The 57,671-nt window shown below is 61.8% G+C and carries 35 protein-coding genes and 1 tRNA gene (1 of these 36 cut by a window edge); 17 read left to right on the top strand and 19 right to left on the bottom strand.

Annotation, left to right across the window (positions count from 1 at the left end; genetic code table 11):
* Positions 1-515 carry the end of a hypothetical protein gene (locus ACVWYF_RS05555; RefSeq protein WP_457065466.1) on the top strand. 583 nt of this gene lie to the left of the window's left edge, so only the last 515 of its 1,098 coding nucleotides appear in the window; its start codon lies off the left edge, out of view; the stop codon is at positions 513-515.
* Between the two features lie 111 nt (positions 516-626).
* Here ACVWYF_RS05555 and ACVWYF_RS05560 read toward each other — a convergent pair whose 3' ends face one another.
* Complete coding sequence (locus tag ACVWYF_RS05560; RefSeq protein WP_457065468.1) at positions 627-3,488, bottom strand: TonB-dependent receptor; 2,862 nt, start codon at positions 3,486-3,488, stop codon at positions 627-629.
* Between the two features lie 359 nt (positions 3,489-3,847).
* Between ACVWYF_RS05560 and ACVWYF_RS05565 the strand changes: the two genes are divergently transcribed.
* Complete coding sequence (locus tag ACVWYF_RS05565) at positions 3,848-4,288, top strand: CHRD domain-containing protein (RefSeq protein WP_457065469.1); 441 nt, start codon at positions 3,848-3,850, stop codon at positions 4,286-4,288.
* 116 nt (positions 4,289-4,404) lie between these two features.
* Here the strand turns inward: ACVWYF_RS05565 and ppk1 are convergent, their stop codons facing one another.
* The 4 genes from ppk1 to ACVWYF_RS05585 all read right to left on the bottom strand — a co-directional run bounded on the left by ppk1 (position 4,405) and on the right by ACVWYF_RS05585 (position 13,595).
* Complete coding sequence (gene ppk1 / locus ACVWYF_RS05570; protein WP_457065471.1) at positions 4,405-6,477, bottom strand: polyphosphate kinase 1; 2,073 nt, start codon at positions 6,475-6,477, stop codon at positions 4,405-4,407.
* A gap of 65 nt (positions 6,478-6,542) precedes the next feature.
* Complete coding sequence (locus tag ACVWYF_RS05575; protein ID WP_457065473.1) at positions 6,543-7,037, bottom strand: SixA phosphatase family protein; 495 nt, start codon at positions 7,035-7,037, stop codon at positions 6,543-6,545.
* Positions 7,038-7,363: 326 nt separating this feature from the next.
* Positions 7,364-9,127 (bottom strand): GEVED domain-containing protein, encoded by a 1,764-nt coding sequence (locus tag ACVWYF_RS05580; protein ID WP_457065475.1) that lies wholly within the window; start codon positions 9,125-9,127, stop codon positions 7,364-7,366.
* Between the two features lie 340 nt (positions 9,128-9,467).
* Positions 9,468-13,595: a metallophosphoesterase gene (locus ACVWYF_RS05585; protein ID WP_457065477.1), complete on the bottom strand. Its 4,128-nt coding sequence runs from the start codon at positions 13,593-13,595 to the stop codon at positions 9,468-9,470.
* Positions 13,596-13,804: 209 nt separating this feature from the next.
* Between ACVWYF_RS05585 and ACVWYF_RS05590 the strand changes: the two genes are divergently transcribed.
* Positions 13,805-15,160 (top strand): Pycsar system effector family protein, encoded by a 1,356-nt coding sequence (locus ACVWYF_RS05590; protein ID WP_457065479.1) that lies wholly within the window; start codon positions 13,805-13,807, stop codon positions 15,158-15,160.
* 42 nt (positions 15,161-15,202) lie between these two features.
* A tRNA-Arg gene (locus ACVWYF_RS05595) sits at positions 15,203-15,274 on the top strand.
* Between the two features lie 62 nt (positions 15,275-15,336).
* Here the strand turns inward: ACVWYF_RS05595 and ACVWYF_RS05600 are convergent.
* Complete coding sequence (locus tag ACVWYF_RS05600) at positions 15,337-15,972, bottom strand: HNH endonuclease (protein WP_457065481.1); 636 nt, start codon at positions 15,970-15,972, stop codon at positions 15,337-15,339.
* A 75-nt stretch (positions 15,973-16,047) separates the two neighbouring features.
* Between ACVWYF_RS05600 and ACVWYF_RS05605 the strand changes: the two genes are divergently transcribed.
* From ACVWYF_RS05605 to ACVWYF_RS05615, 3 genes are all read left to right on the top strand, one after another.
* Complete coding sequence (locus tag ACVWYF_RS05605; RefSeq protein WP_457065483.1) at positions 16,048-16,770, top strand: GAF domain-containing protein; 723 nt, start codon at positions 16,048-16,050, stop codon at positions 16,768-16,770.
* 39 nt (positions 16,771-16,809) lie between these two features.
* Positions 16,810-17,925 carry a hypothetical protein gene (locus tag ACVWYF_RS05610; RefSeq protein ID WP_457065485.1) on the top strand — a complete coding sequence of 372 codons (1,116 nt, stop codon included), beginning with the start codon at positions 16,810-16,812 and terminating at the stop codon, positions 17,923-17,925.
* A 97-nt stretch (positions 17,926-18,022) separates the two neighbouring features.
* Positions 18,023-20,320 carry a GH92 family glycosyl hydrolase gene (locus ACVWYF_RS05615; protein WP_457065487.1) on the top strand — a complete coding sequence of 766 codons (2,298 nt, stop codon included), beginning with the start codon at positions 18,023-18,025 and terminating at the stop codon, positions 20,318-20,320.
* 8 nt (positions 20,321-20,328) lie between these two features.
* Here the strand turns inward: ACVWYF_RS05615 and ACVWYF_RS05620 are convergent, their stop codons facing one another.
* The 3 genes from ACVWYF_RS05620 to ACVWYF_RS05630 form a co-directional block, all read right to left on the bottom strand.
* A complete protein-coding gene (locus ACVWYF_RS05620) occupies positions 20,329-21,729 on the bottom strand; it encodes a hypothetical protein (protein WP_457065489.1) in 1,401 nt (466 codons plus the stop codon).
* A 102-nt stretch (positions 21,730-21,831) separates the two neighbouring features.
* Positions 21,832-22,515, bottom strand: coding sequence for a hypothetical protein (locus ACVWYF_RS05625; protein ID WP_457065491.1), 684 nt, complete (start codon positions 22,513-22,515; stop codon positions 21,832-21,834).
* A gap of 495 nt (positions 22,516-23,010) precedes the next feature.
* Positions 23,011-23,745 (bottom strand): PA2169 family four-helix-bundle protein, encoded by a 735-nt coding sequence (locus tag ACVWYF_RS05630; RefSeq protein WP_457065493.1) that lies wholly within the window; start codon positions 23,743-23,745, stop codon positions 23,011-23,013.
* 288 nt (positions 23,746-24,033) lie between these two features.
* Here ACVWYF_RS05630 and ACVWYF_RS05635 point away from each other — a divergent pair, with 288 nt between their 5' ends.
* On the top strand, positions 24,034-24,867 hold the full coding sequence (locus ACVWYF_RS05635) for an alpha/beta fold hydrolase (RefSeq protein WP_457065495.1): 834 nt from the start codon (positions 24,034-24,036) through the stop codon (positions 24,865-24,867).
* A gap of 144 nt (positions 24,868-25,011) precedes the next feature.
* Here ACVWYF_RS05635 and ACVWYF_RS05640 read toward each other — a convergent pair whose 3' ends face one another.
* A complete protein-coding gene (locus ACVWYF_RS05640; protein ID WP_457065497.1) occupies positions 25,012-27,885 on the bottom strand; it encodes a hypothetical protein in 2,874 nt (957 codons plus the stop codon).
* A 292-nt stretch (positions 27,886-28,177) separates the two neighbouring features.
* Here ACVWYF_RS05640 and ACVWYF_RS05645 point away from each other — a divergent pair, with 292 nt between their 5' ends.
* Both ACVWYF_RS05645 and ACVWYF_RS05650 read left to right on the top strand, forming a co-directional pair.
* The gene (locus ACVWYF_RS05645) at positions 28,178-29,512 is read left to right on the top strand and encodes a Gfo/Idh/MocA family protein (protein WP_457065499.1); all 1,335 of its coding nucleotides are present in this window, start codon (positions 28,178-28,180) and stop codon (positions 29,510-29,512) included.
* Positions 29,513-29,623: 111 nt separating this feature from the next.
* On the top strand, positions 29,624-30,169 hold the full coding sequence (locus ACVWYF_RS05650) for a YceI family protein (protein ID WP_457065501.1): 546 nt from the start codon (positions 29,624-29,626) through the stop codon (positions 30,167-30,169).
* A 73-nt stretch (positions 30,170-30,242) separates the two neighbouring features.
* Here the strand turns inward: ACVWYF_RS05650 and ACVWYF_RS05655 are convergent, their stop codons facing one another.
* The 3 genes from ACVWYF_RS05655 to ACVWYF_RS05665 form a co-directional block, all read right to left on the bottom strand.
* A complete protein-coding gene (locus tag ACVWYF_RS05655; protein WP_457065503.1) occupies positions 30,243-32,747 on the bottom strand; it encodes a TonB-dependent receptor plug domain-containing protein in 2,505 nt (834 codons plus the stop codon).
* Positions 32,748-32,887: 140 nt separating this feature from the next.
* A complete protein-coding gene (locus ACVWYF_RS05660; RefSeq protein ID WP_457065505.1) occupies positions 32,888-33,892 on the bottom strand; it encodes a fatty acid desaturase in 1,005 nt (334 codons plus the stop codon).
* Between the two features lie 86 nt (positions 33,893-33,978).
* Positions 33,979-34,377 carry a hypothetical protein gene (locus tag ACVWYF_RS05665; protein WP_457065507.1) on the bottom strand — a complete coding sequence of 133 codons (399 nt, stop codon included), beginning with the start codon at positions 34,375-34,377 and terminating at the stop codon, positions 33,979-33,981.
* Between the two features lie 376 nt (positions 34,378-34,753).
* Here ACVWYF_RS05665 and msrA point away from each other — a divergent pair, with 376 nt between their 5' ends.
* From msrA to ACVWYF_RS05685, 4 genes are all read left to right on the top strand, one after another.
* Entirely contained in the window at positions 34,754-35,428 is a 675-nt protein-coding gene (gene msrA, locus ACVWYF_RS05670; RefSeq protein WP_457065509.1) for a peptide-methionine (S)-S-oxide reductase MsrA, read from the top strand.
* 155 nt (positions 35,429-35,583) lie between these two features.
* Positions 35,584-39,819: a PAS domain-containing sensor histidine kinase gene (locus tag ACVWYF_RS05675; protein ID WP_457065511.1), complete on the top strand. Its 4,236-nt coding sequence runs from the start codon at positions 35,584-35,586 to the stop codon at positions 39,817-39,819.
* Between the two features lie 179 nt (positions 39,820-39,998).
* Positions 39,999-41,153, top strand: coding sequence for a methionine aminotransferase (locus tag ACVWYF_RS05680; RefSeq protein ID WP_457065513.1), 1,155 nt, complete (start codon positions 39,999-40,001; stop codon positions 41,151-41,153).
* A 577-nt stretch (positions 41,154-41,730) separates the two neighbouring features.
* A complete protein-coding gene (locus ACVWYF_RS05685; protein WP_457065515.1) occupies positions 41,731-43,269 on the top strand; it encodes a family 43 glycosylhydrolase in 1,539 nt (512 codons plus the stop codon).
* A gap of 237 nt (positions 43,270-43,506) precedes the next feature.
* Here ACVWYF_RS05685 and ACVWYF_RS05690 read toward each other — a convergent pair whose 3' ends face one another.
* Both ACVWYF_RS05690 and ACVWYF_RS05695 read right to left on the bottom strand, forming a co-directional pair.
* Positions 43,507-44,187, bottom strand: a complete 681-nt coding sequence (locus ACVWYF_RS05690) for a hypothetical protein (RefSeq protein ID WP_457065517.1) — start codon at positions 44,185-44,187, stop codon at positions 43,507-43,509.
* Between the two features lie 128 nt (positions 44,188-44,315).
* Positions 44,316-50,516, bottom strand: coding sequence for an alpha-2-macroglobulin family protein (locus tag ACVWYF_RS05695; protein WP_457065519.1), 6,201 nt, complete (start codon positions 50,514-50,516; stop codon positions 44,316-44,318).
* 163 nt (positions 50,517-50,679) lie between these two features.
* Here ACVWYF_RS05695 and ACVWYF_RS05700 point away from each other — a divergent pair, with 163 nt between their 5' ends.
* The gene (locus ACVWYF_RS05700) at positions 50,680-51,579 is read left to right on the top strand and encodes an outer membrane beta-barrel protein (RefSeq protein ID WP_457065521.1); all 900 of its coding nucleotides are present in this window, start codon (positions 50,680-50,682) and stop codon (positions 51,577-51,579) included.
* Positions 51,580-51,660: 81 nt separating this feature from the next.
* Here ACVWYF_RS05700 and ACVWYF_RS05705 read toward each other — a convergent pair whose 3' ends face one another.
* Positions 51,661-52,257 (bottom strand): DinB family protein, encoded by a 597-nt coding sequence (locus ACVWYF_RS05705; protein WP_457065523.1) that lies wholly within the window; start codon positions 52,255-52,257, stop codon positions 51,661-51,663.
* Positions 52,258-52,428: 171 nt separating this feature from the next.
* Here ACVWYF_RS05705 and ACVWYF_RS05710 point away from each other — a divergent pair, with 171 nt between their 5' ends.
* Positions 52,429-53,352, top strand: a complete 924-nt coding sequence (locus ACVWYF_RS05710) for a hypothetical protein (RefSeq protein ID WP_457065525.1) — start codon at positions 52,429-52,431, stop codon at positions 53,350-53,352.
* 94 nt (positions 53,353-53,446) lie between these two features.
* Here ACVWYF_RS05710 and ACVWYF_RS05715 read toward each other — a convergent pair whose 3' ends face one another.
* Positions 53,447-54,625 (bottom strand): hypothetical protein, encoded by a 1,179-nt coding sequence (locus tag ACVWYF_RS05715; protein ID WP_457065527.1) that lies wholly within the window; start codon positions 54,623-54,625, stop codon positions 53,447-53,449.
* Positions 54,626-54,847: 222 nt separating this feature from the next.
* Here ACVWYF_RS05715 and ACVWYF_RS05720 point away from each other — a divergent pair, with 222 nt between their 5' ends.
* The gene (locus tag ACVWYF_RS05720) at positions 54,848-55,042 is read left to right on the top strand and encodes a cold-shock protein (protein WP_168671301.1); all 195 of its coding nucleotides are present in this window, start codon (positions 54,848-54,850) and stop codon (positions 55,040-55,042) included.
* Between the two features lie 144 nt (positions 55,043-55,186).
* Here ACVWYF_RS05720 and ACVWYF_RS05725 read toward each other — a convergent pair whose 3' ends face one another.
* Together ACVWYF_RS05725 and ricT are read right to left on the bottom strand one after the other, a co-directional pair.
* On the bottom strand, positions 55,187-55,645 hold the full coding sequence (locus ACVWYF_RS05725) for a gliding motility lipoprotein GldH (RefSeq protein ID WP_457065529.1): 459 nt from the start codon (positions 55,643-55,645) through the stop codon (positions 55,187-55,189).
* 69 nt (positions 55,646-55,714) lie between these two features.
* Complete coding sequence (gene ricT / locus ACVWYF_RS05730; RefSeq protein WP_457065531.1) at positions 55,715-57,364, bottom strand: regulatory iron-sulfur-containing complex subunit RicT; 1,650 nt, start codon at positions 57,362-57,364, stop codon at positions 55,715-55,717.
* Positions 57,365-57,671 lie beyond the last annotated feature (307 nt).

Raw genomic sequence — 57,671 nt, forward strand, 5'->3', positions numbered from 1 at the left:
GCTGGAAGCGCAGCCCCACCTTTGCCTGGGGCATCGGGGCGCAGCTGGGCTACAACCTGGGCCGCCAGAGCATCTATCCGGTGCTGGTGTACAACCGCACGTTTAACCCGCGCTGGGGCGTAGAGGCGCTGTTTCCGGCCCGGGTGCTGGTGCGGCGCAACCTCTCGCCTAGTTCGCTGCTGTTTGCCGGCTACGAGGTGGCCAGCAACAACTACAACCTCAAGCTGCGCAACGCCTTCGCCTCGCCCAACAACCCCAGAGTCACCTCGCTGGAACTGCGCCAGATTGACCTGAAATTCCGCTTGCGCTACGAGCATGAGCTGCTGTCCTTCCTCTGGACGGGCATCGAGGCCGGCTACCGCTACAACTACCAGTTCAACGCCTTCGACCGCACCAACAGCACCCGCGACCGCCTCATCGACAGCCAGCTTGGCGGCACGCCCTACGCCAGCCTGGACCTGTTCATCGTGCCGCCCAAAAAGCTGCTGCAAAAGGCCCAGCGCAGCCGGAAATAGGGATAAAAGAAGTAGGGTGCGGGGCCGGCCCCCGCCCGTCGTTGAACGCCCCATTCGGAACCGTTCAACGACGGGCGGAGGCCGGCCTCGCACCCTACTTGTATCTGTTACCTAAATACCGAAGTTGTACACGGCCTTCAGGTAGAGGAAAGCGCCGTTGAAGCCCATTTGCACGGGAGCGTAGGCGTACACGTCGCGGTTGGTGGGGAAAGGCGACGGGTAACCGAAACGGTTCTGGAAAAACCGCTCGAACTCGCTGCGGCTAGTGAAGCCGCCGGGTGCCACCCCGTTGGAAGCGGCTTCGTCGATGGTGTTAGGCTTCACGTTGAACAGGTTCTGCGCACCCAAGGTTAGCGTCAGCGCTTTCGCAGGCTGGTAGCTCACGAGCAAATCGGTAACTGTGCGGGGCTTGAACACCAGCAGGTAGCCGCCGAAATTGTACACAGTCGGGTCGGGGGCCACGTCGTAATACTTCACTTCGCCGAAGTAGGTATTGCGCAGGCCCACCCCAAATTTACCGAGGTTGTAGTTCACGCCGAGCAGAATTTTGCTGGCCGGGTTGCCGGTTTCAATGAGCGAAAGCTGACTCGGGTCGATGTAGTTGGTGGTCGGGTCGTCGTCGTCCTGCAGGCGGCGGAAGTTGGCCGGAATATTTTGCCGCAAAGTGCGGGTGTTAGCAAAGTTGGCGGCAGCGGTGACAGCTACTTGGCCGCGGCCAAGGGCATGGCGGTAGTTGGCCACCAAATCGAGGCCCCGGGTGCGGGTATCTACGTCATTCGTAAAAAATCGGGCCGCGTCCACCCGGGCCGTGGTGAAATCCTGCTTCAGTTGCGGGTTGAAGTCGAAGGACTCCTTCTTCAGCAGGCCAGACAGGGTGATGCGGTCGTTTATTTCAATCTGGTATACGTCGGCCGTGAGCGAGAACGCAGGTGAGGGCGTCAGCACCAAGCCGGCGCTGTAGTTAATAGATTTCTCGGCGAATAGCTCCGGAATACCCACAGCTATACGCAACGGGTCCTGGTTGTTGAAGATGCCGTTGTAGGTCACGCCGCCCACGCCCGGGCGCTGAGTAACCTGGCGGTAGAGCACCTGCTGCAGCGACGGTGCCCGAAAGCCCGTGTTGAAAGCTCCCCGCACGGCCAGAAAATCCGTCACCTTCAGGCGCGTCGTCGCCTTGTAAATAAAGGCCGAGCCGAAGGTGGAATAGTTCTCGTAGCGGAGCGCGCCGCTCACGCTCCAGCGCTTGGTTACGTCAGCTTCCACATCGAGAAAAGCGCCCACGTTGGTGCGGCTTCCCACTACCGCCGAAGCCTGGCCGAAACCGCTGAAACCCTGCGCCCCCTGCTGGGCCAACGAGTTGTTGTCGTACTCGGCCTCGGCGCGTTCGTCGCCGCGCATGATTTCGTAGCGGTCGGCCCGGAACTCGCCGCCGAAAGCCACGTTGGTACCGGCCAGCACTTTGTCAAAAAAGCGGTTGGCCGTGGCGTTGGTCACGTTTTGCAGAAACTGGAAGCCCCCGGCGTTGGCAAACACAGTGGGCGATTCCGACCCCAGCGACGCATTCACCGTGTTGGCCAGGTCGTAGGTCATCCGGTTGTAGCCGGTGGTGTTGCTCAGGTCCAAGGTCCAATGGTTAGGACCGCTGCGGCCCAGCACCACGCCCACCGTGCCCGCGCCGTCGTGGATGCGGGTGTTCACCTCGGGCTGGTAGCCATATGGGAACAACTCCTTCACCACCTCATTGGGCTGGGTGGCGGGCAGCACCCACGGCGTGTTGGCCTGCCCCCGGCGGAAGTTGTAGCTGCCAAAACCGTAGAACGCCAAGGCGTCTGACACCTCAACCCGGCCATTGAACAAGCCGCGCACGTTGCGCACGCGGGCATCGCCGTTGTGCTGCTCGAAGTCCTTATAAGTCTTGCCGGCGGCGGCCAGCGCGGCCTGCTCCGCCGCCGGGTTGTTGGCCACGAACACGGGGCTCACCAGCGGGTCGCGGGCGTAGCCGCGGGTGGTGCGGTCGCGGTAGTCGGCGTCGGCGGTCAGGTTCAAAAAGCCTTTCTGTCCCAGGCGGAAACCTTTGTTCACGCCCAGCAGCGTAGCCAGGCCGTCACCTTCCGAGGTGATGCCCGAGCTCAGCAGCACGCTGCCGCCGTGGTTGTCGCTCTTCAGGTTGATGTTCATTACGCCGGCAATGGCATCGGAGCCGTACTGGGCCGCGGCTCCATCGCGCAGCACTTCCACGCGCTCCACCCCCAGGCTGGATAGCGTGTTGAGGTCGGTACCCACGCTGCCCAGACCGCGGTTGCTCAGCAGGTTTACCAAGGCGGTGGTGTGGCGGCGCTTGCCGTTCACGAGCACCAGCATCTGGTCGGTGCCCAAGCCGCGCAGGCTGACCGGGTCCACGTGGTCGGAGCCGCCGGCCCCCGTCTGGCGCGTCGAGTTAAAAGCCGCCACGGTGTATTGCAGCAGTTGGGTGAGGTCAGTTTGGGGCACGGTACGCACCAGCTCGCTCATTTCCACCACGTCAACCGGCACCGCCGATTCCAGGGCGGTGCGGTCACTGCGGCGGGTACCTACGGCCACTGTTTCGGGGTTCAGCGTCACGGTGAGCACAGTGGCTTCGCCGGCTTTCAGAAATACGTTGGTGATGTTCTGAACCCGAAAGCCGGGCTGCTGCACCTGCACCACGTAGGGCCCACCGGACACCAGCCCGGCAATGGTGAACGTGCCCGTCTGGCTGGCTAGCACCGTGCGGCGCTGGCTGGTAGCCAGCGAGATGATGGACACCGATGTATTGGGCTGTACCTGCCCTTGGGCAGAGGTAACCTGCCCAGTCAGGCTCGACGAGCTGCCGGCGGAGGTGGCCCCGGCGCTTTCGTTCGGGGTAGCAGGGGTTTGCGCCTGGGCAGTGGCTGGCAGCAGCGCTGGACTCAACGAAATGCCTAGTAAAAGGCAACGCAGGGTAAAATTATTCATGCAAAAACTTGGGAGGAAGAAAATTATTAAAAAATTAAATTTTAAGAAGAAAGCAAAGAATAGTGCAAGCGGCCAGCCGTATTTTCACGCGGCAGTAAGTCAGAATAATCTTATTTCCCTGTTAAGGACAACAAGTTGAATGGCTGCTACTGTCCAGATAAAGTTTCATTTCACTGGCTGGTAATTCGGCCCAACTATTTATCCCAAATTGGGAAAAGGACTGATTTTTGTTACAAATGATGGAAATATAAGTCCCTATTGTGGAATATTACCGTAAACCTTTTTCTTTTGTTAAAGTTATGGCCGCAATAACTTAAACCAACTTAATTTTTTCTTCAAGTTAAATTTACTTACTCATAATGAAAAAGTCCTACATTTTCTTTTTAGCATCCGCATTGAGCCTCTTCACTGCTTGCAGCAAAAAAGATGACACCACCCCCACCACCAACACCACCACCGAATTGACGGCCACCGTCAACGGTGCTCAGCAGGTGCCAGCCAACAATTCCACGGCCACGGGCACCTTCACGGGCGTGTACACCAGCAGCAACAAGCAGCTTTCGTACGTGGTCACATACCAGGGCCTCACGCCTAGCGTCGCGCATATCCACTCGGGTGCGGCCGGGGTTTCCGGCCCCGTGGCCATTCCCTTCGCCACTCTGACTTCGCCCATCACCGGTACGGTAACCCTCACCGACGACCAAGCTTCTCAATTGCTCAGCAACGGTATGTATGTGAACATTCACACCGCCGGCACCTACAGCAACGGCGAGATTCGGGGCGACATCAAAAAGAAGTAATCCGCCGGGCCAGCTGCGCAGCCTAAAGCCGCTGGCATAACGTCTGCGTTGAAACCACAAAAAGGCCCGCTATCAGCATAGCGGGCCTTTTTATGTGAGTACGTGCTTGAGCCGTGCTACTTCCGCTGGCGGCGCTTCTGGCCCTTCAGCCACGCGTAGGTGGCTTCCTGGGCACGCAAGGGCTTCTCGCCTTCGGCTGCCGGGATAAACCCATTCTCGAAATCGCGGGCCTTCACGTTGTCGTGGCGCTGGAAATCGAGCAGGTGCCGCACTTCGGCCCGCAGGCTTTCGTCGAGGATGGGGAAGGCCACTTCCACGCGGCGGTCGAGGTTGCGCGTCATCCAGTCGGCAGACGAGACGTAGACTTTTTCTTCGCCGCCGTGGCCGAATACGTACACGCGGCTGTGCTCCAGGAACCGGTCGATGAGGCCGCGCTGGCGGATGTTTTCGCTGAAGCCGGGCTGGCCCGGCACCAGCCGGCCAATGCCGCGCACGATGAGTTCGACGCGCACGCCGGCGTGGCTGGCTTCGTAGAGTTTGGCAATCATGCCTTCGTCCTCCACGGCATTCACTTTGAGGATGATGTAAGCCTCGTGACCTTTTTTGGCCTGCTTGATTTCGTAGTCAATCAGCGCATTCAGGCCGGGGCGCAGGCCGAAGGGGGCCACCAGAAGCTGGTGCAGCGCGGGCGCGGTGGTTTGGTCGCGCAGGTAGTCGAACACGACAGCCGACTCCTGGGTCAGCCGCTCATCGGCCGTGAACAGGCCGTGGTCGGTGTAGAGCTCGCTGGTGCTTTCGTTGAAGTTGCCGGTGCTGAAGTAGCCGTAGCGGCGGGTAGTTTCGTCGGCTTCACGGCGGGCGATGAGCAGGAGCTTGCTGTGGACTTTGAGCTCGGGCGGGGTGAAGACGACGTGCGCCCCGGCCCGCTTCAGCTTGTCGGCCCAGAAGAGGTTGGACTCTTCATCAAACCGTGCTTTCAGCTCGACTACGGCCGTAACCTGCTTGCCGTTCTTGGCGGCTTTGAGCAGGGCTTTCACCACCGCGCTTTTGCTGGCCACGCGGTAGAGCGTGATGCTGATGCCGGACACGCGCGGGTCGGCGGCGGCTTCGCGCAGCAGGCGCGTTACGTAGTCGAACGACTGGTAAGGTGGGTGCAGCAGGTGGTCGCGCTGGCCAATGGCGGCCAGCAGGCTACCCGTGCGCGGCAGCGTGGGGTGCGGCAGCGCAGGCCGGGGCGGGTAGTGAAAATCGGCCTCGCCGAAATCGGGAAAGCCGAAAAAGTCGCGAAAATTATGGTAGCGGCTGCCCTCCACCAGCTCCTCGTCGGTGATGCCGGTTTTCTGTTTGATGGCGCGCAGCACTTCCTTCGGCATCTGGGGGTCGAAGAGCATGCGGGCGGGGAAGCCGGTAGTGCGCTTGGCCAGGCTGCTGCGGATTTTCTCCATCAAATCGCCCGAAACCTCTTCTTCAATGTCCAGCTCGGCATCGCGCGAGAGCTTCACGGCGTTGACTTCCACCTGCGCATACGCCGGGAACAGCCCGGCCGCCCCCACCCGGATTACATCGTCCAGAAACAGCACGTAACGTTCCTCGCCCTCGTCGGGCAGGCGCACGAAACGGCCGCCGTGGCGCTTGGTGGGCAGCTCCATTATCAGCACCCGCTCGGCGGCGGACTTGCTTTTGGCTTTGCCGGGGGCGGCATGGGGCTGGCTCAGGAAAAAAGTGAGGTAGACGGCCTGGTCCTTAAGAAAAAGGTGGTGCAGGGTGTCATCGAGGGCCACCGGCGAGAGCAGGTCGCGCACGTTCTCGTCGAAGTAGCGGGCCGTCCACGCGCGCTGCTGGTCGGTGAGCTCGGCCTCGGTGAGCAGGTGAATGTGGTGGCGGTTAAGCTCGGGCAGCAGCTGCTCGCGGAACGTAGCCCCGAACTCCTCCTGCTGGCGCGCCACTTCGGCCAGCACTTCCTTCAACTGCCGCTTGGGGCTGTCGCCGAGCTTGGCGCGGGTTTTCTTTTTGAGCTTCGTCAGCCGCCGCAGCGTGGCCACGCGCACCTTGAAAAACTCGTCGAGGTTGCTGCTGAAAATAGCCAGAAACTTGAGGCGCTCCAGCAGCGGCACGGTGGGGCACTGGGCTTCTTGCAGCACGCGGGCGTTGAAACGCAGCCAGCTCAGGTCGCGGGAAAGGGTTTTCAATTCGTTGGAAGATGGTTGGCGAAGTCGTTGAACGGAAAACTCCCCTCCTCAGATGATTCCCCTCTCTATTCCGCGTTGCGCGGGTAGTCGTAGAAATAAAACTCGGCGTTCACCTTGCTCACTTCGGCCCAATGGTCGCAGGCGAAGCGCAGGCAGACCACGGCGGCGGTGGGCATCTCGTTGAGGCTGGAGGGCGAGAGCGCGTTGGCCGTTTCGGTGATGGTGGGGTTGTGGCCCACCACCAGAACTGAGGCGGCCGAATCGGGCAAAGCCTTGATGATGGTGAGAAAATCGTCCACGTCGGCCCCGTAGATGCCGGGCTCAACCACAATTTTGTCGTGTGGGTACTGCATTTCGCGGGCCACCAGCACGGCCGTGCTCATGGCGCGCACGGCGGGCGAGCTCACGATGGCATCGGGGCAGATGCGGCGCTTGGCCAGCGCCTGGCCCATCAGGGGGGCATCGTCGCGGCCCCGGTCGTTGAGGGGGCGTTCCTGGTCGCTGAGCTCATCGAAGCTCCAGCTGGATTTGGCGTGGCGAAGGAGATAGAGGGTTTTCATGGGGGCGAAGCTAACGGGCTTTTGCTTACCCGGGAGGTTAGGAAAAGGTTATGGGGGGCAGGACGTGGGAATAATAGCAGCCTAAACCCCGAATGTCATGCAGAGCGCAGCGAAGCATCTCGCGTGGGGCAGTAACTCAATCGAATGGATTTTACTTGAGCACGCGAGATGCTTCGATACGCTCTGCATGACGGTTACTATTGCGCGACTACTTACTTCTGTACAACTACTTACCATTCACCAGCCCTTTTTATTCTCTGGTAGCGCACACAAAAGAGCCCCAACCAACCGGCCGGGGCTCTTCTGTTTTCAGTGGCTCAGAAAGGCTATTCTTTCACGAAGCGCTGGTGCGAGGTTTTGCTGCCGTCGCTCACGCTCAGCATGTAGATGCCGGTGCGCAGCGAGGCCACGTTCAGCTGGCCATCCACGAAGGATAAGCCCTTGATTTCGCTGCCGCGCACGTCGTACACGCGCACCGAGAACGCCTGCTCGGGGTCCATGCTCAGGGGGCGGGCAATGCTCAGCACGCTGGTGGCCGGGTTGGGGTACAGCGTGTACTGGTCGGCCAGGCCGGAGGTGCCGCTGGTGCGGGCCGTGGTGCCATCGAGGCGAGTACCGCCGGTTACGGTGATGGTGTAGTCCTCCGTTTCGCCATAGCTATAGCTGCCGCAGCTGGTGGTGCCGCTGTTGTCGCTCAGCACCACGCGCATGCGGGTATTGCCGCTCTTGGCCGAAGCCGGCACCGTGAAGGAGCCCGTGCGGGTAGCGGCGCTGGTGCTGGCAGCAGCATTTACCACGAGCTCACCGGCATCGGTGAACACGCCGTTCTGGTTGTAGTCAATGTACACTTTCACGTACTCCGAGTAGGCTGTGCCCACGAAACCGGCCGAGAAGCTGATGGTCTGGGCCGAGCCAGCGGCTACGCTGGTGCTCAGCGCGATGCCGTCGTAGTAGCCGCCATCGGCGCCGGAGGTGCGGGCAATGGTGCCCAGCTTCACGTAGTCGAGGTACTCGTAGGCCACGCTGGTGCCTTTGCTGGTGCAGTAAGTAACGGGAGGAGGCGTGCCGCCGCCACCGCCGCTGGGGGCCACGCCGCCCTGCGAGGTGAGCAGGGCCACGCGGGCACCGCCACTGCCAAACAGCGCGTTCATGCGCGAGCTCTGGCCGGTCGAGAACATGAACATGGCGTTGTCGTCCACGTAGTCCATGTAGTTCATGAACATGTCGCCGTTCGGGCCGTTCGAGCACGATACCTGCGGGAACGTGGGCTTGCCGTAGTGCTCCGCGCCTTGGTTAGGGGTGTCGGCCACGTTGTCGGTGCCGGTGCAGGCTCCGCCGTCATCGCCCCAGATGTGGTTCAGGTTGAGCCAGTGGCCCACTTCGTGGCTGGCGGTGCGGCCCAGGTTGTAGGGCGAGGTCACGGTGCCGGTGCGGCCGAAGTACACGGGCGAAATCACCACGCCGTCGGTGGCCGAAGCGCCGCCGGGAAACTGGGCGTAGCCCAGGATGCCACCGCCGATGGTGCCCACCCAGAGGTTGAGGTACTGGCTCGAATTCCAGGCGTCGAGGCCGCCGGTGCTGGCTTTCTTGATTTTATCGGCCGTGCCCCAGCTGGCGGTGGTGCTGCTTTTGCGCTCGATGCCCGTGGTGGCGAGGCCGCTCGGGTTGCGCTTGGCCAGCACGAACTGGATGCCTACGTCGGCTACCTGACCGGCAAAGGCGCTGGGGGTTTTGGTGTAGTCGGCGTTGAGTTTGTGGTAGTCCTCGTTCAGCACGTCAATCTGCGACTGAATCTGGGCATCGGAAATGTTCTCGCCAGTCGTGCTGTAGAGTACGTGTACCACCACCGGAATGGTCAGGGTGACGGCGGCCGTTGCGTTGGTCGCCTGGTTGGTTTTGGCAAACTGCGCAGCCTGGTTGTTGATGGCGGCCATGCGCTGGGCTAGGCCGGGGTCGGCGGCGAGCTGGGCGGCCAGCACTTCCACCGAAGCGCAGGTACGGTGCGGGGCGGGTGCCTGCGCACTGGCCGAAGCAGAAGTTAGCGCAAGGCCCAGAAGGCTTAACGCAGTGGCGTAAACATTTGCTTTCATTCAAACAGGGTTTTGATGGTGAAAATGGTTTTTGGACCGGCAAGCTATTGAAAATATTGCAACGTTATTAATAAAATTCCGGCATCGCTTACGTTATTTTCAATTCATTATCTTATTTCATTATTCACTTGATAACAAACCTAGAAAATTCACCGATATTTCATATTTTTTGCGAAATAAAAAGTCAGCCTAAACAGTAAGAGCCGCCCAAATGGGCGGCTCTCAGGATGATAAGTAAGCAGGGCCGAGTTATTAAGGTCGGAACCCAAAGTCATTTTGGGGTCAGTGAATATAGGGGCGGGGGCGTACCCGGTAGGGCCGGCCCCCGCCCCTACATCAATTAGAACAGGAAGTCGAACCCGACGAACACCAGCTTCTCCTCCCCTACCGAGTAGGTGGCGTTGATGATGGCCGCCTTGAGGATATCGACGTAAATGCCGCCGCCAAAACCGCTGTGGAAGGCGTTGAGGCCGGTATAGGTGCCGGTGTCGTTGTCGGAATACACGCGGCCGATGTCGGCCAGGCCCATCACGCCAAACTTGCCAGGGAAGAGATAGGCGTTGAAGGAGAACAGCTCCAGGCGCGGCTCGAAGTTGGCGTACACGGCCGTACGGCCCGCGAAACGGGTGCGGCGGTAGCCGCGCAGGTTGGTGGTACCGCCCAGCGTGTTGGCCTGGTAAAAGCGGTAGTCGCCGTAGTTGTGCTGGTAGCCGATGCGGCCGGCGTAGGTGAGGTGGAAGGGGAAGTTAGGCGTGAGGTAGGCGCGTACTTCCGTGCTGAAGCGCCCGAAGCTCAGGCTTTCGCTGTTGAGCTGCCAGTTGTACTGGTACTCGTTGTACCAGCGCAGGCCGATGCGGGGGTTTTTGGCCGACGAGCTGGCATCGAGGTTCAGGTACATCAGGCCGCCGAGGTACTGGTTGGTCTGGAAGTCGGAGGAGCGCACGCCGAAGCGACGGTTCTCGTAGGTGGTCACCCCGTTTTTGTTGGTCAGGCTGTCTTTAATGACCGAGCCGATGGGGTCCTGCTCGATACGGAACTGGTCGTACTGCGGCCCGATGCCGAATTTGAGGAAGGCAAACAGCTTGCGCTCAAACGTGGGCGCAATGGTGATGCGCTGAAACCGCACGCGGTAGGCGTTGTTCACGGTGCGGTTGGTCACTACGCCCCGGGTTTCGTCTTCGGTGGCCAGGTTGGCCGTGTTATTGCCGATGCCGAAGAAGTTGTACAGCAGCTGCGGGCCGTAGTACTGCGCCGCGATGTGCAAATCGGTCTTCTTGAAAATGCGGTTAAACTGGCCCGTATAGCGGATATTATAGGCATCGCGGGCCGGCGCGATGTTGGCCGTGATGGTCTGCTCCCACGAATACGGCTCGCGGCGGAAGCCGTAGTGGCGGTAGGTTGCGCCGCCGCCCAGCAGGATGCCGTCGTCAATGTTGTAGCCGAAGTACAGGGCCGGCCCCAGGTAGTCGAGGCGGTAATCCTTGAGGTCGAAGCGGTGCGGGTAGTCGTAGCGGCTCACCTCGTAGCCGGGCTCTAGGCGCTGGCGGGCTTCGGAGCTGGCGGTGATGGCGTTGCCGGTGTCGGCGTCGTAAATCTGGGTTTTGTGGAGCAGGCCGCCCACATGGTCGCGGGTGGTGATGGAGTCGCGGCCCGTGCCGGCCACGATGCGCAGCTTCACGCCCCGCTTCACGTCGCCCTTCACGTCGTACACGTCCTTGCCGCTGATGCCGTAGAGGCGCACCTCGTCGGTCACGGCATCGTCAAATGTGCGGTCGTAGAGGATTTTGGTCAGCTTGCCGTCCTTGTTAATCTTCTGCATCACCACCCGGGTTTTGCGGTTGGTGAGGCGCTCCACGGTGAACTTCTCGTTCTTCTTCGAGCCGCGCACTTCCACTATTTCGGCCAGCACGTCGGCGTATTTGCCGGCGAGGTCGGGCAGCAGGTCGCGGCGGCTTTTCAGCTTAGCGATGATTTCTTTGGCGTGCAGGTCGTAGATTTCCTTGGGCCACTTGTCGCGGAAAGCCTTTTCAATCACCTCATCGGTGAGGTGGGCTTTCATGTAATCGGCCTCCTTAATCCAGTCTGCACGGGTCACGGAGCTCATAAACACCCGGTCGTTGCTCATGCCGGTCTGGTTCAGGCCCTTGTAGTCGGCGTAGTCGTACCCAAAGTTCTGGAAATTGCGGATGGCGAACTTGCGCGAAATCAAATACGGCAGCACACCATCGCCCTTGAAAAAGGCAATGTCGCGGTCTTCGGGCACGGCCGTAAATGTGCGGTCGCCCTCCTTGTCCTTGGTCTCGCTCCAGCGCCACTGGTCTTCGTGGCGGTCCCAGTCGCCAATCCACATATCGAAGAGGCGCGAGCGGGCGAAGGCCTTCTGGTTCACTTGGTTGTCGTTGTCATCGAGCAGGCGGCTTAGCATCTTCTCGGTGCCCACCAGGTTTTTGGCGAAGCCCAGGCTGGCCACGTTGTCCTGGCTATCCTTAGCATCTTCTTCCAGCGCTGCCGGCAGGTTGGCAAACTGCGCGTAGTACTGGCCCAGCATGGGGTCCTGCGGAATATAAACCGGCACCGGGTTGGTGTGCAGAATGCCGGCCGCCGTGCCCAGCGGCGGCAGCACGAACGAGGCGTACGGGTGCTGGGCCGAAATCTGGTCCTGGAGCACGGCCTTGGCCAGGCCGGTGCGCAACTGCTCGGGCAGCACGGCGGCGGGGTCTTTGTCGATGCCGCGCAGGGTGAAGTTGTAGCCGGCCTCGTTGCGCACTTTCAGGGAGGCAGTTTGCTTGCCGCCGCCGGTTTTGTAGGGCATCAGGCCGCCTTTGTCATTGGCGATGTCCAGGGTGCGGAACTTCACGGGCGTGGCCCACTCCTTGCGGTAGTGCTCGCCCAGCAGCCAATTGTGGAAAGCCCCGTGCTTATCGTAGTTCGCGTTGATGGCCACCGTCACCGAGCTGTCGCGGAAGTCGGGTCGCTTCGTCGGAATCGGGGCTTTGGCAATGGCGGCGGCCTCCTTTTCCTTCTTCTTATCCTTGGCTTTTTTCTTATCCTGAATGGCCGCTTCCGTCTGGGGCAGCTTCTGGCCGCCGGCCTGGCCGTTGGTGGTGGTCAGCACCGTTTCGGAGAGGGCCTGGGCAGGCTGGGCAGCAACGGTGCCGGTTATTTTGGCATACATCGGCGTGCGGAACACGCGGCGGGCCGTCTGGCCGTTGCCCTGCGGGATGAAGTATTCGCTCCACACCTGGCCGTCGTCGTAGTAGTTTACCACGGCAAAGCCCTTTTCCTTATCCGAGAACAGCGCCCCGCCGCCGTCGCCGGGCTTTACGTGCTGGGTTTTGCAGCCCGAGCCGCTGGTGATGAAGTGCGTGCTGCCTTCGGTATAGTATTGCAGGTTGTGCTCGTGCCCGGCGGCGTACACCACGTTGGGGTACTTGGCGAAAATATCGAGCAAGCCCTTGCGGTACGCCTGGTAGAGCGGGTGCGGAATGTCCTGGCTGATGCCGCCGTACTTGCGCGCAAACGGGTAAATCGAGCCAATGATGGGCAGCGGAATAAACGCGTATTTGAGCACGATGCTGAGCGGAAAAATATGGTCGGCCAGCGTGAAATAGCCCCCGTGAATGCCGTCGGAGAACAGCGGGTGGTGGGCAAACACCATGATGTGCTTGGTCTTGTTGCGGGCAATGATTTCCTCCAGCGCCGCAAAAACGTCGTCGTTGTTATCGGCCCCGCAGGACCCGTTCAGGCCGAAGGGGCGGTTGGTGGCCGGGGTCAGAAACCACTGTGAGTTTAGGGCAATGAGCACCAGGTCGTCCTGCACGCGCACCTCAAACGGGCCGGGGCAGCCATCGCGGGGCAGGAAAAAGTCGCCGGTGTAGGAAAACGCCGTCGAGTCCTTGCGCATGTACTGTTCCACGAAGGCCTGCTCGCGGTTCACCTGGGCCAGGCCGCCGGCCGCACCCTGAATCCAGTCGTGGTTGCCGGGCGTCATGTATTTCTCCCCCGCATAGCCCCGGAAAATGTCGAGCTGGGCAGTGAGGCGTTCCTCCGCGTTTTTGCGGTCGTAGGCCCCTTCCTCGGGCATGCCGTAGTTGTACACGTTGTCGCCCAGGAAGATGGTCGTGCTGTTTTTGCCAGCCTTCATTATCTGCTGGCGCAGGTAGTTCAGGCTCGGCTCGCCGCCCTTGGCCTTCGGAATGGGGTTGCCCACGTCGCCAATCAGGAACACGCGGTAGCGAATGCGGGTGGAGTCGGGCGGAATATTTTTCTGCCAGCTCACGCCGGCTTTGCGGTAGTTGGGGCGGCTGGTGTGCGGGTTCTGGTCCGACTCGCCGGGTTCGGGCAGTTCCCGCTGAGTCCCTCTGGGTTCCTTGGGTTCTTTTGACGATTGGGGGGCGGCGGGCTGCGCAGTAGCAAGCAGCGGCAGGCAGCAGGCAAGCAGAAAAGTGAGGCGGCGAAATAGGTGCATGAACTAAAATTACGAGACGAAAAATGGGCCACGCCGCAGGGCCCGGGCAAATACAAAAATAACGCGCCCGCCCGGTTGCGGGCCGGCGCTGTAGCGCCCGTTACGCAAAGCACGGCGGTGCGGTTTGGCCGGGTTTTTAACTTCCGGCCCGCGCTTCGCGTTGAAAGCCGGCGGACCAGCCCAACGCGCCGGCCGTAGCTTCGCGTACCATGAAAGAAACTACCCCCGAATCCGTCGAAACTTCGGCGGCGTCCGCACCGGCTCCATCGGTGGAAACTCCGGCTGCGGCCGCATCCCCGGCACTCCCCGCCACCGAGAAGCCTCTGGAAGCGGAGAATGATAAAGCGCCCAAAGCCAAAGCGTCGGCCCTGGTGAAAGAGGCGCAGGAATACATCACCGGCCTGTTTGCCAAAGAGCTGCCGGCCAAGCTCACCTACCACACCATTGGCCACACCGAGGCCGTGGCGAAGGAGTGCCGCGCCCTGGCCCCCGCTGCCAAGCTCAGCGCCGACGACACCGAGAACCTACTGCTGGCCGCCTGGTTTCACGACGCTGGCTACATCGACGCGTACGACGGCCACGAGTTCCGCAGCATGGAGCGCGCCGGGGCCTGGCTCGCGGAGCATGGCCTGCCCAAAGACCGAATCGAATTAATTCAGGGCCTGATTAAAACCACGCACCGCGACTCGCCGCCCGAAACCGAGCTGCAAAAGCTCCTGGCTGATGCCGACATGAGCAACCTGGCGCGCGACGACTACCGCTCCCGCGCCGAGCTGCTGCGCACCGAGTGGGAGCTGGTGCTCAACAAAACCTACTCCACGCCGGAGTGGACCGAATTGCAGCTCAACTTCATGCTGGCCCACAAGTACCTCTCCGAAGCGGGTAAGGACCGGTACAAGAAGGCCCTCAAAAAGAACATCGAGGACCAGCGCGACCACCTCAAGAAGAAGGAGAAAAAAGACAAGAAGAAGACCAGGGAAAAGAGCGACACCTTCGCCGAGCCCAAGCGGGGCATCGAAACCATGTTCCGCACCATGTACTCTAACCACATGAAGCTGAGCGACATGGCTGATAAAAAGGCCAGCATGATGATTCAGCTCAACGCCGTGCTCATCTCGGTCATCATCACCTACCTGGGGGCCAAGATGGGCAAGGCCGGCAGCCTGGCCCCGCTCATGGGCAACAACCCCGTGCTGGCCATTCCGGTGAGCATTCTGCTAGTCACGGCCCTGGGTTCGGTCACCTCGGCCATCCTCTCGGCCCAGCCCGACGTCACGAGTTTTGCCTGGCTCAAGAAAAGCCCCGAAGTTGCTACCAACCGCCGCGTCAACCTGCTGTTTTTCGGGCAGTTCACCAAGCTCAACCTCGACAACTTCCAGAACGGAATGCGCGACCTGATGCGGCAGAAAGACCTGCTCTATACCAACATGGTGACGGACGTTTATTACCTCGGCGAGGTGCTGACCCGCAAATACCGCCTGCTGCGCATCAGCTATACCATTTTTCTGGTAGGCATCATTCTTACGGCGCTCTCGTTCGGCATCGCGCTGCTGTATAAGTCGTAGTTCGTTCGGCAGCGGCGGTGTCTGTTCTTATCTTTGCGCCACGGCTGCGTAGTTCAACGGATAGAATAGGCGTTTCCTAAACGCTTGATATGAGTTCGATTCTCGTCGTGGCTACATAGGTTTTAGTTAATGATTAAAGGCCGTTTTCGACGTCGAAAACGGCCTTTAATCATTAACTAAGCCGCGCTGCCAACAACAAATTCTATCGACAACCGGCCGTGGTCAAATTCCCAGTGATGGTTGGGGCATAGAGCCACCAGGTTGCTCAATTCGTTTACGTCAGCGACGGAATCAGTAAGCAGAAAGTCATTAATCGGCTTGATATGGCACACTTCATAATGCATGTCATAACCACGGACCGCGCACATCTTGGGCCGGGCTGATTTGCGGTATATCACGCGCGCCAAGCTGCGAATTTGCGCGGCATATTGCTGCAGGGCTTTTGATTTAAGCTGCTGTAATGGCACCGTTCGCCAGTCAACGATGCTGGGATTGCAAGCGTCGCAGGTGGTGCGCCGGGCCTGAAGTGTAACTCCACAATACTTGCAGCTTCGGGCCACGGGCTTTCTACTGGGAAAGAGGTGGCCGTTTACATGATTGGCGCACGAGCGGGAGCAGTACTTGGCGTTGGCAGTTTCAGCGCCGCAGTGCTGGCAATTGTTCATGGCTGAAAGTAATAGATAGACTTGGGCAATTTGCTGCGCGAAGGGCGAAGAGAAGACAGAATCCCCGGCTGATTTTTCGCTACTCTCCAAAGTAAGCCTGAACTGTAGCAGGCAAAAAAATTCAGGCCCACTTCTGGTTAACGCCATACCTTTGTATCGGTATTATAATAAAAACGGGCCTTTAGCGGCTCAAGGCGGCGCTTATTCTTCGTTCTCTTCCTTATGGCTACTTCCTACCCCCGCCGCCCAGCCGATGAGGCGCACCGGTTGCAGGCCCTGCGTCCGTATCAGCTCATTACCTCCATCCCCGACCCGCTGTTCGATGACCTGATTCGGCTCACGGCCACGCTCTTCAACGTGCCCATTGCCATTGTGGCGCTGGTGGAAGAAAGCACCGTGCAGTTCCGCCTGAACGTGGGCCTGCCCGATGGTACGGCCCAGGAGCCGCGCGACGAAAGCCTGTGTTCAGTGGCCATTCTGGAGGACGATACCACGGTGTTCGAAAACCTCGAAACCGACCCCTGCGAGCTGGCCAAGCCCGGCTTCGTGCAGCGCATGAACCTGCAATTCTACGCCGGCAGCCCCCTGCGCACGGCCAGCGGCCTGCCGGTGGGCGTACTCTGCGTGATTGACCGCCTGCCCCGGCAGTTCGGGGCCGAGCAACAGCAGCAGTTGCAGCGCCTGGCCGAAATCGTGATTGGGATGCTGGATTTGCGCATCAAGGCCGAAAAAGCAGGCGTATTGCATCCCGGCACCGCCCTCTGGGGCAGCCTCTACGACCAGATTGAGTCCTCCGTGAACCGCTTGGGCACGCTGGCCGAGCTGGCCAAATGGGAAGAGAACACCGAAACCGACGCGGCCGTGGCCTACCGCAACTCCGCACAGGAAGAAATCGGGCACGTGCTGGATGCCCTGCACGCGCAGATTACTGAGCGGCTGCGGTAGGGCGCGGTTGACGTAAGGCCGGTTCTTACCTTGCGCCGCATGAAGCTACTGCTGCCCATGCTCCTTGTTGCCATTCCTTCTTTTGCCCAAACGCAGTCTGACACCGTGTGGACTCAGTTCACTAAAAAGGAAAAGCAGGATTATAGATACGGCTATAAAGACGCCGCCGGCCGCATCCGCATACCAGCCCGATTTGGCAATTTCACTAATGCGCAGAAGTTCCGGCACATCATGGCCGTCAACGAAAAGGCGACTCAGCGAATGTATTACCTGCTGAAAAATGGCCGGGAAATAGGCCGCGACAGCGTGTATATGTTCGACTATACCTTCGATTGCGAAAGCGAGGGCAGAATTAGATTCAAGGACCACCAGAGGGACCGGATGGGCTTCTTTGATGGCCGGGGCAAGGCTGCTATTCCGTCCATTTACTGCTATGTCAGCCCCTTCCACAACGGCATGGCCGTGGGGCTCATCGGGGCCCGGCGAAAATGCTGGAGCGGCGAAAATGACACCGTCCATTGCGAACACCCCGGCTGGGTAGGCGGGCGAAATTTGCTCATCAATGAGCGCAACGAAGTGCTGGCCGATAACCTGCCCGAGCGCCAGTTGGACTACCTCAACTGGTATTCGCTACGCGTCAACGCCCCTGCCATCGATACGGCCACCACCCGAACTTTCCGCGCCGTGAATGGCGACCGTTACACATTCACGGATTACGAAAAGGAGTTTACTCACTGGTTCTACGAGGTGTTTGTGCCGACCGTACGCACCGGAGCGGCCGGTAAATTTACCGCGCTTTGCTACTCCGAGCTGGTAATTTCCGGCCGGCCATTTCAAGGCTGGCAATATTTGAAACGGGCCGCATTCATCCGCAAATTCTACCAGCTCATGCTACAGCCGAAATTGAGCGTACTTCAGCCGGGCGCGAAAAACGTCGCGGTTTTCTCCGAAGACCTGAACGGGCTTATTTTCGACAGCCCATCTTTCCAAGCTTTCTTCACCGACTGCAATGAGCATTTTCGGGAGAAATACCCGGTTTTCAACGTGGTTGTGAACCCGGTCGATGCGGCGGGCAAAACTAGCTCGGAGCACCAAGCGCACTTCGCCTTTATCCGCACCGTCGCGGGCTACCGGCTTTTCAGCGTAGCGTTGTAGCGCCCGCAAAGCCCACTTTCGATTACTGTTCGCGCCGCCGGGGCTCCCCCATCCCCAAGGAAAGGGGCCGGGCGTGAGGTTGCGTTATCTTGGTGGCATGAAGCAATTCCTCCCAGCCTTACTGCTCCTCCCCTTCATCATCAACGCCCAAAAAGCCCCCGAAAACCTGGTGCAGTACGCGCACCCGATGGTGGGCACGCAGAAGATGGGGCACACCTACCCCGGCGCCACCGTGCCCTTCGGCATGGTGCAACTCTCGCCCGATACCGACACGCTGAGCTACGAGCAGAACGGCAAGTACAACCCCGACATCTACAAGTACTGCGCGGGCTACAACTACGACGACCGGACCATCGTCGGCTTCAGCCACACGCACTTTAGCGGCACGGGGCACTCCGATTTGGGCGACTTCCTGCTCATGCCCACCACCGGCCCGCTCCAGCTCAATCCCGGCACCGCCGACCGGCCCGCCAGTGGTTACCGCTCCGCGTTTTCGCATCAAAACGAAGTAGCCGAGCCGGCTTATTACAAGGTGAAGCTCGACGACCACAACATCCTCGCCGAGCTCACGGCCACCACCCGCGTGGGCCTGCACCAGTACACGTTTCCGGGCACCGAGCCAGCCCACGTCATCCTGGACATGATGGCCGGCATCTACAACTACCCCGACAAGAACGTGTGGAGCTACGTGCGCATCGAAAACGACTCGCTCGTGACCGGCTACCGCCAAACCACCGGCTGGGGCCGCACCCGCACCGAGTACTTCGCCATGCAGTTCTCGAAGCCCTTCAAAAGCTACGGCGCGAAGAAATACGACGCCAAAGAAACTTACCGGGGCTTCTGGGGCCGCTTCGACCAAAGCAAGGGCTGGCCCGAGCAGGCCGGCCGCCAACTGCGCCTCTACTTTGATTTCGCCACCGTGGCGGGCGAGAAAATCAAGGTCAAATTCGCGCTTTCGTCCGTGAGTAGCGCCGGGGCGCTGGCCAATATGCGCGCCGAACTGCCCGGCTGGGATTTCGACCAGACCCGCCGCGCCGGCCAGCAGCGCTGGCAGCAGGAGTTGGCCCGCATCACCATTCAAACGCCCAACCGGGCCGATAAGGAGAACTTCTACACGGCGCTCTACCACGCCAGCCTCAGTCCCACCATCTACCAGGACGTGGACGGCCAGTACCGCGGCCTCGACCAGCAAACCCACCGCGCCGAAGGTTTCGTCAACTACACCACCTTTTCGCTCTGGGATACTTTCCGTGCCCTGCACCCGCTCTTCAACCTCATCCAGCCCAGCCGCAACGCCGACATGGTGCAATCCATGCTGGCCCACTACGACCAGAGCGCCGAGCACATGCTGCCCGTCTGGAGCCACCATGCCAACGAAAACTGGTGCATGAGCGGCTACCACAGCACCTCCGTGGTGGCCGATGCCGTGCTAAATGGGACAGTTGCGCCCGCCCAGGCCGAGCGTGCCCTCGCCGCCTGCGTGGCCACCGCCCGCCACCGCTGGTACGACGGCCTTGATGCCTACATCGACCACGGCTACGTGCCCAGCGAGCGCAGCGGCACGTCCGTATCGGCTACCTTGGAGTTTGCCTTCGATGACTGGTGCATCGCCCAACTCGCCCAAAAGCTCGGCCACGCCGACCTTGCAAAGGAGTTCGGCCAGCGCGCCACCAATTGGCAAAACGTGTTCGATGCCCACACCAACGCCATGCGCCCGCGCCTGGCCGACGGCAGCTTCCGCCCCACCTTCGACGTGCTGAGTACCAACGGCCAGGGCTTCATCGAGGGCAACGCCTGGAACTACACCCTCGCCGTGCCCCACGACCCCGCCGGCCTGATTGCCCGCATGGGGGGCAACCGCCGCTTCGTGCCCCACCTCGATTCGCTCTTCACCATGCACCTGCCCGACAGCTTCTTTGCCGAAACTGAGGACATCACCCGCGAGGGCATCATTGGGGGCTACGTCCACGGCAACGAGCCCGCCCACCACGCCGCCTACCTCTACAACTACACCGACCAGCCCTGGAAAACCCAGGCCCAGGTCCGCAACATCCTCGCCCGCCAGTACCACCCCACCCCCGACGGCCTCGGCGGCAACGACGACTGCGGCCAGATGAGCGCCTGGTACATCTTCTCGGCGCTAGGATTCTACCCCGTGGCCCCATCCTCGGGCCAGTACGCGCTGGGCAGCCCCCTCGTCCACGGGGCCGTCCTGCATTTGGAAGGCGGGAAGGAGTTCAGCATCCAGGTCAAAAACCAAAGCCCCAAAAACGTCTACGTGCAGTCGGCCACGCTCAACGGGCAGCGGCTGGCGCAGCCGTTTTTGGCGCAGCAGGACGTGGTAAAGGGCGGGGTGCTGGTGTTGGTGATGGGGGCGAAACCGGCGAAGCAGTAGCACAATTATTAACTGATGTGCATAAAGCTCTTTATTAATTCAAAAACTGCTGAACCAGCTACACCATAACTGACGTTATTTGCAGCTTCCGCAAGTAATGGCAGCAGCTTTGGATTTTCACTTTGAATAACTGAAACAGCACTTCTGACCTCCTTTTCAGAATCGTTATTAAGTCCTGTTTTCAGTATATTTTCTATTTGCTTTAACGCAAACAATACACTTTCATTCCCTTGGGCAGCAGTAATTAGACTACTAAACACAATACTTGATTGCTCCATTTGAGCCAGCAATACCCGCTCAGCAGAATCAATCTGTTTGCTTATGATATTTGCTCCCGTACTTATTTGGAGCAACTGCTCACCCAGATGACGTCTCAAGAATACTGTTTCGCCTTCAAGCAAAGTTATACGGGCATCATAAGAGCTTTGAGTAATAGCAAGTAACTGATGTCCTTGTCTTGCTTCCATTCGAGCAATTTCTAATTTATTTTCAAGCGCCATGATTTGCAGTTTATCCTCTAGCAGTGATTCTGGAGGCGCTTGGTCCGCTACGACTAAGACAAAATCATTAAGAGTTTCTTCAATTATTTCCTTGTCACCCGATGGTGATTCAATGTGTAGCCGAACTGTTCTTCCTTCCTGCTCTATACGCACTTTGGCATTCATCTCGGGGTGCTTTTGCCGTAATATCTCGCCGAAATAGGATAAAATCCCGACTCCAGCTTGGTAGTATTCCGGAGCAAATTCGATACACTTTTCTATAACATCTTCTGAATCATCAGGCACATCATATAAAGGAATTTCATCAACTTCAATTTCTCTATCACTAGGAAACAACGAAAAGAAAATTATTACAAATGGCGAAGAATTTCGAAGAGGATATAAATCCTCAATTTGGGCACGGCAACGCTCCTCTGTAAATAAAGACGTGCTTGTTCTTCTGTCTATATCATCAATAATTTCTTTAACATCTTCTGTTGGCACGAGAAGGACAGAAACATCACATAAGTCTGTGACATGCGCACGTGGTACTTCAACAAAAAGCCAACTTGTGAACTGAGACAGAGAAAGTCTATCTAAGGCGATGCCCATACGAGTACTAACTCTATTTTTGGCGTTACGAATTGTTAAACGCAGCCCGGCACCATTATTAGACCTGTGTCTTAAAGGTCCCCATCCCATTTCATGAGATATATTATCCCAATAGTATTGGAAGTTGCGAACCCGAATCCTTTCATGAAACATTTCACCGTTCCTTCTTGCGTCTTGTTGACCAGGGGTGTCTGCAATTCTTAAACTATTTGCATCCATCATACTAATAGCATGTTGAATATCATTCCACTCACTTGGTTTTTGCTCAACTAATTGCTGCCAGCCATTAGCATAGCTTAAGACTCGAATTGGGTACATTACTAGTTAATTATGGTGATGATGTAAGAGCTAAGGCCTGTTACAAACCCGCCCGCTCCCCTCTCCGGAAGCGGGCGGCTTCCTTTCCAACCCTGCCGAAACTTATGCCACGGCCGGTTTCTCCTTGCCGCCCCCGCCACCGGAGTTGATGACTTTGCGGGCCTGGGTGTAGCCGGCGAAGAGGGGGCGGTTCAGGAGCTTGAAGGCTTTCATATCCTCGTCCAGCTCGCGCAGCTCGTCCATCAGGTCGGTGAGCAGGTCTTCGAGGGCCGCGCCGGAGAGGGCGCGCTCGTTGATGGTTTGGCGCACGGCCGGCTGGGCGGTGCGGAAGGTGGCCAGCGCATCGGTCAGCGGCTTCAGGGCCTTGGGGGTGAGGCCCTGCTTGGTGAGCTCGGGGGCTACATCGGAGCGGGCGGCACTGGCCAGCACCGCCCCCACCACCGCCACAAACGGCACCGGGCGCAGCTTGCGCAGCTGCTTGCTGCCCAGCGTCACGGCGGCTTGCAGGTCGGCATCGCCGAGGCGTTTGGCTACCCGGCTCAGGGGGCCGAGCAGGGCGGGCAGCAGGTCGAGCAGGGTTTTCTGGGCTTCCTGGGCGGCGGTGGTTAGCTGCTGGGTGCGGCGGGCGGTGCCGCCGTGGGCCTGGGCCACCTGGGCATACAGGGTTTGCACGGCGGCGGCCTGCTGGGCGGCTACTTCGCTGGCGGCCAGGTCGGCCGCGTGTTCGGCCACGTAGGCGGCCACCCGCCCGCACATGGCGAGCTGGTCTTCTTTGTACTGTTCCATCGAAACATTGGGTAGAAATGCAATGGAGGCGCTCCATCGGGCGGCGCAAGCGTTTCTTGCGAGCGGCCAAGGTAGCGGGAATTTCCGACGCGGCAATACCCGCTCGGGCGCAGTCGGTTCAGGCACCGTAGCCGGCCCCGCCACCCCGGCTGCCGGCGGCGATTCGACGGTAGTTGGCATCGGTTCAACACCTGCCGGCAACGGTTCAACACCTGCCGGCAACGGTCCAACCATACCCGGCACCACCCAAACACCTCCCGGCAACGGTTCAACACCTGCCGGCACCGCCCAAACACCTCCCGGCACCGCCTCCACTCCACCCGGCATCGGTTCAACGGCTCCCGGCACCGCCCAAACACCTGCCGGCACCGCCCCAACTGTTCCCGTTTCATACCACGGTTGCCCAGGCCCCGCCGCCTCACGCCAAAAGCCCCGCCGGCCCGGCCCCGGTCAAAGGGTTCGGCCCGGCGGGGCTTCTCATGGCAGCAAGGGCAATTATTGCTTGGCCGCCAGCTCCTTCAGCTTAGCCGAAGCCTTTTTCGACTCCGCCAGCTGCTTTTTCACCGCCTCGCGGATGTCGCCTTTGAGGGCCTTGCGCCGCAGGGTTTTCTTGTAGGCTTTGGTGGCCCAGTGCTCGCCGTAGATGTTGGCGGCCAGAATGGCTTTTTCGTTATTGCCGGTGATAGTGGCCTGCGCATCCATCAGCTTGCGGTAGAGCTTGCCTTTCAGCGTCGTGCCGGTTTCGCGTTCGCCCCCCTCGCGGGTCAGGTAGCCGTTCAGCTCGGCGGCAAATTTCTTGCTCTGGGCCACCAGCTGCTGGTAGTAGGCGCGCAGGTCGCCGTCCTTGGTTTCGTCCACGGCGCGCTTGTAGCCCTCCACGCGGTCGTTCACGAACAGCAGCAGCTCGTCGAGGGCTGCCGATTTGCGCTTGGCTTTGCCCTTTTTCTTGGGGGCCACCAGGTAGGCCAGGCCAGCCGCCAGCAGGGCTCCGCCCACCACTTTTTGGGTGCTTGTCAGGCCTTTGAGAGCCCCCAGCGCTTTGTCGCCGGCTTCTTTCGCTTTGGCCCCCGCGTCCTTCAGGGAATCCGGTGCCTGGGCGAGCAGGCTGGCCTTCACCTCGGCGGCCTTATCGAGCAGGTCTTTCGCCTTATCGGTAACAGTAGTGGTGGCTTGGTCAAGCAGGTCTGTTGACTTGTCGGCAGTATCGGAATTGGTTTCGGGCAGTTTCATTAGGCTAGAAAGCAAGTGAATGTGAAGTCCTTGCTTACGGCAAGCAGTACCCGTACGTTCAATTCTCCCTCGTAAACGCGGTCCATTCCTCCCCACCACGGCGGCTTTTTTCAACGCGAACCCCGACAATTATGCCCGGTAACTCACTGGCTGATGGCTATAAGAAAATGGGCAAGTAGTAGGCCGACACCCGTTGGCGGTGCTAGTATTAATATCATCAATCCAATAAGCCTGAATTTGTAGTATGTTAGCCCGCCCAATTACTTAATCCTCTAGCTTAACCACCCCATGGCCCCCTCCTCTACACCTATTCTCGACCGCAGCAACGTCACCATTTCCGGCGCTACCGGCCCCGGCACGCAGGCCATCGTGTTCCTGCACGGCCTCGGCGGCGACCAGCACGACTGGCGCCTCGTCGCTCCCGCCTTTGAAGACCAGTACCAGGTGGTGTTGCTCGACCTGATTGGGGCCGGCAAGTCCGACCTCAGCGCCTACCACCCCACCACCACCCACAGTACCCTCGACGGCCACGCCACCGACCTGCTGGGCGTGCTCAGCGCCCTGGCCCTACATGATGTCGTGTTCGTGGGCCATTCCGTGGCCGCCATGATTGGCGTGATTGCCGCCGTGCGCGAGCCCCAGCGCTTCGCCAAAATGGTCCTCATCTCGCCCTCGCCCCGCTTCATCAATGAGAAAGGCTACGCTGGCGGCTTCGAGCAAAAGGATATCAACGAGCTGCTGGGTGCGATGGAGGCCGACTACAACGGCTGGTCGCACGGCTTCTCGCCCGTGATGGTGGGCCAGCAGGACAGCCCCGAGCTGGTAATGGCCCTCACTAACAGCTTCGTGCGTACCAACCCCGAAATCGCCAAGCATTTCGCCCGCGTCACCTTCTTCTCCGACACCCGCGCCGAACTCGGCTTCCTCACCATCCCCACGCTCATCGTGCAATCGGCGCACGACGTTATCGCGCCCCTGGCCGTGGGCCACTACATCAACGAGCAGCTGGCCGACAGCCGCATGGTCGTCATCGAAACCAACGGCCACCTCCCCCACCTCAGCGCCCCCCAGGAAACCCTTTCGGCCATGAACCACTTCCTGCACCACGAAACCGTGCTGTAGGGACGCGGGAGCGGGCTATTTTTTCCGTTTGTCATGCAGAGCGCAGCGAAGCATCTTTACCACACAACGCAATCCAATCGAATGGATTACTACTGCGGTAAAGATGCTTCGCTGCGCTCTGCATGACGGGCGCTTTTGTAGCATCTATAGCCGAATGCTGAACGCCAGCGGCTCCACCACCCACTGCCGCACCGCCGAGCGGTACACCACCCGCACCCCCGCCTCCACGGGCGTGCGTAGCCGCAGTACGTTGAAGAGCACCAGCAAATCGGCCCCCACGTTACGGTAGTTGAGTTGCCCCGCCACTCCTCTAAAATCATTGCCCTGAGCCACATCGCCAAACACCGTGGCCCGTAGCCGCTGCACGTAGAGCAGGCGTCCCAATTCCCAGTGCGTGTACGCCAGCGGCAGCGAATAATCCGCGCTGGCCGCGCTCAGGCGGTCGAAACTGGTGTAGCCCTCGCCGCGCGGAAACGATACGGCGGGTGCAAACTGGTATTGCAATTGGTCCTGCCACTGGTAGCCGGCGCGCAGCCGCAGCGCATGGTGCCGCCGCAGCCCCGGCAGAAACACGCTGGCCTGCGCCGCCAGCTGCCGCGCCGCCAGCCCTGTCCCAAACGGCGTGGTGCGCCACGTTCCCAGAAACGTATAGCCCAGCGTGGGCGCAATGCCCCGGGCCGGAGCCTTGCGCTGCTTCACGTAGCTAAGGGTGGTTTGCAGGGCATTGAGGGGCGAATTGGGGCTGGCTTCGGTGGGCTTGCGGACGGGCAGGTCGTAGCCGTATACCTGCTCGTGCAGGAAATAAGTACCCAGCGAAACGGCTTCCAGAAATTTAGAATGCGTGAGGTTGAGCGGCAGCCGCAGCCCGGCCGTGAGGCGGGCGTATTGCCACTGGTCGCGGTACGTATTGCCTTGGTAAATAATAGCCGCGTCGCGCCCGCCGTAGGTCACGTCGGCATCCAGCACCGGAAAGCGGCCCTGGTAGCTCACGGCTCCTGTTACGTTGAAAGTGCGCTCCACCTGGTCGTAGCCCAGCCCGGCGAAGGCCTGCGTAGTGTTCAGCAAGTCCTGCGAGCGCAGGCCCACGCTCACCGTGTTGCCGCTCGGGCTCTGCACCACGCCGTAGCTGAACAGGTTGAAGGCGTGCGCCAGCGGCCGGTAGCGCCGCACCCCGTAGCGCGGGGCGGCAGAGTCGGGCCGGGCCGCCAGCAGGCGCGGCACCAGCTGCCCGGCCGGCTCCTGCGCCGTGAGGGCCGCCGCGTAGGGGCCGGGAATATCGGCCGTGGCCAGGGGCACGGGCACCCAGGCCGTGGTATCGAGCGGCATCTCAACCACCCGCGCCCCGGTGGCCCGGTAGTCGTGAAAGGCCAGCGTGTGCCCATCGGGCGAGACGGCCGCCTGATAAGCTCCGAATGGCCGGGCTGTGACGCGGTAGGTCTGGCCGGTGCGGGCGCTCACGGCGTAGATATTATCGATGCCCGACTGGGCCGAATTATAAAGCACAAAATCGCGCCAGGGCTGCGGGTTGGCCAGGTTGAGGTTGGCCACGGGCAATAGGTTGCGGGCAGTGCCGGTGGCGGGGTCCAGCACGGCAATGGTTTTGCCGGCGGTGCTTAGCGTCACGGCCACCAGGCGGCGGCCGTCGGGATGCCAGCGGGGCTGCTGGTAGAAGTCGTTGGCGGGGTTGGGCAGGGTCTGGATTTCGGCCCCAGTTTCGGCATCCAGAATAACGAGGGCGTGGTGGTAGGCGGCATCGGTGCGGGCCGCCACCAGCCGCCGGCCATCGGGCGAGAGGGCGGCGGCCGAGTAGCGCTGCCCGCGCCCGATGCGCGTGAGCCGGCCGGTTTTCAGGTCCAGCACCTTCAGCTCGGAGGCAATGCGCTGGCCCCAGCGGGCATTCTGTTGGTACTCGGGCCACACGGCCCGCCCCCCATTCACCGACAGCATTTCGGGGATGTTAATTTGCCCCGGGGTGAATACGGTTTGCTCCGCCCCGTGCCGGCTCAGCAGCACGAAGCGCGGGATGATGGCAAGGCCGGTTTTCAGGGCCAGCACCGTGCTGTCGGTCACGTACTGCGGGTATTGGTACTGGGTGAATATTTTCCCAACTCCGGCCTGCTTCAGCTCCCGCGCCGGCGTGGGGGCCGGCTGCGCCAACTGCTGCGCCCGCCACAGCGAGTCGATTTCGGTCATGCTGCGCGCGTACAGCTGTTCCACCCGCAGGCCCGTGGTGTGCCGGATACCATGGGAAAACGAGAACGGATAGAACGGAAAGCGGTAGTAATTATCCAGCACTTTGGCCCACACGTCGGGGCCGTGGTGGGTTTTCAGGTACGAGGTCATGAAGTAGCCCAGCACGTACCAATCGGGCACATTATCCACCAGCGAGCCGTTTACGGCCTTCTGATAGGAGTAGGTGCGGCCGGCAAGCAGGTTGGCCCGCAGGCCCACGTTGAAGCTGGGAATGCGCCCGCGCCCGCTGCGCGTGAGGGCGGTTTCGGTGCCCACGGCGTCGCCCTCAAAAAACCACTGAGGCACGCCCACCGCCGCAATGCCCAGCGCCCCATCGCCAAACAGCGGCCCCAGCACCCGGCCCACGCCCTGCCGGGCCTTCTCGAACTGCCCTACGTGCCGGAACTCGTGTACCGCCAGCCCATCGAGCCAGTCCACGGTGCCCAGCCCGAAGCCCTGCTGCGGCGTGGTAAAAAACTCCGCGTGCCGGGGCAAAAACGTCACGAAGCCGTTGCTGACCGTGGTCTGGTTCTGCATCACCACCGCAATGGGGCGCGGGTTCACGCCCAGCGTGGCCACGTCCGGGCCGTGCAACTGCTCCAGCCGTGCAGCCGTGCGTTGCGCCGCCGAGTCAATTCTGCCCGCATACAGTACCCGGAAATGTGGGGTGCGCACCTCGCGCCAGCGCAATTCGGGCGGGTTTTGGGGGAGAACGGGCAGGCTTTGGGCGCGGGCCGGAGCGGTGAGGAAAAAGCTCAGCAGCCCCGGCAGCAGCAAACGACGCATGGAGTGGCGGGAGGGCATCAAGAATGACCAGTCGAAATGAACAATACTAGAAACGAACGATAAAGAACGTCATGCTGAGCACAGCCGAAGCATCTCTACCACAAGAGTAATTAGTTGCTTCCACAACGAAGCGGTAGAGATGCTTCGGCTGCGCTCAGCATGACGTTCCATTTACTTGCTTTATTCTGCGCTCACCGGGAACGATTGCGCAATTATAGTCGCGTCCACCCATCCGCAATCCGCGCCAAAGCCACCAACTTACGGGCCTCAAACCAATCAATTCCCGCCCGTTATGGAACGTCGAACTTTTGCGCAGCTTACCGGCACGGCCCTGGCCGGCTCACTGCTGACCAACAACGTCATTGCCTCGGCCCTCGCGCCCAAAAAGAAGCGCGTGGCCATGGTGGGCACTGGCCACCGCGGCCTGGGCATGTGGGGCACGCCCGTGCTGGCCGAGCACGGCAAGAGCATGGAGTTCGTGGGCCTCTGCGACATCAACCCCGGCCGCGTAGCCACCGGCAAGCGGATGCTGGGCGTGGATTGCCCCACCTACACCGATTTCGACAAGATGATGCGGGAAACCAAGCCCGACGTCCTCATCGTGACCACGGTGGATGCCACCCACAACGAATTCATCGTGAAAGGCATGGAATACGGGGCCGACATTGTGACTGAAAAGCCGATGACCACCGACGAGAAGAAGTGCCAGCAGATTCTCGATGCCGAAAAGCGCACCGGCCGCCAAGTGAAAGTCACGTTCAATTATCGCTACTCGCCACACCGCCAGAAGCTGTACGAGCTGCTGCGCAACGGCGTGATTGGCAAGGTGGAAGCCGCCGATTTCCACTGGTACCTCGACGTGCATCACGGGGCCGACTACTTCCGCCGCTGGCACCGCCTGCGCCAGAACAGCGGCTCGCTGCTGGTGCATAAGGCCACCCACCATTTCGACCTGCTGAACTGGTGGCTGGAATCGGACCCGGAAGAGGTGTTCGCTTACGGCCAGCTCAATTTTTACGGCAAGAATAATGACTTCCGGCACACCCACTGCCGGCCCTGCCCCTACAAAGACAAGTGCGCGTTCTACTTCGACATGACCAAGGACAAGCGCCTGATGGCCATTTATGCCGACAACGAGCAGTACGACGGCTACCACCGCGACGGCTGCGTGTGGAAGGAGGACATCGATATTTTCGACAAGATGGCTGTGCAGATTAAGTACGCCAACCAGGTGCAGGTCAGCTATTCGCTCACCACGCACTCGCCTTACGAGGGCTACCGCATTGCCTTCAACGGCACCAAGGGCCGGCTCGAAGCCTGGATTAAGGAAAAGCAGCCGTGGGAGGAAGAGGCGTTTGACGAAATCCAGCTCACCACCAATTTTGGCAAGCGCGAAATCATCCGCATCCCCAACAACGAGGAGGGCCACGGCGGCGGCGACGTACGCCTGCGCAAGCAAATCTTCGCCCCCGACGGCCAGGACCCCCACCGCCAGGCCGCCGGCACCCGCGACGGGGCCATGGCCTGCCTGGTGGGCATCGCGGCCCGCAACAGCATCGACAGCGGCCAGCCCGTCAAAATCAGCAGTTTGACTACCTTACAGCCCTCGGCCACGCGGGGCATTTGAACTTTTGGGAGCAAGAAGCGTTGGGCTAAAAAATAATTAATGTATCGACATCAAATGTAGCAACATTGATTATCTTTGCATTCTCAATTCACCTTTTCAACCCCCAACGCCATGTCCGATACCACCGCCACCAAATGGGTACTCGACCCCATGCACTCCGAAGTGCAGTTCAAAATCAAGCACTTGGTTATTTCCACCGTCACGGGTTCGTTCAGCACCTTCGCGGGCTCGATGGAGTCGGCCGCTGATGACAACTTTGACAATGCCAAAGTGGAGTTTTCGCTCGACGTGGAAAGCATCAGCACCAACCAGGAGCAGCGCGATGCCCACCTGCGCGGCGAGGAGTTCTTTGACTCGGCCAAATTCCCGCACATCAAATTTGAGTCGACTTCGTTCGTGAAAACCGGCGGCAACGACTACAAGGTGACCGGCAACCTGACGGTGAAGGACGTGACCAAGCCCGTGACCCTGGAAGCCGAATACGGCGGCTCGGCCGTCGATTTCTACGGCAACCACAAGGCCGGCTTCGAAGTAAGCGGCAAAATCAACCGCAAAGAGTTTGGCCTCGTCTGGGGCGGCATCACCGAGGCTGGTGCCATCGTGCTGGGCGACGACGTGAAGCTGATTATCAACGTGCAGTTTGCCAAGCAGGCGTAACCAGCAGCCTTCATAACGCAAAAAGCGGTGGCTCCTTTGGGAGCCACCGCTTTTTGCGTTATGGGTTTGGTTTTTATTCTACCCGCAGGCTGCTCTGGCCCTGGGCGGGCTGGCCGGCTTGGGACAGGCCTTCGGTGCGGAGCTGAAACGTGCCTTTGGCATCGGAAGTAAAGAATGTTACTTCGGCCTGGCCCGTGGCATCGGTGCGCACGGTGGGGTTCCAATAGAGCGTGGAGCGGCGGGTATCCGGGAAGTCGCGGTTGGTTTTGGGCGCATCGTAGCGGGGCACGTAAAATTCGCGCCCGCAGTAGTAGCCCGGCAAATGCAGCACGGCCACGCCCGGCACGGGCTCTAACAAGGGATTGTAGGCGGGGCTGCCCCGCCGCGAATACACGGCAATGACGCCGCCCGAGGCCCGGCTGCCGTAGATGGCGGCCTGTGCCCCTTTCAGGACTTCAATACTTTCAGCGTCCGACGCCGGGAAGTAGGCCAGCGTGCCCACATCCACGGGCACGCCGTCGAGCAGGAACAACGGGGAGGAGTTGCCGGACAGGCTGGTGATGCCCCGAATCAAGACATTCGTGTTGTCGCCGGTGCCGGTAACGGCGACGCCCGCCACCCGGCCCTGGAGCAGCTGGAGTACCGATGTGTTGCCGGTGGTAATGTACTTATCCGGTCTCAGCACGGTGGCATTTCCGGGCGGATAGAGCCGGCGCGGGTCGTTTTCCACGGCCTTGGCTCCCTTCACCGTCACGCCGCCGAGGAGAATGGTTTTGGTGGTATCGAGCCGGAACCGACGTTCGGCGGCGCGCTGCTGCTGGCTACGGGCCAGGGCGTCGGCCAGGGCATTGGGGGCCTGCACGGGCAGCGGGACCAGCGGCCGGCGGGACACAGGCGGCCCGGGGTCGAGGTGTAGCTCGGCGTTGCGGCCGTCTTTGCTGGTGCGGGCCTGTAGCGTCACGCGAATGGTGTCGCAGCCCTCAATGCCGTTGAACAGGAAGCGGCCTTCCTGGTCGACGGTGGTGGCCATGAAAAACTTGGTGGGTGCCGTTTGCAAAAAGCTGAGCTTGCCGCCCGGCACCGGCTTGCCGTTGCGCTGCAGCATCTGGCCCAACAAGCTCACCGAGCGCTCAACGCTGAACTCGTGCTCCAGAGGCTGGTTACTCAACACCTGTTTCCAGGCAAAGCGGCGCCAGCCCTGCGTGAGCAGCAGGGCATCGAGGTGCTGGGCCGTTTCGAGGGTGGGGTTTTGGAAATAGTAGCCGGGGGCTTCGACGTAGCCCGCCAGGTCGGAGGTCAGCAGCAGATTGGAGGCAATGGTTTCGGCATTGGCATCGGCCACGCCGGCATCGGTCAAGGCCAGCGACAGGTTGGCGGCCACCGGCTCGCCGGCGGCATTGGCCACGGCCACGCGCACGCGCACCGGCTGGCGGGGGCCGTAGCTGGGCCGGTCGGGCGTGAGGGTGACGTGCAGGCCGGGGTCGGTTTGGGCAAAGGCCAGCCGCTCGGCCAGCGGCGTGCCCTGCCCATCAAACAGCGTGAAATGCACGATGCCGGCCGGAAACCTGCTTTTTGGAATGCGGGCCGTAAACGTTTCGCCCCCCGTTAGCTGGCCCTGGCCCACGTAGGCCGCCTGGCCGCGCACCTGGCCCAGCAGCAGCACCGGCCCGCCGCTCCCGCCCTGCTGCCGGATGGCCACGAAGTACTCGTTGGGAAACGTGACGACGTGCAGCGTGTAGCCGCTGGCTTTCACTTCGGGCAAGGCCACCGTAATGGGCACGGCGGCCGGGGCCAGCACCGCGTGGTAGCGCTGCCCCGCCACCGGCAGGAGCGTGAACGTGCCCATACCAAAGTGACTGTTGCGGAAGGCGGCAACCTGCTTATTGTCAGCATCGAATACCTTGCCTTCCACATCAAGGCCGTGGGCGGCGAAGTCGGTGATTTTAAATGCCACGGTGTTTTCGAGGCCGGCCACCAGGTTGCCGCCTTCGGGAAAAAACTGCACGTCGGGCGGGGTGGCCACGGCCTGGGCCAGCTGGCGGGCGGCGGCGGCCCGGGCCCGCACCGCCCCCGGCTTCGAGTCGGGGGCTTCGTCCGGGGCGGCGGGCCAGATGGTGACCTGGCGGCTGTAGAAAAAGCCGGGGTCGGTGTTGCGCATCCAGCTGGTATAGGCCCGCAGGGTGTAGTTGCCGGGCGTAAGGGTGTCGGGCAGGGCCACGTCGCCGGGGGCCAGGCCGGCTTCCAGGTGCAGGTTGCGGCGGGCCACCAGCTGGTTGCTGGCATTCAGCAGCTCTACGTGCAACACCTTGCTGAGGGTATCGGGCTGGTGGCGGGCGGCATCCACTACGTAGGCCTTCAGCCAGATGGTTTCGCCGGCCGTGTACCAGGGCTTGTCGAGGTGCAGGTAAGCTTTTTCGGGCAGGGCGGCGGCATAAAATCGCCGCACGCTCAGCACGATGTGGCGCACCACCTCATCGTCGGGGGGTGAGCGAAATGCGGCGGCGCTCAGCGCTAATAAGGCCAGCAGGGCAGCCGGCTGCCACGCCCGGCGTGGGCGCAATCGGGTAGAAAACGACATGAAACGGTGGAAAGAAACGCGGCGGAAAGGGCTTTCGGCAAGCGGCGCAGGCATAGAGCTACTCCGAAACCGGCTCAATATAAGAGCGCCCGGCCAAAGTGGTCGGGCGCGCCGGGCATTCCAGTAAGAGAGGGCGGGCCTTAGGCCGAAAGCAGCTCCTTATCGGGCACGCTCTGGTCCTTGAGGGTGGCCGTGCCGCGCTCCTTGCGCATGATGCGCGAGTAGAGGCTGATTTCCTGGTCGAACAGGAACATAAAGAACAGCTTGGTGTAGCTGGTGTGGGCCAGCAGGGGCTCGTAGAACTCGGGGGCCACGGTTTTGAGCTTGGGCAGGTTATTCCACGGAATGCTGGGCATATCGTGGTGCTCGTTGTGGAAGCCCACGTTGAGGTTGATGCCGTTGAGGCGGCCGTAGTAGGAATAGGTTTCCTGCGAGTCGCTCAGGGTGAGGTAGTGCTCCTGAATCCAGCGGGCACCCAGCGGGTGCAGGCCGACGGAGAACCAGAAGCTTAGGAACAGGTACAGCAGCGCCGTCCAGCCAAAGAAGTAGACGATGGCGGCATCGAAGGCCACCTGGGCCGCGATGTTGGCAAAAACGTACTTGTCGACGGTGGCAATTTCGCGGCAGCGGATGGTGCGAATTAGCTGAAAAACCGGGAAGAAAAACAGCCAGATGGCCTTGCCAAAACTGTAGTTGTTAATCAGCTTGGCCTCGTACCAGTCGGGCAGGTCGGCATCGAGCTCATGCACGCCCTGAAAAACGTGGTGCTTGATGTGGAAATTCTTGAAGCTGATGGCCGTGGGGAAAATCGACGGAAAATTAGCCAGAATGCCGGTGGCTACGTTCTGCCACAGCTTCTTAAAAACCAGGTTGTGGGCCGCTTCGTGAATCACCACAAACAGCGTGTGCGAGAAAAACGCCCCCACCAGATAAGCCACCGGAATGGTCCAGTACCAAGCCTGGTGGCGCAGGAAATACGCAATGGCCACCTGGGCCACCACGCAGCCCAGCCCGATGAGGAAGGTGGTGGGGTTGCGCGTCATCAGCTGCTTCACCTCGGGGTGGGCCTTGATGATTTGGCGGGTGCGGATGCGGTGCGGCTCGGGGGCCGTGGCCACGGTGAAAGCGGTAGGTGCGGATGCCATAAGGTGCCAAAAGGGGGCGCAATGAATAGCGACGCGCCCGGCCTTTCAGACAAAAATACGGCAAATTGGTTCAGTTCCGGGCCGCGCTACATCTGCGTCAGCCAGGCTTTGGCGGTGGCCACGTCGTCGAAAGTGGCCACCACCGGCTGGCCGCCCGTGAACTGCAGGGTGAGGTCGGTGGAAAGGCGGCTGTAGAGGTTGGGCGAGTATACCCAGGCGAAATATTGCAGGCCGGCGGCCGTCATGGCCGGGAACCAGTCTTTGCCGGCCCACTCGGCGGCGTCGCTCCACATGCTGGTTACGCGGGTGTTGTCGTTCAGCACTTTGTGGCAGCGCTGCGACTGCATAAGCCGTAGCATTTCCTGGCCGCCGAACTGCACGCTGGCCAAATCCTGGTTGCCGTGCCAGTCGGCCAGCAGCCATTCGTTCAGGTGGTCGTAGGAAATGGTGATGGTAGGTGCTTCAAGTAAAGTTTGCAGGGACATAGCATTGGATTGGACGGCAACAGCGCCTGCTACGTGAAGTACGTAGCAAAAGATGCAGACCATTATCCAGTACCACACCTTTTACGCTTGGCTCGTGCCCGGGCACGATACATGGGAAACAGTATCTACGTATAAATACAGGCAACTCCATGTCAGGCATCCGTAAAAATCCGGTTGAATCCGCAACCGGACTTATATCTGCCGTGTTGTGGTTGCCAGCCCGGCCACTAGCCGCGCCACCCTGCCAACCCGTACCGCGCTCAGGGCCGTACATCAGCCAGCAAAGAGCTTGGCGCGGGCTGTAAGGCCGGCGGCCGGGCTGCGTCTACCACCCCAGCAACTCCTTTTTGGCATTCCCCTCTTCGTCTCAATTTTTATGAAAAGTCAATTGAAATCCGTGTTTGGCATTGGCCTGCTGGCCTTCACTTTTGCCTGCGGCTCGCAGCAGCCCGCCGATGCCCAAAACCCGCCGCGCTCCACGGCCGGCTTCGCGCCCACCAACCTGACGGGGCTGGCCCAGGCCACGTTTGCCGGCGGCTGCTTTTGGGCGCAGGAAGAGGCTTTTGAACAGATAAAAGGCGTGAAGCAAGTAGTGAGCGGCTACGCCGGCGGCACCAAAGCCAACCCCACCTACGAGGAAGTGGCCGACAAAACCACCGGCCACACCGAAACGGTGCAGATTTACTACGACCCCAAAGTCATCAGCTACCAGACGCTGGCCGACATTTTCTTCACCGCCTCGCACGACCCCACCCAGCTCAACCGCCAGGGGCCGGATGCCGGCCCGGAGTACCGCTCGGCCGTGTTCTACCGCACCCCGGAGGAAAAGAAAATCCTGGAAGCGACCATCGCCAAAGTCAATGGTGCGAAGGAATACGACAGCAAGATTGTGACCCAGGTAGTGCCGTTCCAGAAGTTCTGGCCCGCCGAGGACTACCATCAGGGCTACTACCGCCTGCACCCCGAAAACCCCTACATCGCCCACGTTTCGGCGCACAAGGTAGAGCATGTGCAGAAGCTGTTTCCGAAAGACCTGAAAAACCCGTTGTAGTCGCCGCCTGTTCAGTTGGTGCGCTGCTTGAAAAGCCCTGGCCCGCAACGGCCGGGGCTTTTTGGTAGCTGCTATGCACCTGCTGCCAGCAGCCTATCTTTGAACATAGAAACGACCCGCTGGAGGTTGATTTCGGTTGAATGCCCCGCCCGTTTATGTCGTTTGCTGCCTCGCCCGCGCTGGATTTTGAGCTGCTGTTTTCGCTGCTGCCCGCACCCCACGGCGTGCTGGCCCCCGACGGCACCGTGCTGCACCTGAACGCGGCCATGGCCGCCCTGCTGCCCGCCGGCACCGCCCCCGGCGTGCTCATCGGCCAGCCCCTGGCGGCCCTGCGCGCCGCGATTGAAGCGGGCGGGGCACTGCTGGCCGCCAGCCCCGCCTGGGCCCCGGCGCTAGCGGCCGCGCTGGCCGGCACCACGCAGGTGCTGATGCCCGACCCCGCCCTTATAGAACCCGCGCCGCCCGGCTACTGGCAGGCCACGCTCCAGCCCATTCCGCCGGAGCAGGCGCAGTACGTGCTGCTACGCCTGCTTGATGTGACGCCGCAGGTGCAAAGCCAGCTGGCAGCCACGCAGGAGCAGGAACGGTTTCGTTTTTTGGCCGAAAGCCTGCCCCAACTCATCTGGGCCACCAATGCGCAGGGTGAGGCCGACTATACCAACCAGCGCTTCATCGCCTACACCGGCCATGACGTGCTGCAAATGACGGCGGCCGATAAAGCCGCCCTGTGGCAGCAGATTATCCATCCCGATGACCTGGCCGGGATGTATGCCCGGTGGGGCGAGGCGCTGCACAGCACGCAGCCCTTCGAGCTGGAATTCCGGATGCGCGGCATCGATGGTGAGTACCGCTGGTTTCTGGCGCAGGTGGTGGCCCAGCGCGGGGCCGCTGGGCAGGTGCAGCGCTGGTTTGGCCTGTGTACCGACGTGGACGCCCGGCAGCGTGCCCAGTTGCAGGTGGATGCCCAGCAGCGCCACATGCAGCGCATCCTCGACCAGCTGCCGCTCACCATCACCTCGATGGAAGCGCCTGATTTTCGGTTCACCTTCCTCTCGGCCCGTGCCCGCGAGATGATGGGGCCGCGCGTGGGCATTGGCACCACCGTGGCCGCGAGCCTACCCGAAATTGCCGACCAAGGCTACCTGAAACTATTGCAGCAGGTGGTGGCTACAGGCCAGCCCGTGCTGGGCCACGAAGAGCATTCGATTCTAACCGACCCCGCCACCGGCGAGCTTCGGGAACATTACAACAACTTCGGCTACCTGCCGCTGGCCGGCGAGCCGGGGGCTGCCCCCGGCGTGCTGGCCTACAGCCTCGACGTGACCGAGCAGGTGCAGGCCCGACAGCGCAACGAGGCCCTGCTGGCCGAAGCCCGCGCCGCCGACCAGCGCCTGCGCCGCGTGACCGAAAGCCTGCCGTCCATCACCTTCATCAGCGACCAGGCCGGGCAGGTGCTCTACCTCAGCCCGCAGTGGTACGCCTACACCGGTACCCGGCCCACCGATGACTTGGCCGAGGCCTGGGCCGCCTGCCTGCACCCCGACGATACTGCCCGCGTGGCCACCGCGTATGCCGCCGCGCTGGCCGCCGGCACGCCGTGGCGCTACGAGCTGCGCCTGCGCCGCCACGACGGCGAGTACCGCTGGTTTATGAGCCAGGGCGTGCCCGAGCCGCTGGCCGATGCCGTGGGCCGCGCCCGCCAGTGGTTCGGCTCCGACCTTGATATTCACGAGCTACACGAGGCCCGGCACCGCCTCGAACTCAAGGACCAGCAGCTGAGCCAGATTCTGGCTCAGGCCCCGGCCTTCATTGCCACGTTTGAGGGGGCTGACCACCGCTACTCGTTCTTCAATGCCGGCTATAATGAGCTGATGAGCCCGCGCCCCCGCCTGGGCCAGCCCGTGGCCGAGGTGCAGCCCGAAGTGGCAGAGCAGGGCTTTTTGGAGCTCCTCGACCGCGTGTACCAGACCGGCGAGCCGTTCACGGGGCACGAAATGCTCATCCGACTGCCCGGCCACCAGCCCGATGAGTTCCCCACCGAGCATTACTTCGACCTGAACCTAGTGCCCCTGCGCGACGACCGGAACCAGGTGTACGGCGTGCTAAGCTTTGCCCTGGAAGCCACCGAGCGCGTGCTCGCCCGCCAGCGCGCCGAGGCCCTGGCCGCCGAAATGAACCGCCGCAACGAGCAGGTGAATGCCATCACGGCTTCGGTGCCGGTGTTCATTTTCAACTTCGACCCGCGCGGCTCCATTACCTACACCAACCCTTACTTCTACGAGTACACCGGCCTAGACCCGGCCGCCGCGCTTGATGTAGCCTGGGAATCATTGCCGCCCGACGACCGCGCCACCGTGGGGGCCGTGGCCCAGGCCGCGATGGCCGCCGGCGAGGCCTGGCAGGCCACCTTTCGCTGCCGCCGGCACGATGGTGAGCTGCGCTGGTTTCAGACCAAAGTGCGGCCCTACGCCGATGCCGCCGGGCAGCTGGCCGGCTTCAGCGCGGCCACCGTGGAAATCCACGACCTGCACGAGCGCACCGAGGAGCTGGCCCGCAGCCGCACCGACTTTGCCGCGCTGGCCGACAACATGGCCCAGTTGGCCTGGATGGCCGATGCCACGGGCTATATTTTCTGGTATAACCAGCGCTGGTACGATTACACGGGGACCACCCTGGCCAGGATGAAGGGCACGGGCTGGCAGGCCGTGCATGACCCCGCGCTGCTGACGGACATTAATGCCCGCTACCTGGCTGCCATCCAGGCCGGGCAGCCGTGGGAAGACACCTTCCCACTGCGCCGCCACGACGGCGAGTACCGCTGGTTTCTGAGCCGCGCCCGGCCCATCCGCGACGCGGAGACCGGCGAAGTGGTGCGCTGGTTTGGCACCAACACCGACGTGACCGAGCTGCGCCATCTGCAGACCCAGCTGGCGACCAGCGAGGAAGAGCAACGCATTCAGGCCGAGAGTATTCCGCAGCAGGTGTGGACGGCCCGGCCCGATGGCACCGTGGACTTCTACAACCACCGCACGGCCGCTTATCTGGGCGAAGCCATGGAGAAAAACGGGGCGGCGCACTGGCTCAGCTTCGTGCATCCCGACGACCGCGCCACCATGCAGGAGCGGTGGCAGGCCGCCATTACCAGCCAGCGTTACTACGAAGCCGAGTTCCGCCTGCGCCGCTACGACGGGCAATACCGCTGGTTTCTGGGCCAGGCCCAGGCCCGCCGTGCGCCCGGCGGCCACATCCTGAAGTGGTACGGCACCAATACCGACGTACATCAGCAGCGCCTGCTGCAGGAGCAAGTGCTGGCCAGCCAGGCCCGCTTTCAGCAATTGATGGAAACCCTGCCCCAGATGGCCTGGACCGCCAATCCCGAAGGGAATGCTACGTACTACAGCCAGCGCTGGTATGCCTTCACCGGGGCCACGTTTGCCCAGTTGCAGGACTGGGGATGGGAACGGGTAGTACACCCCGACGACCTGTTATCGACCGTGAGCAAGTGGCGCCATAGCTTGGCCACGGGCGAAGCCTTCGAAGACGAAACCCGCTGGCGCGACCGCCACGGCAACTACCGCTGGTTTCTGGTGCGGGGCGAAGCCATCCGGGACAAGAGCGGCGTAATATCGTTGTGGGTGGGGGCCCACACCGACATCCAAGATTTCAAGCGGGTGCAGGAGCAGCTCGAAGCCCAGAATGCCCGCCTCACGCGCACCAACGAGGACCTAGACAACTTTGTGTATACCGCCTCGCACGACCTCAAGCAGCCCATCAACAACATGGCCGGCATTTTTGAGGAGCTAACCCGCACGGCCTATTTCCGCGACCCCGACGCCATCAAGCTCATCGGCTACTTCGAGCGTGCCCTGAACCGGATTTATGCCACCATCGACGACCTGAGCGCCATTGTGCAGGTGCAGCGCCAGCAGCAGGAGCTGCCCGTGGAGGCCGTGGACCTTAGCCGGCTGGCGGGCGAAATAATAGCCAGTCTGCACGACCAGATTGAGCAGACCGGAGCAACGTTGGAGCTGGACTTCGCCACTTTTCCGGTGGTTAATTTCGTGCGCCTCAACCTGCAAAGCGTCTTATTCAACCTCATCAGCAACTCGCTGAAGTACGCCGCCCCCGGCCGGCCGCCGTGCATCCGCCTCAGCAGTACCCCCGATGCCCTCACCGGCCGCCCCACCCTCACGGTGCAGGACAACGGCTTGGGCATCGACCTCGACCGCTTTGGCCCGCAGCTGTTTCAGTTGTTCCGGCGCTTCCACGCCCATGTTGACGGCACCGGCATGGGCCTCTACCTCGTTAACCGCATTGTGCAGAACCACGGCGGCCGGCTCGAAGTGAGCAGCAAGGTGGACGAAGGGACGATGTTTCAGATTTATTTATGAGGAACCACGGTTTCGAAAGCACGTCATGTTGAAAGAGAACGTCATGCAGAGCGCAGCGAAGCATCTTTACCGCGCAAGTAATCCAATCGAAAGGATTTAGCATTGCGGTAAAGATGCTTCGCTGCACTCTGCATGACGTTCCTTCGAATCCCTAATAACCCCTCTTTCCTCCCCCACCCGTGCTCCAGTCCAAGCTCCCCGACGTTGGCGTCAGCATTTTCACCCAAATGACTCTGCTGGCCCAGGAAACCGGGGCCATCAACCTGGCCCAGGGCTTTCCCGATTACGACCCGCCGCAGGAGTTGCTGGAGGCCCTGGCCCGCCACGCCCTCATCCCCGGCCACCACCAGTACGCGCCCATGCCCGGCCTGCCCCGGCTGCGCGAGGCCATTGCTGCCCAGGTAGCCCGCCTCCACGCCGACGCGCCCGCCCCCGACCCGGCCACCGAAATCACCATCACGGCCGGGGCCACCGAAGCGCTGTATGCGGTGCTGGCCGCCGTGGTTCGCCCCGGCGATGAGGTGCTGGTATTCGAGCCGGCCTATGATTTGTACGGGCCGGCCATTCGGCTGCAGGGCGGCGTGCCGCGCTATGTGCGCCTGCCCGCCCCCCACTTCCGGCCCGACTGGGACGCCGTGCGCCGCGTGGTATCGCCCCGCACCCGCCTCGTGCTCGTGAACACGCCCCACAACCCCAGTGGCGCGGTTTTCACGGCCGACGACTGGCACGAGCTGGCCCGCCTCCTGGATGGTACCGATGCGCTGGTGCTCAGCGACGAAGTGTATGAGCACCTCGTGTTCGACGGCGCGCCGCGCACGAGCGCCCGCCAGCACCCCGCCCTGCGCGAGCGCAGCTTCGTGCTCTCATCCTTTGGCAAAACTTACCACGCCACCGGCTGGAAAGTGGGCTACTGCCTGGCCCCGCCTGCCCTCACGGCCGAAGTGCGCCGGGTGCATCAGTTCCTCACCTTTGCCGTGAGCACGCCCACCCAGCACGCCTTGGCTGATGCCCTCACCGATGATGCCACCGATGCCCACGCCCGGGGCCTAGCCGGTTTTTACCAGCAGAAGCGCGACGAGTTTCGCGCTCTGCTCGACGGCGCGGGCTGGGAACTGCTGCCCGTGCCCGGTGGCTACTTCCAGCTGGCCCGCTACGAGGCCTTCTCGCCCGCCAGTGACCTGGCCTTTGCCCAGTTCCTGGCCCGCGACAAGGGCGTGGCCGTAGTGCCCGTCTCGGCCTTCTATCACGATGGGTTCGATGACGGCCTCATCCGGTTTTGCTTCGCCAAAGAATCGGCCACGCTGCAAGCGGCGGCGGCGCGGCTCCGTCCGTAGCCCGCGCCTGCATTTGAGCCCCCTGAATCCTGGTTATTTTTCTTAACTGCCCGTTTTCTCAGAAAAAGCGGGCAGTTTTTGTTTTTTGAATCGTCTCTGCCGGAATCCGAAGCGGAGTAAGCACCGGGATTACTAAAATTCCCCGCGTTGCACCACAGGGCCTAAACCGCAGAAAACGGCCTATTCTATGTCTTACCCCCTTCCGGAAAAACAGAAGTTTGAAAATAAGCGCGACTATTCGCCAGTTGCCCTCGCGCCACGAGGCGCTTCAGCAAATCTTCATCGGTTTTAATTTCTTAGAATAAACCTGTTTACCGTATACTTGCGCCGCCTCTATTATCAGATTGGCCCGAAGTATGCTTTTCCTCATTGGCATGACAATAAATAGTCCATTGCCCCCTAGAACGTCTGTGTTTCGTCTATTACCACTATCCGTTCGCCGATTATTTTCCGGTATTCGGCTCATTAATACCCCGGCGGCATTCACTATTTATTCCAAATTCATACCTTTCGAAATATTGAAAGCTGAACCATAATCCAAATCGGCTTTTTTCTATTCTCCTAACACTCCCCACCCGTGTCATTTGAACTAGAAATGGCGGCTCGCCTCACCGCCGGCTCGCCCGGCATTCCGCCCGCCCCCGCCCGCGTTTCCTACGACCATGTGGTGCTGCCCGGCGACTTCCCCGACCCCACCGTCACCAAAATCGGCGATGCGTACTGGGCCAGCGCCACTTCGGCCGAGTGGGGCGCGGTGTTCCCGATTTTCACTTCGCCGAATCTGCTCGACTGGGAGCTGGTGGGCCACGTTTTCCCCGAGAAGCTGCCCGACTGGGCTGGCTCCAACTTCTGGGCTCCCGAGTTTTACTATGAAAACGGCCGCACCTACGTGTACTACACCGCCCGCAAAAAGGGCGGGATGCTGTGCGTAGCCGTGGCCAGCGCCGACCACCCCGCCGGCCCTTACACCGACCACGGCATCCTGGTGGGCCAGGAGGCCGGCTCCATCGACGGCTTCGCCATGCCCGATGAGCACGGCGACCTGTACCTCATCTGGAAGGAAGACGGCAACTCCTGCCACCAGGATACGCCCATCTGGGCGCAGCGCCTGAATCCGGAGCGTACCGCCCTCATCGGCGAAGCCACCGAGCTGTTCGGCAACGACGTGAAGTGGGAAGGCCCGCTCGTGGAAGGCTCGGCCCTGGTGCGGCACAACGGCTGGTTCTACATGTTTTACGCCGGCAACAGCTGCTGCGGCAAGAGTTGCAACTACGCCACCGGCGTGGCCCGCTCGCGCCACCTGCTGGGCCCCTGGGAAAAGCACGAGCAAAACCCCATTCTCGACCGCAACACCACCTGGAAATGCCCCGGCCACGGCACCGTGACCGAGTTGGACGGCCGCTGGTTTCTGCTGCACCACGCCTACGCGGCCGAAAGCCACGAGTTTGTGGGCCGCCAGGGGCTCCTCAGCGAGTTCACCTGGAATGAGCAGGAATGGCCCGAGTTCGTGAGCCGCAGCCCCCAGGCCCCACCCCTTACCGACATGGCCCGCTTCAACGTGGCTGATGAGTTCGGGGGCGACCTCCTGGGCCTGGCGTGGCAGTGGCCCATTGGCCAGCCGCCCGCCACGGCCGTGCGCCACGGCCAGCTGCACCTCGCCGCCCACGACTCACGCCTCGGGGCGCTGGTGGCGCGCCGCACCCACGCCGCCACCTACAAGGCCGCCACCACCATCGACTTCGCCAACCTGCCCGCCGACACCTTCGCCGGCCTGGCGGCGGTGGGCGACCCCTACAACGCCCTGGCCCTGATGGCCGGCAACGGCCAACTCCAAATCTGGCACCTGAAAAGCGGCAAGCAGCAGTGCCTGGTCAACATTTTCATTGATGCCTGCTCCACGCTCACGTTGCGCCTAGAAGTGTGGGGCGGCCAGCGCTACCGCTTCGCCTACAGCACCGACGGGGCCACCTGGCAGCCCCTGCCCACCGAAGGCTTTACCCTGAACGGCACCTACCTTCCGCCCTGGGACCGGGGCGTGCGCGTGGCCCTGGTGGCCCAAGGGGCCGAGGGCAGCACGGCCACGTTCAACAATTTCATCATCCGCAACCAGCGGTAGAGTGTTAGAACACTCAAGCCCCAGCGGGGCGGCATGTCGGTAGTAGGTCCGTCATTTTACGCATTCAAAAGCCCCAGCGGGGCGACACTTGTTGGACGAGTGTCGCCCCGCTGGGGCTTTGTCATATTAGCATCGATTAATCCTACCGATGTACCGCCCTGCTGGGGCTATCCCAAATAGCAACGCCCGACACTACTGTGCCTGGCGTTGCTGTTTTCACTGCTTCAAGCTACCGTACTATCGGCGGTGCTTGGTCTTGCTCTTCGTTTTGGAAGGCGTTACTTTCTTGGTGGTTTTGTGAGCCGTGCTCTTTTTGGCGCTGGTTTTCTTGGCCTTCGAAGCGCTGCTGTGGGTGGTTTTGCTTTTGGCTTTGCTGCTCTTGCTTTTCGAGGTGCTTTTGCTGCTGTGGGCGGCTGACTTGGATTTGCTCTTCGACTTGCTCGCCTTGCTCTTGCTGCTGCTGTGCGCGGTTGATTTGTGGGCTTTCGACTTGCTGCTGCTGTGGCGGGCGGCGCGGCGGGCTTCGGCCCGAGCCTCAGCGCGGGCTTCGGCTCTGGCTTCGGCGCGGGCTTCTTCGCGGCGGGCGGTGGCACGGCGGGCGGCCAGGGCTTCGGCATGGCTGGCTTCGTAGCTGCGGGCGGTGCGGGCCGGCATGGTAGCGGCTTCGTCGGTGGCCTCGGCGTAGTGGGCGGTGGCGTCGGTTTCGGGAGCGGCTGTATTGTCTTCGGTGCTGGCTTTGGAGGTTTCGGCTGCGATTTTCTTGCGACGTACCGGCATCAGAAAATCACGCTCGGCGCGCTCGCGGAGGCTGAGGTTTTCCTCGCCCGGCAGCTTCGTTACGGGGGTTTGTTTCTCAGTTTGGGCCTGGGCGCTGCCCCAGGTGAGCAGCAGCGAGAGGAAGACAAATAGGTGCTTCATAGACGAATAAAGGAATATCAACGGTTGACAAAGCTACACCTCACCCCGGTTAAATGCAAGGGCAAAGTGGTTTTAAACGCTGTCGGAGCCGTTTCAGCCACCCAAGGGCCTATTTGCCCACCCAACGGCTACGGGGCTACCCGCAGCCGCACGCCGGCCGACTGCGCTCCAAATTCGGGAGCATACAAACACTGTACCTGGCTTAGCCCGCTCGAAAAATCGCCGGCCTGGCTGGCCCGCAGCCGGTACTCAAATACATGCGTGCCACGCGGCACTTCGCTCAGGAAAAAGTTGGTAGCCGCGTCGCGCGGCGACTCATAATAACCCAGGCCGTTCTGGTAGTGGTAGCCGCTGGTTTGCTGAATGGGCTCGAGGCCGGCGGCGCGCTGGTCCTTGAGGTGGACGTATTCGAGGGCGCGGTCGGTGCGCAGCACGAGGCGCACCACCAGGGCATCCCCAATTTTCAGGGGGGCGGCGGGCGTGAGCTTTTCCAGGACCGGGCCGGCGGCAGTGTGGGTTTCGCGGTAGAGCTGGCGCTCCAGGCTGAGGGGCGTGGCGGCAGCCGTCACTTTGTCGATATCCTCGAAATACTGCCAGTAGAGCGCCCCCCAGGCCACGCCCGCGTCGGGCTTGGTGATGGTGACTTTGCCTTGGGCGGGCTGCACGGCGGCGGCGGGCCAGCTGGTTTTGAAGTAGCCGGTGCCGGCCTGCGTGGCTTCGGGCCGGATGGCTTGGCCGCCGACGGTGACTTGCAGGGGCTGGGTGGGCGCGAGCCAGTCGGAGCCGCGCAGCAGCAGGGCGTAGCAGGCATCGGCGGTGGCGCGGGTGCTTTCCCAGTGGTGGGTCTGCTTTTGCTTCAGGAGCCAAAGCTTCATCTCGTCCACCGCTTTCTGGTCGTTTCGGACTTCATCGAAGGCTTCGATGAGGGTGGCCTGGGTTTCGGTGGGGGCTTCGCGCCAGTAGTAGCCGCCGCGCACTTCCTTCCAGTACATGCCCAATTCGGGCGAGTGCAGGGCATTTTCGGCCAGGGCACGCAGGATTTCGGCGGCGGCCGGGGCGGCCTTCTTTTCGCGGAACAGGCTTAGCGCAATCTGGGCCTGGAGGTAGCGCGACTGGGCGGGCCAGAATCTGGCAGCCTGCTCGCGGTAGTAGGCGTAGGCCGTTTTAGCAGCGGCTTCGGCCGGCTGGGGCCAGAAGCTGCGGGCGTAGAGGGCCTGGATGTGCAGGTCGCCGAGGTGGTTTTCTGCCAGCTTCACGCCTTTCTGGCGGCGCAGGTCGGCGTAGTCTTTGGCCAGGCGGGCATCGAGGTAGCGCAGGGCATTTTGCAGGATGTCGCGGCCCACGGCATCCTTCCCGGCATCGAACGCGCCCAGCTTTTTCAGCTTGCCGAAGCCGGCCACAATGAGCTGCGTGATGTAGGGGTCCTCTGGCATTCGCTCGAACCACGGGAAGGCCCCGCCGGGCAGCTGCATTTTTTGCAGCTTGAGCAGGGCGCGGGCGGTTTCACCTTGCAGTCGGGCTTCGTCGAACAACTCGGTGAGGCGGGCCAGGCGGGCGGTTTCGCCCTGGGCATCGCGCACCCAGGGCGTTTCCTGGAGCAGCAGGTTTTTCAGTTCCTGGTTCTGGGCCAGCTTGCTTTCGAGGGCATTCTTCTGCGCTGCCGTGCCACTCTGCGCCTGCCGCGTCCACTCGGCCAGGATGGTTTTGAAACGCGGGTTGGACTTGAGGATTTGGGCCGCGATGAGGTTGGCATAGAGGCGGCTGAAAGTTTGCTCCGAGCACTCGTAGGGGTACTCCATGAGGTAGGGCAGGCTTTGCACGGCGTACCAGGCGGGGTTGGCCGTCATTTCCAGCGTGAGCGAGTAGTTGCGCCGCGTGGGGCTGCTGGTGCTGGTGAGCTTGCTCAGCTCAAACGTGCGCGTGCCGAGGCCGACGATGGGCAATGGTAGGCTCTCGGTGATAAGAATACGGTTGGGGAGGACGGGCAGGGTGTTTTCTTCGCCATCGGTATAGGTGTAAGTTGTCGGGTGTTGGGTGACAGCTGCCTGGCCCGGTTTCTTTTTGATTTTCCGCTTACTTGATTCATCGCTGATGACTACCAGCGAAGAGCCAACCACCACCCGATACGTCACAGCCACCGGCGCGAAATCGGCGGGGATGCTCAACTCCCAGCCCAGTGCGGCACTTTGGTGCGCGGCGGCGACTACGGTTTGCTGCGCCGGGCCCTTCAGGAGTTGGCTGGTGATGTCCTGGCCCGTGGCGGCATCGAGCAGGAACAGCTGCGCGGTACCGGCAGTGGCGTGGTCGGTCAGGTTCGAGAACTTGGCGGGGAAGGTGAAGGTGTCGCCCTGGCGCAGGAAGCGCGGCGCGTTGGGCGTAATCTGGATTTCCTTTTGCGTTACGAGTTGGCGGGCGAGCTGGCCGCTGTGCAGGGCTTTGTCGTGGGCCAGGGCCAGCAGCTGCCAGCGCGTCACGGCCTCGGGCATCTGGAATTCGAGCACGATGTCGCCGTTTTTGTCGGTACGCAGGGCAGGCTGCCAGAAGGCCGTCTCGCGGAAGTCGGTGCGGGTAGGCACAGTGGCGAGGTCGGGGGCGGCGAGTTTGGGTGGCGGCGGGGCCGAAATGCTGCTGGTTCCCCGAATCATGATTCGAGCCCCGGCTTGCAGCGGCGCAGCGTGTATTGGTTTCGCAGCCATCACTTCTGCTGCTATGTTTCCGAGGGTACTATACTCAACTACTTCTTCGGCCATTTTATCTCCCACAACCAACCTTGTGCCATGCAAGCCAACATTTCCATAGTAGATAAAGCTATCTGAGTTATTGCGAAGCGTTGGATAGTGAATTTCTGGCAATCCTGCCCTGTTTTCTATAGGTGTATACGGAGTCGAATTCAACACCCCAAAATTTCCCTGCCAGCCAAACCGCGCCGGATAATACCCCGCCCCAAATTCCAGCCCCATAAAGCTATGCGGCCGGAAAATATCCAGGCTCTGGTCATAGAGCGTGGTCAGCAGCTCAGCATCGGCCGGTTTGCCATTGGCCTGGTGGATGGTGACGCGCCAGGTTTCCCGCTGGCCGGGCTGGAGCCGGTCGCGGAACGTGGCGATGGATAGTTGGAGCGTCTGGGGCTTCTCGGCCACTTGCACGGTGGCATTGTGGCGGTAGAGGCGGTTGTCGCGCACCTGCGTGGTGTGGATGTAGAGCGGGCCGATGGCGGTGGCCGCGCCGCTTTCGACGCCGATACGGCGCTGCTCGTTGGCGTTCAGCGTGAGCCATTCCTGGCGCAACAGCTTGCCTTCGCGCTCCACTTCCAGCAGAATGCGCGCCCTGGCTTCGCTGCTACCCAGCAGAATTTCCGTGGACTGGCCGGGCGCGACGGTATCGGCCAGGACCACAAACCAGTCGGGCGTGGCGAAAGGCACGGTAGCGGCCCGCGAGTCGTAGAGCGTAAAATCGAGCTTCGCTTTGGCCGAATCAGTCCCGGCGGCGCGGGCTTCGAGGCGGTAGCGGCCGGTGGGCAGCTGGGCCAGGGCAGCCTTGAGGTCCAGCGTGGCGCTGGCTTTTGTGTTGAAGGGCAGCGTCTGGACCAGCTCGGCGGGGGCTTCGTTCCCCTCCGTTTCGGGGGCTGGGCCGGGCACGCCGGGCGGGTTGGGCCGGTAGCGGATTGACGATAAACGCAACGTGCCGGTGGCGGGCAGCGGCTCGCCGGTGGCATTGGTGCCGAGCAGCTTGATGGCGGGCAAATGCTGCTTGTCCAACTGGTTGGGGCCGGTGAGCTGCAGGCTGAGCGGGTTGCGGCCAATGGGGAGGCTGCGGGTGCCGGTGCGGGTTTCGCCGGCCGCATCGGTCACATCGGCGGTGATTTCGAACAGGTAACCCGGTGAGTAGCGGCGGCCGGCCGGCCTGGGCACCAGCGGCGGCGTGAAGGTGAAGCTGAACCGGCCCTCGGCATCGGTGGTGGTAGTGCCGTGGGCGATTTCCTGGCTATTGCCGCCGCCCGGATACATGGCCCGGCTCCCGTAAAGCCCGAAATTGAACAATGGAAGCAGTTCGCGCCGCGTTACTCGGTAGCTCACCGCCGCGCCGTCGGTAGCCTGCCCGGCATAGGCGCGGGCGCGGCCGTTGAGGGTGAGCGGCTGGCCCAACTGCGGCCGGCCGGGCACCGAATCGATGCTCACCAAAAAAGTGGGCCGCTTATAATCTTCCACCGCGAAGCTGAGGCTGCCGTGGTCGGTTTGCAGCCGCATTTCGCCATTCAGCAACCCGGTGGGCAGCACCAATGAGCCATTGAACGAGCCGAAGCCGGAGGTAGTGAAGGGCAGCGTTTGCACGGGTTGGCCGTTCACGTCCATCAAGCCCACTACCACCGGCTCATTCGGCAGCAAACGCGCTTTGCCGGCCTGGCTTTCCGTCAGAATGCCTTTGAAGTACACCGTCTGGCCCGGCCGGTAAATGGCGCGGTCGGTGAAGAGGAAGGTGCGGCGCTGGGCTTGCTCCCTATCAGATTCCTCTCTTGGCTCACCATAATAGCCGCCGAAGCTGTTCATCATCAATGTATCAGCACCTTGCCAGATATACGTTTCTAGCAGTTGTGCCCTGACCTTATTATCGGTATCCACATCAGGTCTGGGCAATTCGACAATGCCCGAGGCATCTGTGCGTCGAATCTCACTGAAGTAGGTGGGGCTTTTTAATCTTATCTGGTCATAGCGGCCATACTTCACTCGTGCAGACACTGCCGGGAGCGGCTGCCCGCTTTGGCGATGCATGACCAGTACTTGCGGTGCGGTATAGTCAGTCCGACGGCGGAAAGCGGCGCTCAACTCACTCGCCCCCATAAACCCGTAGCTCGTCACCGCACCCGGCCGCTGCTCCGTCGGCTTCGCAGCTTGGTTGCTGATGATGACCAGATAATACCCAATGGGCAGCGCCGCGCCCGCCACCCCAAACTTCTGCTCTTTATAATCCTGCGGATGCGTGGGCACCGGCACCGCCCAGGTAGCCGCCGGCGCAGCTTTCAACGTGCGGGCGTAGCGCTGGGACACCGTGCGGTTTCGCTCATCGTATTGCCCCGATTTTTCCCACTCTTTCAGCGAAATCCGGTAGGCCCAGGCGTGCAGTTCAGTCACATTGCGGGCGGTGAGGTCCAGCCGCCAGGGCTGGTTGGGAATCACGATATCGGCCGCCGAAAACGCCAGCTCCGGCAACTCAATCTGCGCCCGCAGCTGCCGCGCCCGCGCCGCGCCGCGCGATTTCGGGAACCGCGCCTCGGCCTCCCGCGCCAGGCGCACGGCGGCCACGTTGTCGCCAGCTTCGCGCACCGCCTCGGCCCGCCGCGCCATAAATTCCGTGCTGATGGGCAGCGCCTTATACGTCTCGGCCATCCGTACCAAAGCCGGCTCATACTGCGCCGCCAGGTCGGTGTTCTGAGTAAGCGAGTGCAGGTAATCAATCCGGCTCAAATCCACATCGGCCAGCGCCGCCACATGCTGCGGCACCAGCTGCTGGCGCGAGGCCGTGAGGCGCTGCAACAGGTGCAGCGCGTGGAGTTGGCCGTTCAGCGAGTCGGCCACCGGGGCCAGCAGGCGCAGGGCGGCAAACTCAGCGGCGGGGCCAAAAAGCTTGGGTTCCGTGAGCTGAAACTGCTGCTCGGGCCGGGTGATGTACAGTTCCTGGTTCTTCAGGCCCTCGATGGCGCGTTGGGCCAGCAGGTCGTACAGCGTGGGGCGCAGGGCGCGGCCCTCGGCATCACCGCCGGTGGCCAGGTCGCCGAGGTCGGCCAGCGTGGTTTTGAGCTGTTGCTGCGGCTCGTCTTCTACCGACTGGTAGTAGTGCCGCACAATGGCCGCGCCCAGCCGGCCCACGTCCCAGGTGGCCAGGCCGGTGCCGCCGTCGGCAGTTTGCTGGCCGTCGGTGGTGGGCGGCGCGCCGGCCGTGCGCTGATAGAGGCGGTAGCGGTTCTGGTTGAGGTAGCTGGTGTACTGCTCGGCCAGCAGCGAGTGCAAAACGGGCCGGGCCGGAAAGGCGGCCGTTTTCACATCGGCCTCCAGCAGCACAATGGCTTTTTCGTCGGCGTCCTCCTGCTTGGCTTGCAGCAGCCGGATTTTGTAGAGCAGCGCCCGCACGTAGGCCGGGCTGTTGTGCTCCTTTTTGGCCTGCTGGTAAATGGTTTCTACCAACGGCGCGGCGGTGGCGGTCTGGTCCTTTTTCAGCAGCGCGTCAATCTTCTTCCAGCGGGCGGCGTATGGGCCGGGCGGCGGGCCGGGAGCAGCGGAGTCGGCAGTAAAAATCATGGTCAGCAGCAGGCAGGCAAACAGGAACAAACGCATAGGCGGGATGGGCACTGGCAAGGGTTGGAGCCATAAAGATGCCCGGCCCGGCTTTATTGCACAGAGCAAGCCATTTTTTCAGCTCGTTGCCGCCGCGAACGGTGGCGGTTTTAAAGCAACTGCTACCTTTGACGTCAGAATTTTACCCATTCATTTTTTTAGCATGAAGTCTCTTTTCCTTCCGATGCTGGCCGTACTGGCCGTGGCCGCACCGGCCGTACACGCGCAAACCACCGTGCGCCTGGGCGTGCGCTTGGGCGGCAACCTGGCCACCCGTGCCGGCAGCGACCCCACTTTTCAGCCCCTCACCAGCAACGGCACCCCCGTTCCAAATTCCGTGCAGGACTATAAGCGCACGGCTTTGCTCGCGCCCCAGTTCGGGGCCGTGCTCGATGTACGCTTTGGCAAGCTGGCCGTGCAGCCAGCCGTGCTTTTTTCGCAAAAAGGGACCGACCAGCGCCTCAGCATTACCAGCAGCAACTCATCGGGCGGCTACACCAGCAGCACCAGCGACCAATACCACACCATCAGCCGGCCCAACTACCTGGAAATCCCCTTCAACCTGGTGTATACCAGCGGAACGGACCACGGATTCCAGCTATTTGCCGGCCCCTACGTTGCCTTCGGCATGGGCGGCCGGGCCGAATACGAGAATACCCGCGTCAACTCCAGCACCAGTGGTAACAATACTGGCACCAGCGGTGGCTACGGCTATGGCTACAGCTACAGTAATTTCTACAGCGGCGGCACCTCACTATTTCAGTACAAGGACGACTACCCCGGGCCTCCATCCACCATTTTATCGTATCCCGGCAACACCAGCGCCACGCTCAGCTCCACGCCTTTTGCGGCCAGCAGCGGCTACACCATCGCCCGTCGCTTCGATGCGGGCCTCAATGCGGGAGTGGGCTACCGCCGGGGGCCGCTGCAAGTGCAACTGGGCTACGGCCTGGGGCTCATCAACCAACAGCCCGGTAAGGCGGCCGACCAGCGCGACGACCTGCCCGCCTACTACCAGCGCGTGGCCCAGCTCACGGCTACCTACTTCGTAAAAACGCAGTAAGCCGCCCCGCCCACAACCTGGCTTTCTACCCAAAAGCTGCTTATCACATCATTGCTCGCGGCGGGCCCGGTGGCTTCGGCTTCAGGCGGCCGAGGCGCTGGCGCCCACGGCATTGCCGGCCAGCACGGCCTCGGCCTGGGCAATGTGGCGCTGCATATGCACCACCAGGAATTCGAGCTGGTCGGTGAGGCGCAGCAAAATCAGCGGAAATAAGGCGTTGGGAATTCGGATGGCGTTGGCATTCACCTGCCGGGCCAGCAGCGTGAGGCGCAGCAGCTCATCGACCTGCCGGCTAAAAACCTCCGTGACGGTGCGCGGCAAGCGGGTGCCCGTGGGGGCGTAGCGCTGGGGCGAAGTGTAGGTTTTGACGCTAACCGGCGTGCGCATGGCATCAATAAACCGCTTGCCCAGATAGCCCTGCTTGGCCACGGCGGCGGGCTTCGAGCCCCGCTCCTGGGCGCGCTTGATGCGGGCCGCGATGCTGGGTAAGTAGTAGCCGCCCACAATGTTGAGGTGCTCCAGGCACTGGCCGGCGCTCCAGCGGCTGGGGCCGGGGCGGCGGTTCAGCTCTTCGGCGCTCAGGGGGCGGAAACGCTGCTGCGCCTTCACCCGCAGCAGCAGCAGGTCATTGGTTAGCTGGTCAAAGAAATCGGAAGTGGCACGAACGGCAACGGGCATATAAGCAGAGGCTAACGAGTCGTAAACATACAATTTAGCAGCGGATTCCGAATAATTTACGTCGGATTTTCGTCTGGCCAGACGCAGCATTTGGGTTCGGGCTGGTATCTTGGCTGCATGGTAAAACAATGTTTTTGGTATTGTAGTGCAATTCTTGGGCTGGCCACAGCTTTGCACGATGAAGTTCAGGCCCAGGCCGTGCCCAATGCCGGCGAGCGGGTGGAGAGTCTGGTCACCTTCGGCGCGCAGTCGGATAAGCAGTGGGGCGACGATGATTTCACCCAAACCTTCTTCTTCCTGATTCCCGAAAAGCAGCGCACTCCGGTCTACATCCGCGTATTTGACCCTGACTGCGGCGGCAAAAACGACGACCTGAAGGGTGCCGCCAATACCACTACCTCATTCAGCCTCTACGGTGGGACGGGCACTTTCAGCGGCCCGCAGGCCCGCGACCCGCGCCCCACCAACCCCACTCCCACCGGCCGCCTGCTCAAGAGCCAGACCTTCGGCAATGAGCCGCAATACGACGGTAAGTGGTACACCTTCGGCCCGCTCAACCCGCTGGAAGGCGAGATGGTGGACGAGTTCAAGGGCCACGTTTTCAAGCTGGTGGCCCGGGGCCTGACCGGTAACGACGGCAACCTGTACCGCTACTTTTTCAGCACCAACGCCACCGAGAACGTGTCGGTGGAAGGCGGCAATGCCTTCACCTACGAGTACTGTTTCCGGTTGCCGGCCACGGCCACTAAAACCACCGTACACCTCTACCCCTTCGTGAACGACAAGGTGGTGAGCATCAAGCAAAGCAACTTCGACGCCGACAACGCGGCCACGCTCAACGTGTTCAGCATTGCCAAAAATGGCCAGCCCGGCACCATGAGCGGCGACGGCGAATGGACCAGCAGCGTCTTCCCGGTGTCGCCCAAAGAGCACGGCCTGAGCCTCGATTTCCGCCTCACCTCCACCAAGCCCGCGCCCAACGACATGGTGTTCTACGTGACCGACCAGTATGAAACGGCCATGCCGTTTTTCGCCATTCCGCTAGGCGGCCCGCCGCGCTACCAGTACGATATCAACGTGAAAGTGCATCGCTAGGCGCTATTCTTTTTCGATAATTCAGTCCATGGAAAAAGGACCATCAATAGCTGAAGAGCCTTTTTTCAGGGACTGAATTCTTAGCCCCAATTATTTACTCGTCGGCTTCGCCGTCGCGGCCGGCATTTCGTTGCGGCGCGCCGTGGTCGGCAGCATTATCGTTGCTGGTCCGGTTTTCCTGGCGGGCGGCCGCGCCGTAGTTCTGGGCGGTGTCTTCGGCGTGCTGCTCGCCTTTGGCGGGCGAGCCCGTGGTGCTGCCAGCTTTGCTGTCGTCGTAGGAGTCATTATAAGAGCCGCCGCGCGAGCCGATGCCCTGGGAAGCATCGCCTTTGTTGGCTTCGGGCTGCGTGTAGCCGTTGCGCTCGTCGCCGGTGTTGTTGTCGGGCACGCTGTTGGCTTGATCGCGGCCCCGGTCGCCGTAGCCCTGGCCGCGCTGGTCGGCCATTTCGGGCTGGTTGGTAGAGTAAGAGCCGGCGTCCTGCGGGCCTTTATGCTCACCGCTCTCGATGGGCATGTAGTCCTCGGTCTGGTTGCGGTGCTCGCCTTCGGGGGCATGGCGCGGGCTCTCGCTGCGGGCAGCAGCGGAGAGCGACGTGTGGCCATAGTCGGCTGCATAGCCAGTATCGGGGCCTTCGGGCGAGCCGTTATCGTTTGTGCGGGGGTTGCTGCTGATGGCGGCCGGCCCGGCAGCCGTGCCGGGCTCGAAGCCGTATTCGGTGCGGCTATCGGGGCGCTCATCGCGGCCGTCGTAGCTGCGGTAGGCGTTGTCCTGCTCACCGGTGCGGCCGGGGCCGCCGTAGTAGTTGTCTTCGGCGCTGTTGTTGGGTTCGTAGTCGGCTAGGCGGTTCTGGTTGCCGAAGCCGCCGTGAGTGGTGCCGCCCGCGTCCTGCGCGCCAAACTCGCCCCGGTTGGGGTCGCTGTCCTGGTTTTCGCGGCGGTCCTGGTCGTGGTAGCTGCCCTGGGTGCTGTTGCCGAAGTTGCCGCCGTAGGAGCCTTCCGGCACCAGGTCGGCGGGGTCGGCTTCTTTGTTTTCCTGGGGCTGGGTGTCAGCGTCCACGGCTCCTTCCGCCATGCTGGTTTCGGCATCGGCCAGCGCTTGGCTCGATACCGGGGCCGCCGCGTGGCTGGTGGGCGGTGTGGGCGGGCCGCCGGGCTGGCCCACGCCTTCGCCGGGCCGGGTGTGCTGGGTGGCAGTGTTGCCCACCGGCCCGTCGATGCGGTTACCGGCGATGTCGTTGGGCTCGGTATTCAGGTTTTCTTCGGCGTTGGTCATGGCGGTGGGCTGATAAATGGAGAGGTGGAGAACGGTTAGCCAGAGGCTGCATACCTATACGCACCGCCGAACCCGTTGTTTTCGGCGCGGGCGGCGGCACGGTTTTCGGCGGGGCCATTTTACCTTTGCCTGCCAGCGGCCTGCCGCGCTCCGGCTTCCGGCCCAGCACCGGACGGATGCAACGCCTCAAAACCCGATTCATTTTACCCTTACCCCACGCTTATGCTCACCGGCACCGTTAAGTTTTACGACGACACCAAAGGCTTCGGCTTCATCATCGCCGACGATAATGAGGAAGAAATCTTCGTGCATCAAACCGGCCTCATCCACGAAATTCAGGAAGGCGACCGGGTGCAGTTCAACATCAAAGCCGGTAAGAAAGGCCCCAACGCTGTGGACGTAACCCGCGTGCAATAATTTCCGGCGTTTGATACCGGGCAGTCAGCAGCATGACTACCCCAGATTATTCAACACCGTTGTTTCAACAAAAGGCCGGCCCCACACTGTGTGAGGCCGGCCTTTTTAAGGTTGGTCAGTTTCAATCTGATGCCCTGATACCCGCTACTTTTTCGCCACATGCCTAGCCACCCGCACGCCCACGGCCATCAGGCCGGGCAGCTGGTCCTGGCGCATGTACTGCTCCAGGGTTAGGGTGTAGCTGCCGGGTTTGGCGAAGTGCTGGTTGGGCAGCGCTAGGGCCTGCAGGTCGTAGATATCGCCGGTGCCGCTGCCTTTCGGCTCGCCGGTTTTGGGGTCCATCAGCAAGATTTGGTGGAGCAGCGGCGGGCCGGCCGGGCCAGCGGGCCCCGTGAGCGTGTGTTTCATATACAGGTTGTAAAACCCGTAGGCTGACGCATAGCGCACATTGAAAAACACGTCATAGCGCGCCGTCGTGTCCTCAATGGCGAAGGTGAAGGCCGGCTTTTGCTGCACGTCCCACGAGTAGTTGGGGAAGTCCGTATTCTGCTCAAAAACCCGGTTAGGGTCGCAGGCCGTGAGCAGGCCTAGGAGCCCGCCCATTACTACCAACTTCCATGCAAAACACTGATTCATATCACTAACTGGCATTCAATAACAAAACAGCGCTGATTAAGAATCGGCCGGAGCCGGGGCTGCGCCGCCTTCACCGGCCGGGCCACGGCCACTGCGGCGGTTGCGGCCGCCCCGGCCGCCCCGGCCTTCGCCCCCTTCGGTGCGGCGCTCACCGCCCTCGCGGCGTGGACGCGGCTCGCTCCCGCTCTCAGCGGCAGGGCGGGGCGTAGCGCCGGCGGTAGAGTCGGTGCGGCGGGGGCTGTCGGGGCGGCGGTTGCGGGTGCCTTCGGGGCGCGGCTCGCCGGCTTCGCCCTCTGGGCGAGGCGCGTCGGTGCGGTTGCGGCCGCCGCGGCGGTTGCTAGGGCGAGCAGCCGCGCCACGGCGGCCGCGTTGCTCAGATGTATCGCCCAGGGCGGGCACCGGGTTATCAGTATCGCCGGGGCCGGGGCTGGTCATTTGTTCGGGCGGGCGGGGGCCGCCAGGGGCAGCACCGGCGGGGCGGCGGCCGTCGCGGGCGGGGCGGCCGTCGCGGGGCTCGCGCGGCGGGCGGGCTTCGCGGCCTTCACGCGGCTCGGTGCCGGGCTCCTGGGCGGCGGCGCGGGGCGCACGGGGCTCGCGCGGCTCACGGCCTTCGCGGGGGGCGCGAGCTTCGGCGGTTTCGCCGTCCTTTTCGCCTTTGCCTTTCTTGCGTTTACTGCGCTTGGCGCTCGATTTGATTTTGTCGTCGAGGCGGTCGAGCGAGCCTTCCACGATGGCCGAAACTTCGGGCTCAGGGGCTTCTTCGCGGGGCGGTAGCAGGCTTTCGATGACCTCGCCGCGCTTGTTCATTTCCAGCAGCTCTTTTACGCGGGCCGTGTCCAGCATCACCCAGTTGTTGTCGCCCTTGAAGGCAAACCACATGCGGCGACGGAAGATGTCGGTTTTCTGCAAAAACGCCTCACCCTTGTTGGTTTTGAGGGGGCGCTGCACCTGCGGAATGTCCTTGAGGGCATCCAGGTACGCGTCCAGCTCATAGTTGAGGCAACACTTGAGGCGGCCGCACTGGCCGGCCAGCTTCTGCGGGTTTAGGCTAAGGTTCTGGTAGCGGGCGGCGGTGGTGCTCACGGTTTTAAAGTCGGTGAGCCAAGTCGAGCAGCACAGCTCGCGCCCGCAGATGCCGAGGCCGCCGATGCGCCCGGCTTCCTGCCGCAGCGAAATCTGGCGCATCTCGACGCGCACCCGGAACTCGTCGGCCAGCCGGCGGATGAGCTCGCGGAAATCGACCCGGTCTTCGGCCGAGTAATAGAACAGGGCGCGGGTGCGGTCGGCCTGGTATTCCACGTCGCTCAGCTTCATGCGCAGGCGCAATTCGCTCACCATGGCGCGGGCCCGGAACATGGTGCCGGTTTCGAGGTCGCGTACGGCCTGCCACCGCTCCTCATCATCGGGAGTGGCAATGCGCAGGATGTTGCGGATTTCCTTGGAGTCGGTGGGCACCTTCTTCTTGCGCATTTGCAGGCGCACCAGTTCGCCCTTGAGCGAGACGTGGCCGAGGTGCCAGCCGGAGCCGGCGGCATCCACCACCACGGCGTCACCGGTCACGAGGGGCAGGCGCAAGTCGTTGCGCATGAACTCCTTGCGGCCGCCCTTGAAACGGACTTCCACCAGGTCGAATCCGGCAAAGGAGTCGGGGATTTCCACGTCCTGGAGCCAGTCGAAGACGTTCATGCGGGTGCAGCCCCCGGAGCTACAGCCCCCCTTCGAGCCGCAGCCCCCTACTTTGGTGGTGCCGCAGCCCCCACCGGTTGAACATGATGCACAAGCCACGAGTCAGACAATTATATAGTTGGGCGAAAAGCGGGTTTTCGCGAAAATTCGGTTCCTAGCAAAGATACACAAATAGCACAGGGCGCTTCCGACGGGGTAATAATAGACTTAGGGCTACTTCCATCCCCCACCCTTTGGCCCCAATATCGGTGCCCATACCTCTAACGGCTTGTGTAATTATTACAATAGTTTATTACACTGGCACTTA

The sequence above is a fragment of the Hymenobacter sp. UYAg731 genome, assembly GCF_054061335.1.

What these genes read in the sequence shown, in the direction of transcription:
- ACVWYF_RS05720 (WP_168671301.1), top strand. Translation starts at nt 54,848, where the DNA reads ATGCTCACCGGCACCGTTAAGTTTTACGACGACACCAAAGGCTTCGGC.
- ACVWYF_RS05665 (WP_457065507.1), bottom strand. Translation starts at nt 34,377, where the DNA reads ATGTCCCTGCAAACTTTACTTGAAGCACCTACCATCACCATTTCCTAC.
- ACVWYF_RS05560 (WP_457065468.1), bottom strand. Translation starts at nt 3,488, where the DNA reads ATGAATAATTTTACCCTGCGTTGCCTTTTACTAGGCATTTCGTTGAGT.
- ACVWYF_RS05605 (WP_457065483.1), top strand. Translation starts at nt 16,048, where the DNA reads ATGGCTACTTCCTACCCCCGCCGCCCAGCCGATGAGGCGCACCGGTTG.
- ACVWYF_RS05580 (WP_457065475.1), bottom strand. Translation starts at nt 9,127, where the DNA reads ATGAAAGCAAATGTTTACGCCACTGCGTTAAGCCTTCTGGGCCTTGCG.
- ACVWYF_RS05700 (WP_457065521.1), top strand. Translation starts at nt 50,680, where the DNA reads ATGAAGTCTCTTTTCCTTCCGATGCTGGCCGTACTGGCCGTGGCCGCA.
- ACVWYF_RS05715 (WP_457065527.1), bottom strand. Translation starts at nt 54,625, where the DNA reads ATGACCAACGCCGAAGAAAACCTGAATACCGAGCCCAACGACATCGCC.
- ACVWYF_RS05725 (WP_457065529.1), bottom strand. Translation starts at nt 55,645, where the DNA reads ATGGGCGGGCTCCTAGGCCTGCTCACGGCCTGCGACCCTAACCGGGTT.
- ACVWYF_RS05575 (WP_457065473.1), bottom strand. Translation starts at nt 7,037, where the DNA reads ATGAAAACCCTCTATCTCCTTCGCCACGCCAAATCCAGCTGGAGCTTC.
- ACVWYF_RS05630 (WP_457065493.1), bottom strand. Translation starts at nt 23,745, where the DNA reads ATGAAACTGCCCGAAACCAATTCCGATACTGCCGACAAGTCAACAGAC.
- ACVWYF_RS05640 (WP_457065497.1), bottom strand. Translation starts at nt 27,885, where the DNA reads ATGCGTCGTTTGCTGCTGCCGGGGCTGCTGAGCTTTTTCCTCACCGCT.
- ACVWYF_RS05565 (WP_457065469.1), top strand. Translation starts at nt 3,848, where the DNA reads ATGAAAAAGTCCTACATTTTCTTTTTAGCATCCGCATTGAGCCTCTTC.
- ACVWYF_RS05705 (WP_457065523.1), bottom strand. Translation starts at nt 52,257, where the DNA reads ATGCCCGTTGCCGTTCGTGCCACTTCCGATTTCTTTGACCAGCTAACC.
- ACVWYF_RS05650 (WP_457065501.1), top strand. Translation starts at nt 29,624, where the DNA reads ATGTCCGATACCACCGCCACCAAATGGGTACTCGACCCCATGCACTCC.
- msrA (WP_457065509.1), top strand. Translation starts at nt 34,754, where the DNA reads ATGAAAAGTCAATTGAAATCCGTGTTTGGCATTGGCCTGCTGGCCTTC.
- ACVWYF_RS05690 (WP_457065517.1), bottom strand. Translation starts at nt 44,187, where the DNA reads ATGAAGCACCTATTTGTCTTCCTCTCGCTGCTGCTCACCTGGGGCAGC.
- ACVWYF_RS05655 (WP_457065503.1), bottom strand. Translation starts at nt 32,747, where the DNA reads ATGTCGTTTTCTACCCGATTGCGCCCACGCCGGGCGTGGCAGCCGGCT.
- ACVWYF_RS05600 (WP_457065481.1), bottom strand. Translation starts at nt 15,972, where the DNA reads ATGGCGTTAACCAGAAGTGGGCCTGAATTTTTTTGCCTGCTACAGTTC.
- ACVWYF_RS05635 (WP_457065495.1), top strand. Translation starts at nt 24,034, where the DNA reads ATGGCCCCCTCCTCTACACCTATTCTCGACCGCAGCAACGTCACCATT.
- ACVWYF_RS05645 (WP_457065499.1), top strand. Translation starts at nt 28,178, where the DNA reads ATGGAACGTCGAACTTTTGCGCAGCTTACCGGCACGGCCCTGGCCGGC.
- ACVWYF_RS05660 (WP_457065505.1), bottom strand. Translation starts at nt 33,892, where the DNA reads ATGGCATCCGCACCTACCGCTTTCACCGTGGCCACGGCCCCCGAGCCG.
- ACVWYF_RS05625 (WP_457065491.1), bottom strand. Translation starts at nt 22,515, where the DNA reads ATGGAACAGTACAAAGAAGACCAGCTCGCCATGTGCGGGCGGGTGGCC.
- ACVWYF_RS05610 (WP_457065485.1), top strand. Translation starts at nt 16,810, where the DNA reads ATGAAGCTACTGCTGCCCATGCTCCTTGTTGCCATTCCTTCTTTTGCC.
- ACVWYF_RS05590 (WP_457065479.1), top strand. Translation starts at nt 13,805, where the DNA reads ATGAAAGAAACTACCCCCGAATCCGTCGAAACTTCGGCGGCGTCCGCA.
- ACVWYF_RS05695 (WP_457065519.1), bottom strand. Translation starts at nt 50,516, where the DNA reads ATGCGTTTGTTCCTGTTTGCCTGCCTGCTGCTGACCATGATTTTTACT.
- ACVWYF_RS05615 (WP_457065487.1), top strand. Translation starts at nt 18,023, where the DNA reads ATGAAGCAATTCCTCCCAGCCTTACTGCTCCTCCCCTTCATCATCAAC.
- ACVWYF_RS05585 (WP_457065477.1), bottom strand. Translation starts at nt 13,595, where the DNA reads ATGCACCTATTTCGCCGCCTCACTTTTCTGCTTGCCTGCTGCCTGCCG.
- ACVWYF_RS05620 (WP_457065489.1), bottom strand. Translation starts at nt 21,729, where the DNA reads ATGTACCCAATTCGAGTCTTAAGCTATGCTAATGGCTGGCAGCAATTA.
- ACVWYF_RS05675 (WP_457065511.1), top strand. Translation starts at nt 35,584, where the DNA reads ATGTCGTTTGCTGCCTCGCCCGCGCTGGATTTTGAGCTGCTGTTTTCG.
- ricT (WP_457065531.1), bottom strand. Translation starts at nt 57,364, where the DNA reads ATGAACGTCTTCGACTGGCTCCAGGACGTGGAAATCCCCGACTCCTTT.